45 protein-coding genes, 2 tRNA genes, 1 pseudogene and 1 riboswitch are annotated in these 57,518 nt (G+C 72.6%); of the genes and pseudogenes, 10 read left to right on the top strand and 38 right to left on the bottom strand.

Annotated elements, in window-relative coordinates:
* Window positions 1–54: 54 nt before the first annotated feature.
* From ACIBEC_RS16360 to ACIBEC_RS16330, 7 genes and pseudogenes are all read right to left on the bottom strand, one after another.
* A complete protein-coding gene (locus tag ACIBEC_RS16360) occupies window positions 55–1,422 on the bottom strand; it encodes an NAD(P)/FAD-dependent oxidoreductase (protein ID WP_360509555.1) in 1,368 nt (455 codons plus the stop codon).
* Window positions 1,423–1,851: 429 nt separating this feature from the next.
* Window positions 1,852–2,787, bottom strand: a complete 936-nt coding sequence (locus ACIBEC_RS16355) for a Ppx/GppA phosphatase family protein (RefSeq protein WP_360509576.1) — start codon at window positions 2,785–2,787, stop codon at window positions 1,852–1,854.
* A 152-nt stretch (window positions 2,788–2,939) separates the two neighbouring features.
* Window positions 2,940–3,473, bottom strand: a pseudogene (locus ACIBEC_RS16350) (DUF501 domain-containing protein); the annotation flags it as partial.
* A complete protein-coding gene (locus ACIBEC_RS16345) occupies window positions 3,445–3,921 on the bottom strand; it encodes a septum formation initiator family protein (RefSeq protein WP_360509557.1) in 477 nt (158 codons plus the stop codon). The gene ACIBEC_RS16345 and the pseudogene ACIBEC_RS16350, both read right to left, overlap by 29 nt.
* Window positions 3,922–4,121: 200 nt before the next feature.
* Entirely contained in the window at window positions 4,122–5,408 is a 1,287-nt protein-coding gene (gene eno, locus ACIBEC_RS16340) for a phosphopyruvate hydratase (RefSeq protein WP_360509559.1), read from the bottom strand.
* 256 nt (window positions 5,409–5,664) lie between these two features.
* A complete protein-coding gene (locus ACIBEC_RS16335) occupies window positions 5,665–6,564 on the bottom strand; it encodes a transglycosylase family protein (protein ID WP_360509561.1) in 900 nt (299 codons plus the stop codon).
* A 5-nt stretch (window positions 6,565–6,569) separates the two neighbouring features.
* A riboswitch (cyclic di-AMP (ydaO/yuaA leader) is annotated at window positions 6,570–6,737 on the bottom strand.
* Between the two features lie 251 nt (window positions 6,738–6,988).
* Entirely contained in the window at window positions 6,989–8,455 is a 1,467-nt protein-coding gene (locus ACIBEC_RS16330; protein WP_360509563.1) for a cytochrome P450, read from the bottom strand.
* Window positions 8,456–8,721: 266 nt separating this feature from the next.
* Between ACIBEC_RS16330 and ACIBEC_RS16325 the strand changes: the two genes are divergently transcribed.
* The gene (locus tag ACIBEC_RS16325; RefSeq protein WP_360509565.1) at window positions 8,722–9,147 is read left to right on the top strand and encodes an SDR family NAD(P)-dependent oxidoreductase; all 426 of its coding nucleotides are present in this window, start codon (window positions 8,722–8,724) and stop codon (window positions 9,145–9,147) included.
* Window positions 9,148–9,149: 2 nt separating this feature from the next.
* Here ACIBEC_RS16325 and ACIBEC_RS16320 read toward each other — a convergent pair whose 3' ends face one another.
* On the bottom strand, window positions 9,150–10,202 hold the full coding sequence (locus ACIBEC_RS16320) for a MazG family protein (RefSeq protein ID WP_360509566.1): 1,053 nt from the start codon (window positions 10,200–10,202) through the stop codon (window positions 9,150–9,152).
* A gap of 58 nt (window positions 10,203–10,260) precedes the next feature.
* Here ACIBEC_RS16320 and ACIBEC_RS16315 point away from each other — a divergent pair, with 58 nt between their 5' ends.
* Window positions 10,261–10,464 carry a hypothetical protein gene (locus ACIBEC_RS16315; RefSeq protein ID WP_360509568.1) on the top strand — a complete coding sequence of 68 codons (204 nt, stop codon included), beginning with the start codon at window positions 10,261–10,263 and terminating at the stop codon, window positions 10,462–10,464.
* A gap of 96 nt (window positions 10,465–10,560) precedes the next feature.
* On the opposite strand, the gene mfd is transcribed toward ACIBEC_RS16315, so the two are convergent.
* The 5 genes from mfd to ACIBEC_RS16290 all read right to left on the bottom strand — a co-directional run bounded on the left by mfd (window position 10,561) and on the right by ACIBEC_RS16290 (window position 20,724).
* Window positions 10,561–14,190, bottom strand: a complete 3,630-nt coding sequence (gene mfd / locus ACIBEC_RS16310) for a transcription-repair coupling factor (RefSeq protein WP_360509570.1) — start codon at window positions 14,188–14,190, stop codon at window positions 10,561–10,563.
* Window positions 14,191–14,775: 585 nt separating this feature from the next.
* Window positions 14,776–16,224 carry a hypothetical protein gene (locus tag ACIBEC_RS16305; RefSeq protein WP_360509572.1) on the bottom strand — a complete coding sequence of 483 codons (1,449 nt, stop codon included), beginning with the start codon at window positions 16,222–16,224 and terminating at the stop codon, window positions 14,776–14,778.
* A gap of 264 nt (window positions 16,225–16,488) precedes the next feature.
* A complete protein-coding gene (locus ACIBEC_RS16300) occupies window positions 16,489–19,329 on the bottom strand; it encodes an SUKH-4 family immunity protein (protein ID WP_396287950.1) in 2,841 nt (946 codons plus the stop codon).
* Window positions 19,330–19,423: 94 nt separating this feature from the next.
* A complete protein-coding gene (locus ACIBEC_RS16295) occupies window positions 19,424–20,425 on the bottom strand; it encodes an SMI1/KNR4 family protein (protein ID WP_360494187.1) in 1,002 nt (333 codons plus the stop codon).
* Between the two features lie 95 nt (window positions 20,426–20,520).
* Entirely contained in the window at window positions 20,521–20,724 is a 204-nt protein-coding gene (locus tag ACIBEC_RS16290) for a DegT/DnrJ/EryC1/StrS family aminotransferase (RefSeq protein WP_360494190.1), read from the bottom strand.
* Between the two features lie 329 nt (window positions 20,725–21,053).
* Here ACIBEC_RS16290 and ACIBEC_RS16285 point away from each other — a divergent pair, with 329 nt between their 5' ends.
* Entirely contained in the window at window positions 21,054–21,515 is a 462-nt protein-coding gene (locus ACIBEC_RS16285; RefSeq protein ID WP_360494193.1) for a YwqJ-related putative deaminase, read from the top strand.
* Between the two features lie 98 nt (window positions 21,516–21,613).
* The gene (locus tag ACIBEC_RS16280) at window positions 21,614–22,138 is read left to right on the top strand and encodes an SUKH-3 domain-containing protein (RefSeq protein WP_396287953.1); all 525 of its coding nucleotides are present in this window, start codon (window positions 21,614–21,616) and stop codon (window positions 22,136–22,138) included.
* Between the two features lie 54 nt (window positions 22,139–22,192).
* Here the strand turns inward: ACIBEC_RS16280 and ACIBEC_RS16275 are convergent, their stop codons facing one another.
* Window positions 22,193–23,461, bottom strand: coding sequence for a sensor histidine kinase (locus ACIBEC_RS16275; protein WP_360494196.1), 1,269 nt, complete (start codon window positions 23,459–23,461; stop codon window positions 22,193–22,195).
* 319 nt (window positions 23,462–23,780) lie between these two features.
* Here ACIBEC_RS16275 and ppc point away from each other — a divergent pair, with 319 nt between their 5' ends.
* Window positions 23,781–26,534, top strand: coding sequence for a phosphoenolpyruvate carboxylase (gene ppc / locus ACIBEC_RS16270; RefSeq protein ID WP_360494803.1), 2,754 nt, complete (start codon window positions 23,781–23,783; stop codon window positions 26,532–26,534).
* 60 nt (window positions 26,535–26,594) lie between these two features.
* Here ppc and ACIBEC_RS16265 read toward each other — a convergent pair whose 3' ends face one another.
* The 6 genes from ACIBEC_RS16265 to ACIBEC_RS16240 all read right to left on the bottom strand — a co-directional run bounded on the left by ACIBEC_RS16265 (window position 26,595) and on the right by ACIBEC_RS16240 (window position 31,484).
* Window positions 26,595–26,912, bottom strand: a complete 318-nt coding sequence (locus ACIBEC_RS16265) for a hypothetical protein (RefSeq protein WP_360494199.1) — start codon at window positions 26,910–26,912, stop codon at window positions 26,595–26,597.
* 134 nt (window positions 26,913–27,046) lie between these two features.
* Complete coding sequence (gene pth / locus ACIBEC_RS16260) at window positions 27,047–27,625, bottom strand: aminoacyl-tRNA hydrolase (RefSeq protein ID WP_360494201.1); 579 nt, start codon at window positions 27,623–27,625, stop codon at window positions 27,047–27,049.
* Window positions 27,626–27,758: 133 nt separating this feature from the next.
* A complete protein-coding gene (locus ACIBEC_RS16255; RefSeq protein WP_360494204.1) occupies window positions 27,759–28,346 on the bottom strand; it encodes a 50S ribosomal protein L25/general stress protein Ctc in 588 nt (195 codons plus the stop codon).
* Between the two features lie 277 nt (window positions 28,347–28,623).
* Entirely contained in the window at window positions 28,624–29,601 is a 978-nt protein-coding gene (locus ACIBEC_RS16250) for a ribose-phosphate diphosphokinase (protein WP_360494207.1), read from the bottom strand.
* A gap of 214 nt (window positions 29,602–29,815) precedes the next feature.
* Window positions 29,816–31,270 carry a bifunctional UDP-N-acetylglucosamine diphosphorylase/glucosamine-1-phosphate N-acetyltransferase GlmU gene (gene glmU, locus ACIBEC_RS16245; RefSeq protein ID WP_360494210.1) on the bottom strand — a complete coding sequence of 485 codons (1,455 nt, stop codon included), beginning with the start codon at window positions 31,268–31,270 and terminating at the stop codon, window positions 29,816–29,818.
* 143 nt (window positions 31,271–31,413) lie between these two features.
* A tRNA-Gln gene (locus ACIBEC_RS16240) sits at window positions 31,414–31,484 on the bottom strand.
* A 250-nt stretch (window positions 31,485–31,734) separates the two neighbouring features.
* Here ACIBEC_RS16240 and ACIBEC_RS16235 point away from each other — a divergent pair.
* Window positions 31,735–32,754 carry a fatty acid desaturase gene (locus ACIBEC_RS16235; protein WP_360494213.1) on the top strand — a complete coding sequence of 340 codons (1,020 nt, stop codon included), beginning with the start codon at window positions 31,735–31,737 and terminating at the stop codon, window positions 32,752–32,754.
* A 188-nt stretch (window positions 32,755–32,942) separates the two neighbouring features.
* Window positions 32,943–33,545 carry a TetR/AcrR family transcriptional regulator gene (locus tag ACIBEC_RS16230; RefSeq protein WP_045710789.1) on the top strand — a complete coding sequence of 201 codons (603 nt, stop codon included), beginning with the start codon at window positions 32,943–32,945 and terminating at the stop codon, window positions 33,543–33,545.
* An 88-nt stretch (window positions 33,546–33,633) separates the two neighbouring features.
* Here ACIBEC_RS16230 and ACIBEC_RS16225 read toward each other — a convergent pair whose 3' ends face one another.
* A complete protein-coding gene (locus tag ACIBEC_RS16225; RefSeq protein ID WP_360494216.1) occupies window positions 33,634–34,425 on the bottom strand; it encodes a methyltransferase domain-containing protein in 792 nt (263 codons plus the stop codon).
* A 110-nt stretch (window positions 34,426–34,535) separates the two neighbouring features.
* Between ACIBEC_RS16225 and ACIBEC_RS16220 the strand changes: the two genes are divergently transcribed.
* On the top strand, window positions 34,536–35,033 hold the full coding sequence (locus ACIBEC_RS16220; RefSeq protein WP_360494219.1) for a MarR family transcriptional regulator: 498 nt from the start codon (window positions 34,536–34,538) through the stop codon (window positions 35,031–35,033).
* A 122-nt stretch (window positions 35,034–35,155) separates the two neighbouring features.
* On the opposite strand, the gene ACIBEC_RS16215 is transcribed toward ACIBEC_RS16220, so the two are convergent.
* The 5 genes from ACIBEC_RS16215 to ACIBEC_RS16195 all read right to left on the bottom strand — a co-directional run bounded on the left by ACIBEC_RS16215 (window position 35,156) and on the right by ACIBEC_RS16195 (window position 39,287).
* Complete coding sequence (locus ACIBEC_RS16215) at window positions 35,156–36,163, bottom strand: response regulator transcription factor (protein ID WP_360494222.1); 1,008 nt, start codon at window positions 36,161–36,163, stop codon at window positions 35,156–35,158.
* Window positions 36,164–36,507: 344 nt separating this feature from the next.
* Entirely contained in the window at window positions 36,508–37,470 is a 963-nt protein-coding gene (galE, locus tag ACIBEC_RS16210; protein WP_360494225.1) for a UDP-glucose 4-epimerase GalE, read from the bottom strand.
* Window positions 37,471–37,763: 293 nt separating this feature from the next.
* The gene (locus tag ACIBEC_RS16205) at window positions 37,764–38,432 is read right to left on the bottom strand and encodes a response regulator transcription factor (RefSeq protein ID WP_360494228.1); all 669 of its coding nucleotides are present in this window, start codon (window positions 38,430–38,432) and stop codon (window positions 37,764–37,766) included.
* A gap of 163 nt (window positions 38,433–38,595) precedes the next feature.
* Window positions 38,596–38,668: transfer RNA gene (locus ACIBEC_RS16200), tRNA-Thr, on the bottom strand.
* Between the two features lie 139 nt (window positions 38,669–38,807).
* Window positions 38,808–39,287, bottom strand: coding sequence for a helix-turn-helix domain-containing protein (locus tag ACIBEC_RS16195; RefSeq protein ID WP_360494231.1), 480 nt, complete (start codon window positions 39,285–39,287; stop codon window positions 38,808–38,810).
* Window positions 39,288–39,487: 200 nt separating this feature from the next.
* Between ACIBEC_RS16195 and ACIBEC_RS16190 the strand changes: the two genes are divergently transcribed.
* Window positions 39,488–40,084 carry a flavodoxin family protein gene (locus ACIBEC_RS16190; protein WP_360494234.1) on the top strand — a complete coding sequence of 199 codons (597 nt, stop codon included), beginning with the start codon at window positions 39,488–39,490 and terminating at the stop codon, window positions 40,082–40,084.
* A 54-nt stretch (window positions 40,085–40,138) separates the two neighbouring features.
* Here the strand turns inward: ACIBEC_RS16190 and ACIBEC_RS16185 are convergent, their stop codons facing one another.
* From ACIBEC_RS16185 to ACIBEC_RS16165, 5 genes are all read right to left on the bottom strand, one after another.
* Window positions 40,139–41,473, bottom strand: a complete 1,335-nt coding sequence (locus ACIBEC_RS16185; protein ID WP_360494237.1) for an MFS transporter — start codon at window positions 41,471–41,473, stop codon at window positions 40,139–40,141.
* 191 nt (window positions 41,474–41,664) lie between these two features.
* Window positions 41,665–42,792, bottom strand: coding sequence for a S8 family serine peptidase (locus ACIBEC_RS16180; RefSeq protein WP_360494240.1), 1,128 nt, complete (start codon window positions 42,790–42,792; stop codon window positions 41,665–41,667).
* A 201-nt stretch (window positions 42,793–42,993) separates the two neighbouring features.
* Complete coding sequence (locus ACIBEC_RS16175) at window positions 42,994–44,355, bottom strand: S8 family serine peptidase (RefSeq protein ID WP_360494243.1); 1,362 nt, start codon at window positions 44,353–44,355, stop codon at window positions 42,994–42,996.
* A gap of 120 nt (window positions 44,356–44,475) precedes the next feature.
* Window positions 44,476–46,128, bottom strand: a complete 1,653-nt coding sequence (locus ACIBEC_RS16170; RefSeq protein ID WP_360494246.1) for a hypothetical protein — start codon at window positions 46,126–46,128, stop codon at window positions 44,476–44,478.
* A 43-nt stretch (window positions 46,129–46,171) separates the two neighbouring features.
* Window positions 46,172–46,666 (bottom strand): hypothetical protein, encoded by a 495-nt coding sequence (locus ACIBEC_RS16165; RefSeq protein WP_360494249.1) that lies wholly within the window; start codon window positions 46,664–46,666, stop codon window positions 46,172–46,174.
* 584 nt (window positions 46,667–47,250) lie between these two features.
* On the opposite strand from ACIBEC_RS16165, the gene ACIBEC_RS16160 reads away from it, so the two are divergent.
* Complete coding sequence (locus ACIBEC_RS16160; RefSeq protein ID WP_360494252.1) at window positions 47,251–49,167, top strand: FUSC family protein; 1,917 nt, start codon at window positions 47,251–47,253, stop codon at window positions 49,165–49,167.
* Between the two features lie 47 nt (window positions 49,168–49,214).
* Here ACIBEC_RS16160 and ACIBEC_RS16155 read toward each other — a convergent pair whose 3' ends face one another.
* The 7 genes from ACIBEC_RS16155 to rsmI all read right to left on the bottom strand — a co-directional run bounded on the left by ACIBEC_RS16155 (window position 49,215) and on the right by rsmI (window position 57,493).
* Window positions 49,215–51,047, bottom strand: coding sequence for an ABC-F family ATP-binding cassette domain-containing protein (locus ACIBEC_RS16155; protein ID WP_360494806.1), 1,833 nt, complete (start codon window positions 51,045–51,047; stop codon window positions 49,215–49,217).
* 241 nt (window positions 51,048–51,288) lie between these two features.
* The gene (locus ACIBEC_RS16150; RefSeq protein WP_360494255.1) at window positions 51,289–52,206 is read right to left on the bottom strand and encodes a 4-(cytidine 5'-diphospho)-2-C-methyl-D-erythritol kinase; all 918 of its coding nucleotides are present in this window, start codon (window positions 52,204–52,206) and stop codon (window positions 51,289–51,291) included.
* Complete coding sequence (rsmA, locus tag ACIBEC_RS16145; protein WP_360494258.1) at window positions 52,203–53,147, bottom strand: 16S rRNA (adenine(1518)-N(6)/adenine(1519)-N(6))-dimethyltransferase RsmA; 945 nt, start codon at window positions 53,145–53,147, stop codon at window positions 52,203–52,205. The genes ACIBEC_RS16150 and rsmA overlap by 4 nt, the downstream gene beginning before the upstream one ends.
* Before the next feature lie 141 nt (window positions 53,148–53,288).
* A complete protein-coding gene (locus ACIBEC_RS16140; RefSeq protein WP_360494261.1) occupies window positions 53,289–54,167 on the bottom strand; it encodes a TatD family hydrolase in 879 nt (292 codons plus the stop codon).
* A gap of 1 nt (window position 54,168) precedes the next feature.
* Window positions 54,169–55,791 carry a methionine--tRNA ligase gene (gene metG, locus ACIBEC_RS16135; RefSeq protein ID WP_360494264.1) on the bottom strand — a complete coding sequence of 541 codons (1,623 nt, stop codon included), beginning with the start codon at window positions 55,789–55,791 and terminating at the stop codon, window positions 54,169–54,171.
* Window positions 55,792–55,961: 170 nt separating this feature from the next.
* Window positions 55,962–56,387, bottom strand: a complete 426-nt coding sequence (locus tag ACIBEC_RS16130) for a hypothetical protein (protein WP_360494266.1) — start codon at window positions 56,385–56,387, stop codon at window positions 55,962–55,964.
* Between the two features lie 236 nt (window positions 56,388–56,623).
* Window positions 56,624–57,493, bottom strand: a complete 870-nt coding sequence (rsmI, locus tag ACIBEC_RS16125) for a 16S rRNA (cytidine(1402)-2'-O)-methyltransferase (RefSeq protein ID WP_360494269.1) — start codon at window positions 57,491–57,493, stop codon at window positions 56,624–56,626.
* Window positions 57,494–57,518: the final 25 nt, after the last annotated feature.

Raw genomic sequence — 57,518 nt, 5'->3', positions numbered from 1 at the left:
GGCGGAGGGCCTCCGACTCATACCCCGGTGCTCCCACACCGGGGTCTCAGTCGCTTACTTGCTCGCGAGTTCCTTGTCGGCGGCCGGCTTGGCGGCCTCGACGGGCTTGGTGGGCGGGGTGACCTCCTGGATCGGAAGCTGCGGCTTCTCCATCTGGGAGAGGCCGACCATCTCGCGCTTCAGGAACATCGCGAGCGTCCAGTCGGTGAAGACGCGGACCTTGCGGTTGAAGGTCGGGACCATCGCACCGTGGTACAGGCGGTGGAACCACCAGGCCGGACGGCCCTTCAGCTTGTACTTGCCGAAGAGGATCGCCACGCCCTTGTGCAGGCCGAGACCGGCGACCGCACCCAGGTTCTTGTGCTTGTACTCCTTCTGCGGGAAGCCCCGCATGCCGGAGATCACGTTGTCGCCGAGGACGACGGCCTGGCGGCAGGCGTGCTGCGCGTTCGGCGGGCACCAGGCGCCCTCGCCGGAGGCGAGGTCCGGGACCTGGGCGTTGTCGCCGGCGGCCCAGACGTAGTCGAAGCCCTGGACCTGGAGGGTCGGCGCGGTGTCGACGTGGCCGCGCGGGCCCAGCGGCAGGCCGAACTCGGACAGCACCGGGTTCGGCTTCACGCCGGCCGTCCACACGATGGTGGAGGCGTCCATCTCCATGCCGTTCTTCAGCATGACGTGGCCGTCGACGCAGGAGTCCATCGAGGTCTCGATGTAGACCTCGATGTTGCGCTCCTCGAGCTTCTCCTTGGTCCACAGACCGAGGTCCGGGCCCATCTCGGGGAGGATGCGGTTGGCGGCCTCGACCACGACGAAGCGCATGTCGTCGCGGCTGACGGTCCGGTACAGCTTGGACGCGTCGCGCGCCATGTCCTCGATCTCGGCGATCGTCTCGATGCCGGCGAAGCCGCCGCCGATGACGACGAAGGTCAGGGCCTTGCGGCGGACCTCCGCGTCCGAGGTGGACTCGGCCTTGTCGAGCTGGGCCATGACGTGGTTGCGGAGGCCGATGGCCTCCTCGACCGTCTTCATGCCGATGCCGTTCTCCGCCAGACCCGGGATCGGGAAGGTGCGGGAGACCGAGCCGGTCGCGACGACCAGGTACTCGAAGGGCAGCTCGTAGCTGTCGCCGGCCGCGGGCTGGATCGTGGCGACCTTGCGGGCGTGGTCGATGCCGGTGACGGACCCGGTCAGCACCTCCGCCTGCTTGAGGGCGCTGCGCAGCGGCGCGACGAGGTTGCGGGGCGCGACGTTGCCGCCGGCCGCCTCGGGGAGGAAGGGCAGGTACGTCATGTACGACCGCGGGTCCACGACCGTGACGGTCGCTTCGCCGTAGCGCATCTTCTTGAGGATGCGCATCGCGGCATACAGGCCGACGTAACCACCGCCGACAATGAGGATGCGAGGACGCTCCGTGGTGCTCATATCCGAAAGTATCCAGCACCGTCCGGAGCAGCCTTCGTGAGCCCGGTCACAAGCTCATGGACCCCCCGTGCTACACTGCGCGGCCACAAATCCCGCCCAGGCGTGTGCACTCACACCCCTTCGCGCCCCCTCGCGAACGTGCGCCGGAGCACCACCCTGCTGAGCAGCAACGATCCGTACAGCGCCCGGGTTCCCGCGCATGATTTCGATTTTCAAACCGTGAACGAGCCCTGGCCTGCGATCCAGCGGGCCTCACGCCCGGTAGGCCTTCGGTCCCACAATTCGGACGTAGCGGGCGAGGCGGTGCGGCGAATGACCCGATCGCCATGTGAAGAAATTCACGAACTTTTCCACACGGGCCCGGGCGCGCCCCGGCCCCGGCTCCCCGCAAGGGGCCGCCGGGGCCGGTCGGGTAAGCCCCGCAGCAGGTCAGCTGGCGATACCCCAGGCGATCCCGTCCAGGATGTCGTGCTCGCTCACGACCACCTCGGCGGCACCGGTCCGCTCCATGATCTCCAGCAGCTCCAGCGCCCCGGCCGCGATCACGTCCACCCGGCCCGGGTGCATCGACGGGATGGCCGCGCGCTCGGCGTGGGTCGCGGCCAGCAGCTCGCGGGCGATCCCGGCGACCCGCTCCCGGCTGACCCGCGAATGGTGGATCGCCTCCGAGTCGTAGTCCGACAGACCCTGGGCGATCGCGGACACCGTGGTGACCGTCCCGGCCAGGCCCACCAGGGTGGCCGCACCGGTCAGCGGGACGACCTCCTCGGCCTTGTCCAACTCGGCCCGCACGTGCGCCCGGGCCTCCGCGATCTGCTCCGCGGAGGGCAGCTCGGCGCCGCCGAAGTGCCGCTCGGTGAGCCGCACGCAGCCGATGTCCACCGAGCGCGCCGCCTGCACGTCGTCCGTCCCGAGCACGAACTCGGTCGAGCCGCCGCCGAGGTCGAACACCAGGTACGGGGCCGGGAACTGGTCGCCGGTCAGCTCCTTGGTGGCGCCCAGGAAGGAGAGTCGCGCCTCCTCCTCGCCGCTCACCACCTCGGGCTCGACGCCCAGGATGTCGCGCACGCCCTTGACGTACTCGTCGCTGTTCTCGGCGTCCCGGGAGGCGCTGGTGGCGACGAAGCGGACCCGCTCCGGGCCGACGCCGAAGCCCGAGATGATCTCCTGGTACTCCCGGCAGGCCGCGAAGGTGCGGGCCAGCGCGTCCGGGTGCAGCCGGCCCGTCTGGTCCACGCCCTGGCCCAGCCGGTTGACCATCATCCGGCGGTCGAGGTCGGTGATCTCCCCGGTCTCCGGGTCCAGGTCGGCGACCAGCAGCCGGATCGAGTTGGTGCCGCAGTCGATCGCGGCCACGCGGGTCATGGTCACTGCGACTCCTGCTGCCCCTCGGCGTCCGGCGCGACGTCATCCGCGGCGCGCTTCTTGGCGGCGCGCTCGGCGGTCTTCTGCTGCTTGGCGGCGATCACGGCCTCGTGGTCCTGCTCCTTGGCGCGGTTGCGGGCGACCCGCTCACCGGCGGCCTGGACCTCGGCCGGGGAGACGCACGGGCCCTTGGCCCACCAGTCCTCCAGCATGCCGATCGCCTCGTCGCCGAGCGGGTTGACGCCCTCGCCTGCCGCCAGCGAGTGGCCGACCAGCACGTGCAGGCACTTCACCCGGTCCGGCATGCCGCCGGCGCTCGGGAAGCCCTCCAGCACCTCGATCGCGTCCCGCCGGGCGATGTAGTCCTCATGCGCCTTCTGGTAGGCGGCGGCCAGCTCCGGGTCCTCGGCGAGCCGGGCGCTCTGGTCCTTCATCACGCCGTCCGCCTCCAGGGTGCCGATCAGCGAGGCGGCCTTGGGGCAGGTCAGGTAGTACAGCGTCGGGAACGGCGTGCCGTCCGGCAGGCGGGGGGCCGTCTCCACGACGTCCGGGTTGCCGCAGGGGCAGCGGTGCGCCACGCCGCGCAGGCCGCGCGGCACCCGGCCGAGCTGGGCGGCGATGGCCGCGACGTCGGCGTCGGAGACGGTGGGGTGGTTCTCAGTGGTCATGGGGGGAGGTGTCTCCAACGGAGGACGGTGGGAGCGGAAGGGGGGTGGCGGGTGCGGCGACGTCGGCGGCGTCGACCGAGTCCCAGATGCTGGTGTACCAGGGCTTGGCGGCCATCGCCTGACCGGTCGCCACACCGGTGGCGGGGGCGCCGGCGGCGGACGAGGAGGGCTTGGCCGAGGCCTGGCCCGCCGGGTCCACCGCGATGTACGGGGTCTCCCCCGGCACCGCGTAGTGCAGCCGGGCGCGCGCCTGCGCCTTGACGTACTCCGGGTCCTGCCAGCGGGCCTTGTCCCGGCGCAGCTGCTCGACCTGCTGGCGCGCGTGGTCGGCCTTCGCCCGCTGGGCGGAGATCTCGGCGCGCTGGGAGATGAACTGCCGCGTCGGGTAGGCGAGGATCGCCACCAGCGAGCAGAGCACCAGGACGAGGACGGTCGCCCGGCTCGTGAACCGAGGCCGGGCCGCCAAGCCCGGGATCCTCCAGCCTGCCATCTCCCGTATCCCCTCCTGGTCGCGACGGTGCCCCGCCGTCCACCCTACGGGGTGAAAGGCGGGGCACCGGTCAGGCTGGCGCTCAGCAGCCCTCGTGCTCACTGGTGTGCGGAGCGACTGCGCTTGTCACTCCGCAGCGCGACTGCGCTTGTCACTCCGCGGAGCGACTGTGTTTGTTACTCCGCGGAGCGGAAGCGCGGGAAGGCGCCGCGGCCGGCGTACTCGGCGGCGTCGTCGAGGATCTCCTCGATGCGCAGCAGCTGGTTGTACTTGGCGACGCGCTCGGAGCGGGCCGGGGCACCGGTCTTGATCTGACCGCAGTTGGTGGCGACGGCCAGGTCGGCGATGGTGACGTCCTCGGTCTCGCCGGAGCGGTGCGACATCATGCAGCGGTAGCCGTTGCGCTGGGCCAGCTCGACGGCGTCCAGGGTCTCGGTCAGCGAGCCGATCTGGTTCACCTTCACCAGCAGCGCGTTGGCGGTGCCGGTCTCGATGCCCCTGGCCAGGCGGGCCGGGTTGGTGACGAACAGGTCGTCGCCGACCAGCTGGACCTTGTCGCCCAGCTTGACGGTCATGGCCTTCCAGCCATCCCAGTCCGACTCGTCCAGCGGGTCCTCGATGGAGACCAGCGGGTACGACGCGACCAGGTCGGCGTAGTACTCGATGAGCTCGGTGGAGGTGAGCGCCTTGCCCTCGAACTGGTAGGCGCCGTCCTCGTAGAACTCGGAGGCGGCGACGTCCAGGGCCAGCGCGACGTCACGGCCGGGCACGTAGCCGGCCTTCTGGATGGCCTCGGTGATCAGGTCCAGGGCCTCGCGGTTGCTGTCCAGGTTCGGCGCGAAGCCGCCCTCGTCACCGAGGCCGGTGGACAGGCCACGCTCCTTCAGCACGCCCTTGAGGGTGTGGTAGACCTCGACGCCCCAGCGGACGGCCTCGGAGAAGGACTCCGCGCCGATCGGCGCGATCATGAACTCCTGGATGTCGACGTTGGAGTCCGCGTGCGAGCCACCGTTGAGGATGTTCATCATCGGGACCGGCAGGACGTGCGCGTTCGGGCCGCCCAGGTAGCGGAACAGCGGCAGGTCGCTGGCCTCGGAGGCGGCGTGCGCGACGGCCAGCGAGACGCCCAGGATGGCGTTGGCGCCGAGCGAGGACTTGTCCGGGGTGGCGTCCAGGTCCAGCATGGCCTGGTCGATCAGGCGCTGCTCGGTGGCGTCGTAGCCGACCAGCTCCGGGCCGATCTGCTCGATGACGGCCAGGACGGCCTTCTCCACGCCCTTGCCGAAGTAGCGGTTCTTGTCACCGTCGCGCAGCTCCAGCGCCTCGAAGGCGCCGGTGGAGGCACCCGACGGGACAGCGGCACGACCCGTGCTGCCGTCGTCGAGGCCGACCTCGACCTCGACCGTGGGGTTGCCGCGCGAGTCGAGGATCTCACGGGCTACGACGACATCGATGGACGGCACGAGGCATCTCCTTGCGGAAGCAGGTCCGGCTGACGGTGGTGCTGTCAGCAGGACGATTGCGGAGTCGTTACGGACCAGAGCCTAGCCGCCCAGGCTCCGGGGGCCACGTCCGCCTCGGTCTCGTCTCAGCGTGTGGCCCCGCTACCCACCAGTAGTTCACCTGCTTGTCCCAGCTTGTCCCACTGAAGTGGGCGAATGCGGACGAAGGGGGCCGGCGGGCCCAACCCCCTTCGCGCGTCGGCCTTCACACGTCAGCTCAGCCGAGGTGCAGCACCTGGCCGGGCAGGATCAGGTTCGGGTCGCCGCCGACGGTCCCGTGGTTCTGCTCGTACAGCGCGTGCCAGCCGCCGGACACGCCCTGCGCGGCGGCGATGGTCGACAGGGTGTCACCGTCGCGGACGGTGTAGTCGTGGCCGGCCGCCGGAGCGGCCTGCGGCGCGTACTGCTGCTGCGCGGCCTGCGGGGCGTACTGCTGCGCGGCGGCGTGGCCCGCGTACTGCTGGTAGACGCTCTGGTGGCTGGTCCAGTACCAGGCGCCGTTGTTCTGGTACCAGTACACCTTCGCGTCCGCGTCCCAGCCGCCCTGGCCGGAGAGGCCGTGGGCCTGCGGCTGCGGCTGCGGGGCGGCCTGCTGCACCGGCTTCTGAGCGGGCTTCTGCGCGGCGGGCTTCTGGGCAGCCGGGTTCTGGGCCGGCTTGGCGGCGGGCTTCTGGGCCTGCTGCGCGGGGGCGGACTGCGGCTTGGCGTCCGAGGAGGTGTCGACCGCGGCCGGGGCACCGCCCTTGCTCAGGCCCGCCTTCTTCGAGCAGACCGGCCAGGCGCCCGGGCCCTGCGAGGCGAGCACCTTCTCGGCGACCGAGATCTGCTGCGCCCGGCTGGCCTGGTTGGCCTGCGGCGCGTACGCGGTGCCGCCGTACGCCTTCCAGGTGCCGGAGGTGAACTGCAGGCCGCCGTAGAAGCCGTTGCCGGTGTTGATGCCCCAGTTCCCGCCGCTCTCGCACTGGGCGACGGAGTCCCAGGCGGAGGCCGGTGCGGCGGAGGCGCCGGTGGCGGTGAGGAGAGGCATCGCGAGTCCGACGCCGGCCACACCGGCGACGGCGATGGCCTTCTCGGTCTGGGTACGACGGCGGTGACGACCGGTTCCAACGAACAGCATGAAGAGGTCCCTCTCCGCACGCCTGCGAGGTGAGCTGTCGGGTTCGGACCGGGAGGTGGCCCGGCCGCCGTACGCGGAAACGATTCCGCTCAGGCGGCTTCACCCCAAGCCGTGGGAAACGGCAACAAACCTGGTTCCCCCGCCCCTGCCCAGGGTTCTGGTCGGTTTCCCGTGACGCGGCGGGCAGGATTCGGCGTTCCGCGCACGAGGTCCGCAGCTGCGAACTCCAGGGAGAGTAGACAGATCCTCAGACCAATCACAAGCTCATATCACCGATATCACACAGAAATTACGGCGCGTGCCCGATCGCCTACCAACGGCGCCGCTATGTCCGGATTGATGGGCGTTCACACCTGAACCGGAGGACTCCGGGCGACGTTCCGTCAGCGTGTCGCCCGGCGTTTCGTCATCTTGTGTCAGTTTGTCAGGGGCGCATAAGGGGTGTCGGGGGCGTATGCGGAGGCGTATGCGGAGGCGTATGCAGGGGCGTATGCGGGGAGCGACTCTCCGGACTGAATTCGACCGGAAGTTCCCGCAGTCCACGCATGATCAGACCGCCGCGCCAGCGCAGATTCTCCGGGCTTTCCGCGAGCCGCAGATCGGGCAGCCGGGAAAGCAGTGTGGCCAGGGCGGCACGCCCTTCCAGGCGGGCCAGCGGGGCGCCGATGCAGTAGTGGATGCCGTGCCCGAACCCCAGGTGGGGATTGTCCGTCCGCGCCAGGTCCAGGGTGTTCTCGTCCGCGAACCGGGCCGGATCGCGGTCCGCGGCGGCCAGCACCACCAGCACCGGGTCACCGACCGGGATGTCCACCCCGCCGATGGTCAGCGACCGCGTCGCGAACCGCCAGGTCGCCATCTCCACCGGCCCGTCGTAGCGCAGGAGTTCCTCGATCCCCGTCTCCAGCAGCGCGTGCTCCCCGCGCGCCACCGACTCCTGCAGCGACCGGCGCTGCCCCGGATTGCGCAGCAGCGCGTACATCCCGTTGCCGATGAGGTTCACGGTCGTCTCGAAACCGGCGAAGAGGAGGATGAAGGCCATTGCCGCGGCCTCGTTCTCGGTCAGGTGCTCGCCGTGGTCGCTCGCCCGGATCAGACCCGAGATCAGGTCGTCCCCGAGGTCCGCCCGCTTGCGGTGGATCAGCTCCAGCAGGTACGCCCGCATCCGCTTCACCGCTCGCCCCACGCCGCCGCGTTGGCCGCCGCCGTGGCGGATCATCATGCCGGCCCAGTCGCGGAAGTCGTCCTGGTCCTCGGCCGGCACGCCCAGCAGGTCGCAGATCGCGTAGATGGGGAGCGGGAAGGCGAACTCGTGGATGAGGTCCGCCGAACCGCGCTGCGCGAAGCCGTCGATCAGCCGGTCCGTGAGCTGCTGCACCCGCGGCTCGAACTCGGCCACCCGGCGCGGGGTGAACGCCTTCGACACCAGTCGGCGCAGCCGCGTGTGGTCCGGCGGGTCGATGTTCAGCAGGTGCGTCATCAGGTCCGCCTGCCGCTCCCCCGGGATGCCCACCCGGCCGGTGCGGTGCGCCTGCTCGCTGTGGTGCGCCGGGTTCTTCGACAGCCGGCTGTCCGCGAGCGCCTGCCGGGCGTCCGCATACCTGGTCACCAGCCAGGCCTCGACACCGCTCGGCAGCTTGGTGCGGTACACCGGGGCGTGCTCGCGCAGCCAGGCGTAGGCGGGGTACGGATCGGTGGCGAACTCCCAGGTGAACAGCTGCGGAGCGGCGGCGTCGGGCTGCTCGGGGTCGTCGGACGGCGCGGCGGCCGGCTGCGCGGCGGCGGGCTGGGCGGGGTCGTCGGACGGCGCGGCGGCCGGCTGCGCGGCGGCGGGCTGGGCGGGGTCGTCGGACGGCGCGGCGGCGGGCCGGGCGGAGTCGGGCTGAGCTGGCATGGGTCGACCGTATCCGGTGGGTGCGCGCCCCCCTTCCTCAACGGCTCGCGACCCCCGCGTCAACGGCGTGCGACGGGCGCGCCAACGCTCCGTGGACGACCCGTGGACGGTCCGTGGACAGCTCTTGGAAAGCTCTTGGCCGGACGCCGGGCGTGAGCCTGGTCACCTGAGGGGTAATCCCTGTTGCGGAGGGTCAGGACCTGCCTACGATCCTCCGCAGTACGCGTGGGCGCCGGTGCGGTGTCGCCCACAGGGAGGAGCAGACCATGCGGGTCAGCGGGTCAGTCGTCGTCATCGCGGTACTCGACGGCGGGTCGGGCGCCGGCCTCGCCCGCCGGTTCGCCGCGGCCGGCGCCGCCGGAATGCTGATCGCCGACCAGCACGTCGGCATCGCCGAGGACCTCGCCGCCGAACTCGACCGGCCGGGCTGCCCCGTCGTCGGCGTCTCCGGCGACATCCGCCGCCCCAGCGACGTCGCCGCCCTCGTCGACACCGCGGAGAAGCACCTCGGACCGATCGACCTCTTCGCCGTCGCCGGACCCGACGGCGAGCGGATCGTCTCCCTCGCCGACCTGCCCGACCACCTCGACCTGGAACGCCTCGCCGAACTCGTCGTCCTCGTCGGCGAGGCCATCGGGGAACTCGTCCCGCCGCAGCGGCGCCCGATGGAGAGCACCGCCACGGCGGCCTGAGCCTACTCCCCGTCCGGCTCCCGGTCGGGCTCTCCACCAGGCTTGAGGCCCTCGGCCGCGCGCACCGCGTCCCGGTAACCGCGCGCGGCCGAGCGCAGCGCCGCGTCCACGTCCACCCCGGCGTCGTGCGCCCGCTGCGCCACCGCGAGCAGCAGTCGGCCCGCCGACTCCGCGGTCAGCTCGGCCGGCAGCTCGTACGGCTCGTCCGGCACGGTGCGGACGCCCGCCCGGCGCACCCGGGACACCAGCTTCGCCGCGTACGCCAGCGCGGGCAGCCCGGCCGGCACACCGTCCAGCACCGACTCGCGGTCCGCCTTCTCCGCGGCCTTCAGCTGCTCCCAGTTCGCCTCCACCTCGGCGGCGCCCTCGGCCTCGACATCCCCGAACACGTGCGGATGCCGGTACATCAGCTTCTCGACGATGTCGCCCGCCACGTCGTCGACGGTGAACGGATCGGTCGGGTGCTCCTCGGCGATCCGGGAATGGAAGAACACCTGGAGCAGCACGTCACCCAGCTCCTCGCGCAGCGTCCCCCGGTCCCCCTCCTCGATCGCCTCGACCAGCTCGTACGCCTCCTCGACCAGGTACTTCACCAGACTCTCGTGCGTCTGCTCGGCGTCCCACGGGCAACCGCCCGGCGAGCGGAGCCGGTCCATCACCGTCACCAGGTCCAGCAGCCGCGCCCCCGGCAGGTCGTACGAGCCCGGCAGCACCTCGATCTCCGGCACCTCACCGGCCCGCTCCACCGCCAGCCGCGCCAGCGCGTCCGTCAGCCCCGGATCCCCGTCCGGGCTGCCCAGCCACACCGTCGCCCCGGCCCCGGCGGGCTGCCCGGTCAGCAGCCGCGCCAGCGCGGGCGCCGACCCGGCCGCCACCACCTCCACCGCCACCCCGGCCTGCCGCACCGCCGCCACCTGCGGATGCCCCTCGTCCGCCACCAGCACCCGCCCCGCCGACCGCAACGCCTCCCACGCCGGCCACGCCAGCAACCCGGGAGCCACCCGGTGGGTCGTGGTCAGCAGAATCAACTTGGCGCCGGGAACATTCGTCGTCACACCTCGAACCTACCCGCCCACCCCCACCCCCGGCGGCCCTCACCCCACCCATCGACCGGTGCTGGGGGTGGAGGGCGGAGAGGGACTGGCGGAGGCGGCGGACGGTGGGGCGGTGGGGGCCGTCGCGACGTTCGCGGTCGAGGAGGAGGGGGAGCAGCCACTGCCAGGCGTTCTGGGGGTCGCCGGTGGCGGCAAGGTGGAGGCCGATGCGTTCGCGGAGGTCGTAGGTGCGCTCCAGGTCGCCGTCGAGGCCGGATTCTGACAGCCCTGTTCACAGCCGTCGCCGCCGAGGCCCGCACACAGAACGGCGGCCCCGGGCCGAGACCCGAGACCGCCGTGAACCATCGCCCGGCAGGCGCTACTTCTTCGCCCCCGCCAGGTCGTCGAACATGGCCGACAGGAACTCGCTGCACCAGCTGAGCAGTTCCCGGCCGACCAGCGGCTTGCCGCCGATCCGCCCGGTGCTCGGTCGCGGCACCAGCAGCTGCTGGGCCGCCGCCTTGACCTGGCTGCGCGGGTAGAGCCGGTTCAGCCGCAGCTGCTGGGACTCCCGCAGCTCCACCGGCCCGAAGCGGACGTTGGAGCCCTGCAGGGTGATGTCCGAGATGCCGCACCGGCGGGCGTACAGCCGCAGCGCCGCGACCATCAGCAGGTTCTCCACCGCCTCGGGCAACTTGCCGTAGCGGTCCACCAGTTCGTCCCGGACGTGCGTGATGTCGTCCTCCGAGTTGACCGCCGCGATCGAGCGGTACGCCTGCAGCCGCAGCCGCTCGCCGGGCGCGTAGTCGTGCGGCACGTGCGCGTCGACCGGCAGCTCGATCTTCACCTCCAGCGGCTCCTCCTCCGGCTCCCCGCCGCCCGCCAGCGACTCGCGGAACTCGGCCACCGCCTCGCCGACCATCCGCATGTAGAGGTCGAAGCCGACGCCCGCGATGTGCCCGGACTGCTCGCCGCCGAGCAGGTTGCCGGCACCGCGGATCTCCAGGTCCTTCATCGCAACGTACATGCCGGCACCCATCTCGGTGTGCTGGGCGATGGTGGCCAGGCGCTCGTGCGCGGTCTCGGTGAGCGGCTTCTCCGGCGGGTACAGCATGTACGCGTAGCCGCGCTCGCGACCGCGTCCGACCCGGCCGCGCAACTGGTGCAGCTGGGAGAGGCCGAAGGTGTCGCCACGCTCGACGATCAGGGTGTTGGCGTTGGAGATGTCGATGCCGGATTCCACGATCGTGGTCGACACCAGGACGTCGAACTCCTTCTCCCAGAAGTCGACGACGACCTTCTCCAGCTGGGTCTCCCCCATCTGCCCGTGCGCGGTGGCGACCCGCGCCTCGGGCACGAGGTCCTTCAGCCGGGCGGCGGCCTTGTCGATCGACTCCACCCGGTTGTGGATGTAGAACACCTGGCCCTCGCGCAGGAGTTCACGCCGGATCGCGGCCGAGATCTGCTTCTCGTCGTACGGTCCGACGAAGGTCAGCACCGGGTGCCGCTCCTCCGGCGGGGTGGTGATGGTGGACATCTCGCGGATGCCGGTGACCGCCATCTCCAGGGTGCGCGGGATCGGGGTCGCGGACATGGTGAGCACGTCCACGTTGGCCCGCAGCTTCTTCAGCTGCTCCTTGTGCTCGACGCCGAACCGCTGCTCCTCGTCGACGATGACCAGGCCGAGGTCCTTGAACCTGGTCTCGGAGGAGAACAGCCGGTGGGTGCCGATGACGACGTCCACCGAGCCCTCGAACAGCCCTTCCAGGACGGCCTTGGCCTCGCTGTCGGTCTGGAAGCGGGACAGCGCCTTCACCGTCACCGGGAAGTTGGCGTACCGCTCGGCGAAGGTCGAGAAGTGCTGCTGCACCAGCAGCGTGGTCGGCACCAGCACTGCCACCTGCTTGCCGTCCTGCACCGCCTTGAACGCGGCCCGCACCGCGATCTCGGTCTTGCCGTACCCGACGTCGCCGCAGATCAGCCGGTCCATCGGGACGGACTTCTCCATGTCGGACTTGACCTCGGCGATGGTGGTCAGCTGGTCCGGCGTCTCCGCGTACGGGAAGGCGTCCTCCAGCTCGCGCTGCCACGGGGTGTCCGGCCCGAAGGTGTGGCCGGGGGCGGCCATCCGGGCCGAGTACAGCTTGATCAGGTCGGCGGCGATCTCCTTGACCGCCTTCTTGGCCCGCTGCTTGGTCTTCGCCCAGTCCGCGCCGCCGAGCCGGTGCAGTGTCGGGGCCTCGCCGCCGACGTACTTGGTGACCTGGTCGAGCTGGTCGGTCGGCACGAACAGCCGGTCGCCGGGGTGGCCGCGCTTGGCGGGGGCGTACTCCAGCACCAGGTACTCGCGGGTGGCGCCCTGGACGGTGCGCTGCACCATCTCGACGTACTTGCCGACGCCGTGCGCCTCGTGGACGACGTAGTCGCCGGCGGCGAGCGCCAGCGGGTCGATCGCGTTGCGGCGGCGCGAGGGCATCCGGCGCATGTCCTTGGTGGAGGACCGCTGGCCGGACAGGTCGGTCTCGGTGATGACCGTGAGCTTCAGCGCCTCGTCCACGAAGCCGTGCTCGATCGAGCCGCAGGAGACGTGGACGACGTCCCGGGTGGGCGCCTCGGCGAGGTCGGCGACCAGGCGGGCCGGGATGCCCTCGTTGCCCAGCACCTCGGCGAGCCGCGAGGCCGGCCCGTGCCCCTCGGTCACCATGACGACCCGCCAGTCGGCGGCCAGCCGCTCCTTGGCGTCGGCGATCGCGCGGGCCGTGTCGCCCCGGTAGGCCTCGACGGCGTGCATTCCGAGGGTCAGGGTGTTGGCGTCGAACTCCAGCACCTCGTTCACCGAGGACTCGCTGGTCGCGAACGGACTGACGGACCACCAGGGCAGCCCGATCTCGGCGGCGTGCTCGCGCACCTCGGCCAGCGAGCGCAGCGAGGCGGCGGAGACGTCGATCGTCTCCAGGTCGATCGGACGGTCCCCGCCCGACGCGGCCGCGACCCAGGAGGCGTGCAGGAACTCCTGGCTGGTCGCCACCAGGTCGGCGGCCCGGGTGCGGACCCGCTCGGGGTCGCAGACCACCGCGACCGAGCCGAGCGGCAGCACGTCGACCAGCAGCTCCATGTCGTCCACCAGCACCGGCGCCAGCGACTCCATGCCCTCGACCGCGATGCCCTCGGCGATCTTGTCCAGGATCTCGGCCAGCCCGGGGTGCTGCGCGGACAGCTCGGCGGCCCGCGCCCGCACCTCGTCGGTGAGCAGCAGCTCGCGACAGGGCGGCGCCCACAGGCCGTGCTCGGCGATCTCCAGAGAGCGCTGGTCGGCGACCTTGAAGTACCGGATCTCCTCGACCTCGTCGCCCCAGAACTCCACCCGCAGGGGGTGCTCCTCGGTCGGCGGGAAGACGTCCAGGATGCCGCCGCGGACGGCGAACTCGCCGCGCTTCTCGACCAGTTCGACGCGCGCGTAGGCGGCCGCGGCGAGCCGGCGGGCCACCTCCTCCAAGTCGTGCGACTCACCGCGCCGGACGGCCACCGGCTCCAGCTCGGCCAGCCCCTTGACCTGCGGCTGCAGCACCGAGCGGACCGGGGCGACGACCACCTGCACCGGCCCGGCCGCCGGATCGTCCGCCCGCGGGTGCAGGATCCGGCGCAGCACGGCCAGCCGTCGGCCGACGGTGTCCGAACGGGGCGACAGCCGCTCGTGCGGCAGCGTCTCCCAGGCCGGGAACTCGGCGACGGCGTCGGGTGGCAGCAGCGAGCGCAGCGAGGCGGCCAGGTCCTCGGCCTCCCGGCCGGTCGCGGTGACGGCGAGCACCGGACGGCCCCGCTCCCCGGCGGCCTGCCCGGCGAGCGCCCGGGCCAGCGCGGCAATGGCGAACGGCCGGGCGGCGGGCGGTCCGACCAGGTCCAGGTGGCGGCGGCCGCCGGCCGCGGCTCCGATGGCGGTGGCCGCCTCGATCGCCTCGGCGAGCGCCGCGTCCCGCGCGACGACATCGAGCAGTCCGGTCAGGCTCATCTGGGGTCTCTTCTTCGTGCCGTGGCTGGAGCTGCCCCCGGGCGGCAAGGCCCCGCCAGGGCAACGCGAACGGCCCGGCGCGCCGAGCGGCCGGGGGTCTCCAGCCTACGCCGCGGCACGGACACGCACGCGGCGTACGGCCCCGGCGGGGCCGGGCTGCAGCGAACCGCCGCCCGCACCCCCTCCACCGACCCGTCCGCGCCCCGCCCGGGCTCGGCGGGACGACCGGGACACGGCCAGGACGCGACCGGGGACGAACCACTGGACGGAACACCGGGCCGGCCCGTGGACGAACCGACCTCAGGCCCTGCCGAACCGGGCACGGCTATCCGCCACGAACTGGACATACTCCTGTCACTGCCCGTCCATGGAGATCGCGCACCATGGTGAACGTGCCCGCCGCACCCAACCGTGGGGGATGGCTGCGGTGGCACTGTCGCACCACCGATGGGGGTCGGAGGTGCGAGGCCGGGCGACCCTGGGTGGGGGCGCCCGCCCAAGCGCCGGGAACCGTGGCGCCCTTTCCTGGAGGGCGCCACGGGTCTCGGCCTACTCCGTTTCCCGCCCGTCCGCCCGACGCGGCCGTCAACGGCGTCGGTAGCTCACGGTGTTGGGGGTCGCGTAGCCGGCGCCGTCGTCCACGATGATGATCTTCGGGATGATCCGGGTCTCGTCCTCCGGCTCCCGCTCGGCACCGGCCTCCGCGGCCTTCCCGGCCGTGCCACCGTCCCGGTCGGCCGCCGCCTCGGGCGGCGAGGCGGGCTTCGGCGGGACCACCACCGGCGTGACCGGGCCGGTCACCACGGCCTCGGCGGACACCTTGGCGGCGCCCCCACCGACCACCGGCGGCCGCAGCACCGCCGTCGCCTTCTCCTTCTCCTTCTCCTCCAGCGAAGCCGGAGCCTGCGTCGGAGCCGGAGCCGCCGCCCGCGCCGGGGCGGTGACCTTCGCCGAGGCCTTCCGCAGGTTCGGCACCGGGATCTCCCCGGTGTCCGCCTCCGAGTCCACCGGTGCCGCGTCGGCGACCGCGTCCGTCGGGGCCGGAACCGAGTCCGCCGGAGCCGCAGCCTCAGCCGGGGCCGCGTCCGCAGCACCCGCCTCCGCCTCCGCCTCCGCGTCCGCAGCCGCGCCGGCCGCGACCGCCGCGGACTCGATCTGGCCGACCGCCGACCCGGTGAGCGAGGCCAGCGTGGCCTTGATGTGGTCCAGGTGCTGCTGCACCGTCTCCAGCCTGGTGTCGAACTCGCGCTGCTCGCGCTCGCTCGCTGCGTTGGTCTTCTCGGCCTCCCGGCGGGCCTGCTCGATCAGTTGGTCGGCCTTGGCCTGGGCGTCCGTCTCCAGCTGCTTGATCTGGTTCAGCACGGTCTCCCGGTGCTGCTCGGCCTCCTTGACCCGGCGCTCGGCGGTGGCGGAGACCTCGGCCTCCTCGGCGTCGGCCTTGGCCTGGGCCATGGCGAAGGTCTCGTCGGCCTTGCGGCGCCGGGTGGCCAGCTCGGCCTCGGCCTGCTCGCTGGCCTCGGCGGCGGCGACCCGCACCTTGGCGGCGTAGGCGGTGGCGGCGTCCTGGGCGGCCCGGCTCTCCCGGTCGGCGTCGGCCCGGAGGCTCTCGGCCTCGGCGCGGGTGCGCTCGTCGGTGCGGCGGGCGGCCGCGTCGGCCTCGGCACGGGTGGTGGTGGCGTACTCCTTGGCCTCCCGTTCGAGCCTCTGCCCGGCCTCGTAGACCTCGTCCCGCAGGTCCTCGGCGAAGCGCTCGGCCTTGTCGCGGACGGCGCGCGCCTCGTTGCCGGCCATCACGGCCAAGCCGGCGGCCTGCTCGCTGAGCACCTGGTAGTCGGGTTCCGGGGCGTCCTCGGCGGCCCGGCGGACGTCTTCCAGCCGGGCCTCCATCTGCCGGATCCCGGCTCCCAGGACACTGAGTCGTTCCCAGGCCTCGTCGCGTTGGGCCGTGAGCGCGGCGAGCGTTCGCTCGACCTGCTCGGGCGCGTAGCCGCGCCGGGCCTGGGTGAAGCCGTACTGGGGGACGGCGTCGCTCATGGGCTCTTCCCCTCGTTCGCGGGCTGCGGAGCCCATGATCGGACGGAACGACCGGATCCGGAACCGGTTCGAAGCCCGGGGCCGGATTCGGTCGTCGTGCGGACCGTAATGCGTCGAGGACGGACGTCTAGACCCATCCTCTTGACCTATTTTGCGCAGATCTGGGCGAAACCCCAACGAGGCACAGCCATGACGGCACGCCGGAGGGGCCGTCCCGGCCCCCGGAACGACCCCTCCCCACCTGCGAGGATCCGCGACGGTCCGCTACAGCAGACCGTCCCAGAACTGCTCCAGCAGCACGGCCCACCAGGTGTCCGCGTTCTGCAGGGCCGCCGGGTCGATCGCGGCTAGCTGAGCCTGGAAGTCGGTCGTCCAGCGACCGGCCTGGTCCGGTGTCAGCCCGTACCGCAGCCGCCACATCCGGCCCAGCAGGGCCAGCGCGCGGACGAACTCCGGTACACCGGTGTTGACGAACCGGGGCGGCTGGCCGGTTCCATCGACGTCCACCGCGACCACGTTCGCGGTGCCGTACTGGACGCAGAGCTGGCGGCCGTAGTCGTTGCCGAGCACCAGGTAGCCGCCGAAGTCCGGGCCGCTGGACAGGCCGCGCTCGGCGGCCAGCTCGGCGAGCGTCGGGATCGGGCGGCCCTCCTGTGCCTGCGCCCAGAAGAACGGCCCGAAGTCGCGCGGCAGCCCGGCCCACATCAGGGTCTGGGACACCGGCTCGGGCACGCCTTGCCGGGAGACGGCGCGCTGCTCGTAGCGGAACAGGTTCTGCCCGAAGGCCGCGCCGACCTCCTGGGCCAGCTGCTGCGGCGGGAGCGGCGGCAGCGCCTGGACCGTGCCGGGCGCGGGCGGCGGCACCCGGAACGGGCGGACCCGCTGGGCGCCGGAGGCAAGCTGGTGCAGCTCGTCCAGGTGGTCGAGCAGCTCGGCCATCCCAGCCTGCCGGGAGGCGTGGTCGCGGCCGTACGGGGCGGTGTGGGTGAGCCGGACGTTCGGCCAGGACGAGGCGATCATGCGGTTGCAGTAGCCGCCCGGCAGGTCGCAGGACTCCAGCTCGGTGTAGAGCTCCAGCACCTGCTCCGGCGGCACGTTGAGCCGCCGCAGGTCCTGAAGGATCTTCCACTCCGGGTGCGGGGTACCGGGCTCGCTGCGGTGCAGCAGCTTCTGCTCCGAGCCGTCCGGGCCCCGGTAGCTGAGCGCGGCGAAGTAGCCGGGGCCGACCGCGGGCACGCCGGGGGGCACCGGCGCGGCCTGCGGCGCGCCGGTCACCGGCGCCGGGGGGACGACCCCGGCGGCGCCGCCCGCGTTCGGGTAGCCGTAGCCGGCCGCGGGCGCGGCGGCCGGGGTCGGCGCGCCCGGCGGCGGGACGGCGGGACCGCCGGACGGCGGGGTGCCCGGGTCCGCCGGGGCGCCGCCCAGCAGCGCCGGGTCGATCGCGCTCGCCAGCTGGGTCGCCTCGTACGCCACCCCGGCCGAGGGCGTGCCGCCGGCCGGGGTGCCCTGCGGCGCCGGGGCGCCGCCGCGCAGGCCCGCCGGCGGCGGAGGCGGCGGGGTCGAAGCGGCCGCCCGGCCGCCCGGGGCGCCGCCAGGCGTGCCGGAGCCCGAGGTGTGCTTCAGCCCGGCGGGCGGGGGCGGCGGCGGGGTCGAGGCGCCACCGCGGCCCAGCCCGCCGGGGGCGGCGCCCGCACCGGGCGAACCGGCGGGGCCGCCGCGCAGCGCGGCCGGCGGGGGCGGCGGCGGGGCCGAGGCCGGGGCACGGCCGAGTCCGCCCTGCGGCGCGCCGCCGGTGGGCGTGCCGGCGGCCGGGGTGCCGGGGGCGCCGGGCAGGCCGGACAGCCCGCCGGGCGAGGCCAGCATGGTCGGTGCCTGCTCCACCGGCGCACCGGGCGGCACCGGCGCACCGGGCGGGGTCGGGGCGCCGGGCGGGGTCGCCGGGGCACCGGGCAGACCGCCGAGGCCGGGCACTCCGCCGGGCGGGGCGAGCATCGTCGGCGCGTGCTCCACCGGCGCACCGGGCGGTGTCGCCGGGGCACCGGGCAGGCCCATCAGCCCGGGCATGGCGTCCGGCGGCGCGAGCAGCGTGGGCGCCGGCTCGGCCGCCGGGGCGGGTGCGGGTGCCTGGGCCGGGGGCTGGGCCGTCGGCGGCTGCGCGGCGGGCGGCGGGACCGGCGGCATGCCGTAGCCACCGCTCGCCGGCGGCATCAGCATGGTCGCGGCCTCGGCGCCGGCCGGCGCCGGCGTGTCGGGCAGGTCCGAGCCGGTGGTCCGCAGGCCGTCGGGCATCAGGACGGTCGCCGCCTCGGCGCCGACCGGCGGCGCGGGCGGCCCGGCGGGCGGCCCGACAGGCGGCCCGACAGGCGGCCCGACAGGCGCAGCGGTCGGCGCGACGGCCTGCGGCTGCGGCGCGACGGGCGGCTCGCCGAAGTCCGGCGGCGGGGCGAGCATGGTCGGCGCGTCCCCGGCGGGCCGGTCGGAGACCGGCGGCTCGGTCAGTACGGCGGCCACCGGCGGCGCCGTCGGAGCGGGCCACTCCTCGGGGGGCAGGGCGCCCGGAACCGGGGCCCCGGCAGGAGCGGGCCCGGGAGCCGGGGAGGGCGCGGGGGCAGGCTGAGCAGTCGGCGCGGGCGCGGGAGCCGAACCGGCCCCCAGCCGCTCCGCCTCCGCCGCGATCGCCGCGGCCCCCGCCTCCTGCAGCCACTGCGGCGGGCTGAGCAGGAAGGACGTCGCCTCCACCGGCCCGGGCGCGGGCTTCGCCGCTCCGGCCGGGTTGGCCGCGATCGGCCGCCCGTAGACCTCCTCGTACTGCCGGACCACCTCGTTGACGGGCAGCGCGGGCCAGAGCGTGCTGGCGCCGGAGTCCCGGGCGATCACCAGCCGCGCCTCACCCGAGCCCGAGCCACCGGCACCGCTCGCACCGGTGCCGGTGCCGGTGCCGGAGCCGTCCGGGCCCGCGGTCCCGTCCCCGTCGCCGGGCGGCATCGCCCAGCAGACGAAGCCCAGGTCGAACTCCCGGACCCGCACCTCGCGCTGCTGCGAGTGCGGCACCCCGCCGTTGATCCACTCCTCGGCGAGCTCCTGCGCCTGCGCGTACGTCACCACGCCCGGTTCACCCCTGTCCGCATCCTCGTCGTCCCCCGTTCCACCAGCACCGCCGCAACCACCGCGACCACCTCGCCCACCGCGACCCCGTGCATCAGCCCACCGGGACGGCCCGGGCGAACCCGCCGTCCACCATCAGCTCCGCGACGGTCTCCAGCTCCGGCGGGCTGCCCGCCAACCGCAGCAGGAAGGCGTCGAAGTCCTCGCCGCAGGGCAGCAGCAGCCGGGCGCAGCGGTCCTCCGGGGCCTCCGGGCCACCGGAGTCGCGGGCGTCGTCGTACAGCTGGAACCAGACCGAACCGGTCCGCTCGCCGCGCACCTTGAGCGCGAGGAGGCCGCCCTGCGCGTAGGCGATGCCCAGGTAGTCCTTGGTGAGGTGGTCGCGCAGGCACTTGTTGGCGTACACGACGTCCTCGGTGCCGTACTCCTCGGTGAGCGTCAGGAACGGCTGGTCGAGCAGCAGGCCGAGGTCGGTGTCCAGCGCCACCCCGACCGGGGCGCGGCCGCCGCCCAGCTTGAGGAAGGTGCGGTAGGCGCCGGGCAGCCGGTAGCCGAGGCGTTCCTCGGCGCGCTGCACCAGGTCCTCGTGGACGCCGATCGGGTCGCCGCCGTCCTTGGCCAGCGAGAAGTGGACGGGCCGGCGCTCCTGCAGCGGGCGGGTGCCGCGGCGGGTGTGGTCGGCGGCGGAGGTGGCGAGGCCGCCGTGGTGCCGCATCAGGGCCTTGACCTCGACCGGGACGAGCTCCATCCGGCGCCAGCCGGGGGCGGCGCGGCCGACCGCGTGGTGCCAGGTCCAGCCGGGCGGGGTGGCCACGGCGGTCTCCAGGTCGGCCCAGAGCGGGTGGCCCTGGGTGTAGAGCGCGGCGTTGGCCGAGACGTAGTCGGTCAGCCGCAGTTCGTCCACGCCGAAGCCCTCCGGCGGGTCGGCGACCTCGGCCGCGGCGGCGGCGTACGGGCCGAAGTCCGGGTAGCCGTACTCGTCCACGCTGACCCCGGCGGGGTGCCGCTCGGCACGGACCGGATCCGGGAACTGCACCACCTGACCTGCGTACGCCGCGTTCGGTGCGGCGGCGACGCCGGGCCGACCTGTCGTCATCTGGGAGCCCCCACTGGCTGCAAATTCGGTGCTTGCTGGGCACCAGCCTAGGGGGTCCCCTCAAGGCCCGGCCCCCCGCCTTTGGAGAACCCCCGTCATCGTGGACCGGCTCGGCGCCGCCCGGTCGGCGCCCACGTCGGCGCCCGCGCCACCCGCTCCTGCCGCGCCTCGGTGAGGTGCGGGTGCGGCGGCAGGCCGAGCAGTTCGCGGGCGGCCCGTTCGGCGCCCGGGAACGATCCGGCCCGGTGGCCGAGGTGACGGAACGCGGGCTGCGGGTGGACCGGCACGGGGTGGCGCACCCGGCGACGTGCAGGCCTCAACGTCCGGCGCGGGCAGCGGAGTCGGCCCCGCCGGCGGCTGCCCGGGCGGCCGGCCGCATCCCCCCGGCCGGCTGCCGGAACGGTACCGGGCGCCGCCCCGGCCCGGGGGTGTTTTCGGTAAATCAGCGGATATGTCGTGACGACGGGGTGCGCGTGCGGCCAGCATCGGGTGACCGTCCGTCCGGTCCGCCCCGGTATCCGGCACCGCCGCACCCCGGTTGTACGGATGTCGGTGTCGTTTGACAGGCTTGCCCAGGACCGGCCGGGCCACTCCGGCGGACGCCGGGCAACGAGGAGGAGGACGACGGATGACCACCGGTGAGCCGGCGGACCCGCCCGTGCTGCGCCACCACCGCGACAGCCTGCTGCCCGCCGTCGCCGCCGCGCTGTCGCTGAAGGCCGGCGAGGTGCACACCCTGGCGGGCGGCAAGGACGACCGCCGCCCGGTCCTGCACCACCTGGTCACCGGCTTCCTGGACACCCTGCCGCTGGAGGCCCGCGAGCGGTTCACCGGCCGCTGCCCGGAGGCCGTCCTGCTCTCCCGGTACCTGACCGCGGTCGACGGCCGGCGCTCCAAGCGCGCGGCCCGCAAGCCGATGAGCCTGCCCGAGGCCCGCAAGGCGCTCAAGGGCGCCCGGATGACGACCGTCCGGATCCGCGAGGAAGGCGATCCGGCGCACGGCACCCACGCCCCGCCGTGCCGCTCCTGCGCCCCCATGCTCGAGCACTTCACCGTGCAGAGCGTCGCCGTCGGGCCGCCCGCGCACTGACCGGCCGAGCGCCGCCCCGGTCCGTCCCCTGTCCCCGTCCCCGAACCCCGGAGTCCGCCCTGAACCCGCCCAGCCCACCCCCGCCCCCGCCGGCCACCCTGTCCACCCCCGGCGGCGCCGCCACCGGCACCATCGGGCGCACCCGCCCGCGCTTTCCCGCCGATGTCGCCGCCGAGCTCAAGGCGGTCGGCTGGCACCCCGGCCGCTGGCAGATCCAGCAGGCCGAGGAGTGGGCCGACGCCCTGGTCGGGTTCGGCGCGCCGACCGGCGCGGGGCACTCGGTGTTCCCGGCGGCGGTGGAGGCCTGGGCCGAGTTCGGCGGCCTCGCCTTCGACCTGTCCGGCCCGGGCCGCCAGCTGGCCCGCACCCCGTTCCTGATCGACCCGCTGTGCGGCCTGCACCAGCCGCGCACCCTGCTCGACCTCGGCCGGGCGCTGGGCACCCAGGTCGCGCCGCTCGGCGAGGAGGCGTACGGGCAGGCGCTGCTGGCCGTCGACGAGGAGGGCCGGGTCTACAGCCTGGACCACACCGGCGAGTGGTTCCTCGGCCACGGCATCGACCAGGCGATCACCGCCCTGGTGCTGGGCACCTCCCCGGAACGGCTGCGCACCGCGGACGAGTGAGCCCCGCACCCGCGAACGGCAGGCAGCTGACGGCGGAGAGCTGACGGCCGGCCGCTACCCCAGCCGCTCGGCCCGCACCGCCAGCCGGGACGGCAGCACCGCCTCGACCCGGAACCCGCCGTCCGCCTCCGGCCCGGACGAGAAGGTGCCGCCCAGCGCGATCACCCGCTCCCGCATCCCGACCAGCCCGTTGCCGCCGCTGGGCAGCTGGGCCGCGGCCCGCTCGCCGCCCGGGCAGGCGTTCACCACGCTCACCCGTACCCCGTTCGGCGCGTACGCCAGCAGGACGGACACCTGCGCGCCGCCCGCGTGCTTGTGCGCGTTGGTCAGCCCCTCCTGGACGACCCGGTAGGCGGTCTGCTCGGCCTCGGCGGTGAACTCCTGCCGGCTGCCGCTGACCGTCAGGGTCACCGCCATCCCGGCCGCCCGGGACTGGTCCACCAGCCGCGGCAGCCCGACCAGCGTGTCCGACTCCGGCGGCCGCTCGTCGTCCATCCGCAGCACGCCGAGGATCTCGCGCAGCTCGTTCAGCGCCTGCCGACCCACCTCGCCCATCAGTTTGGCGCTCTGCGCGGCCTTCTCCGGGTCCTTGGCGGCGATGCGTTCCAGTGCCCCGGCGTGCACCACCATCAGCGACACCCGGTGCGCCACCACGTCGTGCATCTCCCGGGCGATCCGGGTGCGCTCCTCCAGCCGGGCCCGGCGGGCGCGCTCCTGCGCCTGCTCGGCCAGCAGGTCCAGCTCGGTCTCCAGGCCGTGCGCACGGTCCTTGAGCGACTCGATCAGCCGCCGCCGGGCGCCCACGTACAGGCCGGTCACCACCGGGGGGACGGTCAGCCCGACCGCCACCAGCACCGCTATCAGGACCTGGCCCCACAGCGGCGGCTGCTCCACCGTCGGGTCGTCGGGGGTCAGCATCGACACCATCATCACGGCGACCGCCTCGGCGAAGGCCAGCCCCGACAGCGCCACCACCCGCCAGCGCCGCGAGGGCCACTCCCAGGTCTCCGCCAGCGTGTACAGCGCCACCACCAGCAGCAGCACGCCGAGCATTCCGGGCATCGCGACCAGGGTGACCAGCACCGGGACGGCCGGCCAGCGCCGGCGCAGCACCAGCGAGCCGCCGGCCAGCGTGCCGAGCAGCGCGATCCCCACCGTGGCCGTGGTGGTCAGGTGCACCCGGGCGGACACGAAGCCGATCGTGCTGACCGCGCACTCCAGCGCGGCGAGCAGGGCCAGGCCGATGTCCAGGAAGGCGCTGCGCGGCCGCTTCCACCACCAGAACGACCGGTCCTGCGCGCGCTCCCCAGGCGACTTGCTCATGCCCGACAGACTATGCGGCAACCCCCACCCCTCCCCACCGGGATTGTCCGGCACACCTCCCGGCTCCGCCAAGTGGTCCAGACCACAGCTCCTTTTCGGCAGCACTGTCCGCCATCCGGCCACCTCGCGGACACCACACGCCCCGACACCTATGCTGGTCGCGTCGGACAGCGCGGTCCGCACGCGTCACAACCGCCACACGCGTGTGGACCTGTGACGATGAGCCGTTGCCGAACCCCACCACCACAGGGAGCCAGCCGTGACCGCTCCGGTCCCCAACCCGGCGGACAGCCCCACCCCCGGCGTCGCAGCCGGCGCGATCGCCGATAACTCCGCCCTGCGGGCGGACATCCGCCGCCTCGGCGACCTGCTCGGCGAGACGCTGGTCCGCCAGGAGGGTCCCCAGCTGCTGGGCCTGGTCGAACAGGTCCGCCTGCTCAGCCGCACCGACGGCGAGGCCACCGCCGAACTCCTCTCCGACATCGACCTGGACACCGCCGCCAAGCTGGTCCGGGCGTTCTCCACCTACTTCCACCTCGCCAACGTCACCGAGCAGGTGCACCGCGGCCGCGAGTTCGCCACCCGCCGCGCCCGGGAGGGCTCGCTGCTCGCGCAGACCGCCGACCAGCTCGCCGAGGCCGACCCCAAGCACCTCGAGGACACCCTGGCCCACCTCGCGGTCCGCCCGGTCTTCACCGCGCACCCCACCGAGGCCGCCCGCCGCAGCGTCCTCAACAAGCTGCGCCGGATCGGCGAACTCCTCGACCGCATCCACCGCGAGGAGGTCGCCTCCGGCCTCGTCGCCGCCGGCCCGGCCCGCACCAGCAGCGCCAAGCGCTCCGCCGACCGCCGCCTCGCCGAGGTCATCGACCTGCTCTGGCAGACCGACGAGCTGCGCATCGCCCGTCCCGAGCCCACCGACGAGGCCCGCAACGCCGTCTACTACCTGGACGAGCTCTACCGCGAGGCCGTCCCCGAGGTCCTCGAGGAGCTGCAGGAGGAGCTCGCCCGGGTCGGCCTCAACCTGCCCGACGGCGTCCGCCCGCTCACCTTCGGCACCTGGATCGGCGGCGACCGCGACGGCAACCCCAACGTCACCCCGCAGGTCACCTGGGACGTCCTCAACCTCCAGCACGAGTACGGCATCAAGGACGCCCTGGCCGCCATCGACGAGCTGCGCAACACGCTCTCCACCTCCGAGCGGCTGGCCGGCGCCTCGGTCGAACTGCTCGCCTCGCTCAACACCGACCTGCACCTGCTCCCCGAACTCAGCCCGCGCTACAAGCGGATGAACGCCGAGGAGCCCTACCGCCTCAAGGCCACCTGCATCCGACTCAAGCTGGAGAACACCCGCGAGCGCCTGGCCGGCGGCACCCCGCACATCGCGGGCCGCGACTACCTCGGCACCCGCGAACTCGTCGCCGACCTGCGGCTGATCCAGAGCTCGCTGCGCGCCCACCGCGGCGAGCTCATCGCCGACGGCCGCCTCGCCCGCGCCATCCGCACCATCGAGGCCTTCGGCCTCCAACTCGCCACCATGGACGTGCGCGAGCACGCCGAGGCCCACCACCACGCCCTCGGCCAGCTCTTCGACCGCCTCGGCGAGGAGGCCTGGCGCTACGCCGACATGCCCCGCGAGTACCGGCAGAAGCTGCTCGCCAAGGAGCTCCGCTCGCGCCGCCCGCTCGCCCCCACCCCGGCCCCGCTGGACGAGGCCGGCACCAAGACGCTCGGCGTCTTCAACACCATCCGCGAGGGCTTCGAGCGCTTCGGCGACGAGATCGTCGAGAGCTACATCATCTCGATGTGCCAGGGCGCCGACGACGTCTTCGCCGCCACCGTGCTGGCCCGCGAGGCCGGCCTGATCGACCTGCACTCCGGCATCGCCAAGATCGGCATCGTGCCGCTGCTGGAGACCACCGACGAACTCCAGCAGGCCGACCGCATCCTCGACGAGATGCTCTCCGACCCCTCCTACCGGCTGCTCGTCTCGCTGCGCGGCGACATCCAGGAGGTCATGCTCGGCTACTCGGACTCCTCCAAGTTCGGCGGCATCACCACCTCCCAGTGGGAGATCCACCGCGCCCAGCGCCGCCTGCGCGACGTCGCCCACCGCTACGGCATCCGGCTGCGCCTCTTCCACGGCCGCGGCGGCACCGTCGGCCGCGGCGGCGGCCCCTCGCACGAGGCCATCCTGGCCCAGCCCTGGGGCACCCTGGAAGGCGAGATCAAGGTCACCGAGCAGGGCGAGGTCATCTCCGACAAGTACCTGCTCCCCTCCCTCGCCCGGGAGAACCTGGAGCTGACCATCTCCGCCACCCTCTCCGCCTCCGCGCTGCACACCGCACCGCGCCAGGCCCCCGAGGAGCTGGCCCGCTGGGACGCCGCGATGGACCGGGTCTCCGAGGCCGCCCACACCGCCTACCGCGCCCTGGTCGAGCAGGAGGACCTGCCGAAGTACTTCTTCGCCTCCACCCCGGTCGACCAGCTCGCCTCGCTGCACCTGGGCTCCCGCCCGTCCCGCCGCCCCGACTCAGGCGCGGGCCTGGACGGCCTGCGGGCCATCCCGTGGGTCTTCGGCTGGACCCAGTCCCGCCAGATCGTCCCCGGCTGGTACGGCGTCGGCTCCGGCCTCGCCGCCGCCCGCGCGGCCGGCCTGGGCCACGTGCTGGACGAGATGAACAGCGAGTGGCACTTCTTCCGCAACTTCCTGTCCAACGTCGCGATGACGCTGGCCAAGACCGACCTGCGGATCGCCCGCCACTACGTCGAGCAGCTGGTGCCCGGCGAACTGCGCCACGTCTTCGACCAGATCAAGGCCGAGCACGCCCTCACCCTGCGCGAGGTGCTCCGGCTCACCGGCGAGAGCGAACTGCTGGAGCACAACCCGGTGCTGAAGCAGACCTTCGCCGTCCGCGACGCCTACCTCGACCCGATCTCCTACCTCCAGGTGGCGCTGCTGCGCCGCCAGCGCGAGGAGACCGACGCCGGACGCCGCGACGACCCGCTGCGCGCCCGCGCGCTGCTGCTGACCGTCAACGGCATCGCCGCCGGCCTGCGCAACACCGGCTGAGCCGGGAACCGCGAGGGGCCGGTGCCTCCCCTGGAGGCACCGGCCCCTGAGGACTCGTGACTACTCCGCGGGCTCGCCCGCGCGCCTGCGCTTCAACCACAGCGCCGCTCCGCCGGCCGCCACCACCAGGCCGCCGCCGACGGCCAGCAGCCCCGCGTCGGGGCCCATCGACTCGCCGAGGACCGGCTGCGCCGCCGCCGGCTCCGGGGCGATCAGCGGATCCGGCTCCGCCACCGGGTCCGCGTGCGCCACCGCGCCGCTGGACAACAGCACTCCGGCCGCCCCCAGCGCACCGGCCGTACCGACCCGTCGTCCGAACTGCTTCAGCCGGACCACCCGGATCCGCCGCAGTGGGCGGACCGGACCCAATCCCCGCATCGAGAACTCCCCAGGACTCGTTCGCGTACCGGGCCGACGGTATCCGATCCCGCACAGGCTTCTCACATGGATTCAGGTTTGGCCGGTCAAGCGTTGTACGACTGTTGCGTACCCACCGCCCTGTTGACGGAGGTTCAGGAGTTGTACGTCCCCTGCGCCCGCTCCAGCCCCTCGTACAGCAGCGCCTCCACCGCGTCCGCGGAGCGGTCCACGAACCAGTCCAGCTCCTTGCGCTCGGTCGAGGAGAAGTCCTTCAGCACGAAGTCCGCGACCTCCATCCGGCCCGGCGGGCGGCCGATCCCGCAGCGCACCCGGTGGTACTCGGGGCCCAGCGACTTGGTGATCGACTTCAGCCCGTTGTGGCCGTTGTCCCCGCCGCCCAGCTTCAGCCGCAGCGCCGCGTAGTCGATGTCCAGCTCGTCGTGGACCGCGATCAGCGCGGCGGCCGGCACCTTGTAGAAGTCGCGCAGCGCCGTCACCGGCCCGCCGGACAGGTTCATGAAGGACATCGGCTTGGCCAGCACCACCCGCTTGCCCGCCAGCCGGCCCTCGGCCACCTGCGCCCGACTCTTGTGCGCCTTGAACTTGGCGCCCATCCGCTGCGCCAGCAGGTCCACCACCATGAACCCGATGTTGTGCCGGTTCCGGGCGTACTGCTCGCCCGGGTTGCCCAGCCCGACCACCAGCCAGGGGCCCTCGTACTCGTCCGCCATCGTGCCCTCACTCCTCGCCTTCACGCTCGACGCCATCATCCCCGGAGACGCCGCATCCCGGACACACCGCTGCCCCGGTCGCTCCAGCGGGAGCGACCGGGGCAGCGGTCTCAACTGGCTACTGCGGCGAGGCTCAGGCCTCGGCGCCCTCGGCCTCGACGGCCTCGTCCTCGGCCGGGGCGGCCTGGGCGCCGATGACCTGCAGCACGACGGCGTCGGCCTCGACGGCCAGGGTGACGCCGGCCGGCAGGGTGATGTCCTTGGCGTGGATGGAGGCACCGGCCTCCAGGCCCTCGACCGAGACGGTCACGGACTCGGGCAGGTGGGTGGCCTCGGCCTCGATCGGCAGGGCGTTCAGCACGTGCTCGAGCAGGTTGCCGCCGGGGGCCAGCTCGCCCTCGGTGAGGACCGGGATCTCGACGGTGACCTTCTCGCCGCGCTTGACCAGCAGCAGGTCGACGTGCTCGATGGTGCGCTTGATGGCCTCACGCTGGACGGCCTTCGGCAGCACGTACTCGTCCTTGCCCTCGATCGGCACGACCAGCAGGGCGTTCGGGGTCTTCAGGGCCATCATCAGGTCGTGGCCGGGCAGGTTCAGGTGAACCGGGGCGTGGCCGTGGCCGTAGACGACACCCGGGACGAAGCCGGCGCGGCGGGCGCGACGGGCGGCACCCTTGCCGAACTCGGTACGGGTCTCAGCAGCAATACGGATCTCGGACACGACTGCACTCCTCGTGAAGACTTGGCGCGGGGGTGCAGGCAACGCGAAAAACCGCCGGGACCACACCCTCAGTACGTTCGGGGGTCACTCGGCGGCAACGGCCTGCCGGCGGGATCGGAATCCGGCAGCGCGTCGATCACGGATCGGGCGCCCGTCGAGCAGGCGCACGGCATCCCTCGCCGAGCAGTTTCACGAGTCTAACCGCATCTACGGCTTCCCGCGAAATCGGCGGCGGCCCCGGCCCACTGGGGGACCGGGGCCGCCTGCGCGGGCTTCGTCAGTGCACGCCCTCGAAGAGGCTCGTGACCGAACCCTCCTCGAACACCTCGCGGATCGCGGCCGCGATCGACGGGGCGATGGACAGCGTGGTGATCTTGTCCAGCTGGAGCTGCGCCGGGGTGGGCAGCGTGTTGGTGAACACGAACTCGCTGACCCGCGAGTTCTTCAGCCGGTCCGCGGCCGGGCCGGAGAGCACACCGTGGGTGGCCGCCACCAGGACGTCCGCGGCGCCGTTGTCGAACAGCGCGTCGGCCGCGGCGCAGATCGTGCCGGCGGTGTCGATCATGTCGTCGACCAGGACGCAGACCCGGTCCTTGACGTCACCGACGACGTCGGCCGACAGGATGGTGTTGGCCTGGGTGATGTCGCGGCGCTTGTGGATGATCGCCAGCGGGGCGTCCAGACGGTCGCACCACTGGTCGGCCACCTTCACCCGGCCGGCGTCCGGCGAGACGACGGTCAGCTTGGAGCGGTCCACCTTCTCGCCGATGTAGTCGGCCAGCAGCGGCAGCGCGAAGAGGTGGTCCACCGGGCCCTCGAAAAAGCCCTGGATCTGCGCGGTGTGCAGGTCCACGGCCATCAGGCGGTCGGCACCTGCCTGGCGCAGCAGGTCGGCGACCAGCCGGGCCGAGATGGGCTCGCGGCCGAGGTGCTTCTTGTCCTGGCGGGCGTAGCCGTAGAACGGCAGGATCGCGGTGATGCTCTTGGCGGAGGCCCGCTTCAGAGCATCGATCATGATCAGCTGCTCCATGATCCACTGGTTGATGGGAGCCGTGTGGCTCTGCATCACGAAGCAGTCCGCGCCGCGGGCGGACTCCAGGAAGCGGACGTAGATCTCGCCGTTGGCGAAGTCCAGGGCCTTGGTGGGGACCAGCTCGGTCCCCAGCGCCGCGGCCACCTCACTCGCCAGTTCCGGGTGGGCACGGCCGGAGAAGAGCTTGAGCTTCTTCTCACCCGACGTCGTGATCCCGCTCACTGCACCGTCTCCTCGCGTTGCGGACGCTGATCCCTCGACCCGATGCGGGCAGGCGAGGCCCACGCGCGGTACGGGGTCGGGGAAATGTCGGTACGCCTGGACACGGGCGGAAAGCCCAGTGGCGCACGTATGTCCCCCAGGTTACGCGCCCGCACGGAAACCGTCCGCCTCGGGACCGCCCCTCGGACTTCCACCCGGACTTCCGCCCGTCGCGTCAGGCCTCCGTGGCCCCGTCCGTCGCGGCCTTCGCCGCCTGCGCCGACGTGGTGCCGGGGCGCTTGCGCTCGACCCAGCCCTCGATGTTGCGCTGGTGGGCGCGGTTCACGCCGAGCGCGCCCGGCGGGACGTCGGTGGTGATCACCGAGCCGGCGCCGGTGTAAGCGCCGTCACCGACGGTGACCGGGGCGATGAACATGTTGTCCGAACCGGTGCGGCAGTGCGCGCCGATGACCGTGCGGTGCTTGTTCACGCCGTCGTAGTTCACGGTGACCGAGGCCGCGCCGACGTTGGTGCCCTCGCCGATCGTGGCGTCGCCGATGTACGACAGGTGCGGCACCTTGGCGCCCTCGCCCAGCTCGGAGTTCTTGATCTCGACGTAGGTGCCGACCTTCGCCTTGCGGGCCAGCTTCGCCCCCGGCCGCAGGTAGGCGTACGGGCCCGCGGTGGCCAGCTCGCCCACCTCGGCGCGGTCGGCCGTGGTGTTGCTCACGCGGGCGCCGGCGCCGACCAGGGTGTCCTTCAGGGTGGAGTTCGGACCGACCTCGCAGCCCTCGGCCAGGTGGGTGGCGCCCTGCAGCTGGGTGTTGGGCAGCACCAGGGCGTCCGGCTCGTAGGTCACCTGCACGTCGAACCAGGTGGTCGCCGGGTCCACCACGGTGACGCCCGCGCGCATCGCCCGCTCCAGCAGGCGGTCGTTCAGCAGCCGGCGGGCCTGCGCCAGCTGGACCCGGTCGTTGATACCCAGGATGTCCCGGTGGTCCTCGGCGACCACGGCGCCCACCCGGTGGCCGGCCTTGCGCAGGATCTCCAGGGTGTCGGTCAGGTACTCCTCGCCCTGCGAGTTGTCCGTGGTGAGTTCGGCCAGCGCCTCGACCAGCAGCTTGGCGTCGAAGGCGAAGACACCCGAGTTGATCTCGGCGATCGCGCGCTGGGTGTCGCTGGCGTCCCGCTCCTCGACGATCGAGGCGACAGTGCCGTCCTCGTCGCGCAGGATCCGGCCGTAGCCGAAGGGCTCCGGGACGACGGCGGTCAGCACGGTGACGCCGTTCTGCTGGGCCGTGTGCGCGTCCGCCAGTCGGCGCAGGGTCGCCCCGGTCAGCAGCGGCGAGTCGCCGGCGGTGACGATCACGGTGCCGTCCAGCACCACACCGTCGGCGGCCAGCGCCTCCAGCGCCGTCCGCACCGCGTGCCCGGTGCCGTTCTGCTCCTCCTGGACCGCGGTCCGCACCGCAGGGTAGTGCTCCGCCAGGTGCGCCTGGACCTGCTCGCGCTGGTGCCCGACGACCACCACGAGCTGCGCGGGCGTCAGTTCCCGAGCCGCCGCCACCGAGTGGCCCACCAGGGACCGCCCGCACACCTCGTGCAGCACCTTGGGCAGCTTGTTCGACTTCATCCGGGTCCCGCCACCGGCGGCGAGCACGACAACGGCGGCAAGCGAATTGGCACCCATGCGGGGAGGCTCCTCGGTAGGTTCACAGAGAGGGCAGAGCAGACCCGGCCGGGACCCAGGCCGGTCGCCATACGCACAGTCCGCCGAGCAGCACCGACAATACCGGCGCGGTGGAAGACGCCCGAACCGGAGGCGTGCAGAGGCTCCGCCGCTAGGATTCGAACCCAGACAAAGGCCTCCAAAGGGCCCTGTGCTGCCATTACACCACGGCGGACAGTCGTGTCAGACCCTACCCGAGTGGACCCCACCCTGGGTATCGACTTGCACCGATCCGTATGGCTCCGATGCGCGGTTCCCGACCGGACTCCCCCGGCCCCGGGTTCATCCATCCAGTCGGGTGAATTCACTCAAGCGCCGCGCGGCTGCGTGTTCCCCTGGGCGCGAAGCGCAACCTACGATGCCGTAAGTTACGCCAACGTAGGATCCGCTTCTCTCCCGTTCCGGGACGCCGCAAGGGGACGCCCATGACCATCCAGGCAGGCCAGGCGCGCGCAGGGACCGCCGCGTCCCGCACTCCGTTTCCCGATCCCGACACCGACACCGACATCGGCACCGATCCCGCCACCGCAGCCACGCAGGTGTCCGCCACCCGTGGCGGGGAGAAGCAGGGCCTGGCCGAGCGGGCCGCACTCGGCCTGTTCATCCTCGTGCCGTTCGCCGCGCTGCTGGCCGCCGTACCGGTGGTCTGGGGCTGGGGGCTGGGGTGGACGGACGTGGCGATCACCGTCTCCATGTACTTCCTCACCTGCCACGGCATCACCGTCGGCTACCACCGCTACTTCACCCACAGCGCGTTCAAGGCCAACCGCCCGATGCGCCTCGCCCTGGCGATCGTCGGGAGCCTCGCGGTCGAGGGCCCGCTGGTGCGCTGGGTCGCGGACCACCGCAAGCACCACCGGTTCAGCGACAAGGAGGGCGACCCGCACTCGCCCTGGCGCTACGGGGAGAGCATCCCGGCGCTGATGAAGGGCCTGTGGTGGGCCCACATGGGCTGGATGTTCGACGAGGAGCAGACCTCCCAGCTCAAGTACGCCCCCGACCTGGTCCGCGACCCGGCCATAAGGCGGATCTCCCGACTGTTCTGGCTCTGGACCACGATCTCGCTGGCGCTGCCCGCGCTGATCGGCGGCCTGGTGACGCTGTCCTGGACCGGCGCGCTGTCCGCCTTCTTCTGGGGTTCGCTGGTCCGGGTGGGGCTGCTGCACCACGTCACCTGGTCGATCAACTCGATCTGCCACGCCGTCGGCCGGCGCCCGTTCCGCTCCCGGGACCGCTCCGGCAACGTCTGGTGGCTCGCGGTGCTCTCCTGCGGCGAGTCCTGGCACAACCTGCACCACGCCGACCCGACCGCGGCCCGGCACGGGGTGCTGCGCGGGCAGATCGACTCCTCGGCCCGGCTGATCCGCTGGTTCGAGCTGGCCGGCTGGGTGCGGGACGTCCGCTGGCCGGACGCGCAGCGGATCGCCGCCCGCCGCGCCGCATGAGGCGGCGCTTCCAGCATGATGTAGGGGTGAACGGGAGCAGCGCAGACAGCACAGGCGGTCACCACAGCACGCGGACCAACGCGGCGCCCGCTACGGCGCCGGCCCGTCCGCGGGCCGCTGCACCGACGGGCGGGACCGCCGACGGGGCCGGCGGCCCGGCCGCCCCCGCCCCGCGCCGCCGGGTCCGGATGACCGGCAAGCAGCGGCGCGAACAGCTGCTGGAGATCGGCCGGACGGTCTTCGCGGAGCGCGGCTACGACGGCACCTCGGTGGAGGAGATCGCCGAACGCGCCGGGGTCTCGAAGCCCGTCGTGTACGAGCACTTCGGCGGCAAGGAGGGCCTGTACGCGGTGGTGGTGGACCGCGAGATGCAGCTGCTGCTGGACATGGTGACCGGGGCGCTGACCGGCGGACACTCCCGCGAGCTGCTGGAGCAGGCCGCCTTCGCGCTGATGGACTACATCGACACCTCGACGGACGGCTTCCGGATCCTGGTCCGGGACTCGCCGGTGGCCCAGTCGACCGGCACCTTCGCCTCGCTGATCAGCGACATCGCGACACAGGTGGAGGACATCCTGGGCCTGGAGTTCAAGTCGCGCGGCTTCGACGCGCGACTGGCCCCGATGTACTCGCAGATGCTGGTCGGGATGGTCGCGCTGACCGGCCAGTGGTGGCTGGAGGTCCGCAAGCCGGACAAGGCGACGGTGGCGGCGCACCTGGTGAACCTCGCCTGGCACGGCCTGGAGGGCCTGGAGCGACACCCGAGGCTGGTCGGCGACCGCACGGGCTGAGCAGCCCTCTACCTGACCTCTCCCGCTTGCCCTCTCCTGCCTGACCTACCCCGTTTGACCTCTCCTACCTGGCCTCTCCCGGTTGCCCCTACCGCTTGACGCCCACCGCGAAGATCCGCCGGAACGGGAAGACCGTCCCGGACGGCCCGGCCGGGTAGGCCTCGCGCAGCAGCCGCCCGTACTCGGCAAGGAAGGCGGTCCGGTCGGCCGGATCGTCGAGCCGGGTCAGCACGGGGCGCAGCGCGGTGCCCTTGACCCACTCCAGGACCGGGTCCGGCCCCGGGAGCGCGGTCAGGTAGGTGGTCTCCCAGACGTCCGGGTGGCAGCCGGCGGCGGCGAGGGCGTCGAGGTAGCGCTCGGGCGGGTGGACGCCGGGTCGGACGGCGTCCTCGCCGAGCAGGGCGCGCCAGCGGGGGCTGCGGCGCAGGTCGGCGAGCAGGGTGTGGCTGGGAGCGTCGAAGTTGCCGGGGACCTGGAAGGCGACGGCTCCACCGGGGCGCAGGGCGCCGGCCCAGCGCGGGACGAGGTCGAGGTGGCCGTCGACCCACTGCAGGGTGGCGTTGGAGACGACGAGGTCGGGCTCGGCCGGGGCCGGGTCGTAGTCGCGGGCGTCGGCGAGCAGGTACTCGGCGGTGGGTTCGCCCTCGGTACGGGCGGTGGCGAGCATCGGGGCGGAGTTGTCGACGCCGGTGATGCGGGCGTGCGGCCAGCGTTCGCGCAGGGCGGCGGTGGAGTTGCCGGGGCCGCAGCCGATGTCGAGGATCGTCTCCTCACCAGGGTGCGGAAGGGCGGGGACGCGGGCGAGCAGGTCGCGCAGCGGGCGGGTGCGTTCGTCGGCGAAGCGCAGGTACTGCGCCGGGTCCCAGACGGGGGTGGTCATGGTTCACCTCGAAGTATCTCGACATCAAGATATCTCGATGTAGCCTCGCTGGCACATTTCTCGATGTCAAGAGACTTCACATCGACACATCCACCGATACACTGATCGTCATGGAGGACGAGGTCGACAGGCTGGTCGCAGCGTGGCGCCGGGAGCGCCCCGACCTCGACGTGGAACCGCTCGAGGTGCTCAGCCGGGTCAGCCGGCTCGCCCGGCACCTGGACCGCGCCCGCCGCACCGCCTTCGCCGAGCACGGCCTGGAGCCCTGGGAGTTCGACGTCCTGACCGCCCTGCGGCGGGCCGGCTCCCCGTACCAGCTCTCCCCCGGGCAACTGCTCACCCAGACCCTGGTCACCTCCGGCACCATGACCAACCGGATCGACCGGCTCACCGGCAAGGGCCTGGTCAAGCGACTGCCCGACCCGGACGACCGGCGCGGCGTGCTGGTCCGGCTCACCGACGACGGCCGCGACCGCGCCGACCAGGCACTCGCCGGACTGCTCGCGCACGAGCGCGAACTGCTCGCCCAGCTCACCTCCGGCCAGCAGACCGAACTCGCCACGCTGCTGCGGCTGCTGATCTCCCCGTTCGACAATATCCCGGGCTGAACCGCGCCCGGGCGGGCGTCACAACCAGGCGACATGGCCAGGCGTCACGACCTGGCATCACGACCAGGCGTCACGACCTGGCATCACGACCAGGCGTCACGACCTGGCATCACGACCAGGCGTCACGGCCGCTCGACGGTGGCCGCCACGGACGGCGGCGGCGGCGCGGCCGGCTCGGCGGGGCTGACCCCGGCCCGGCGGGCGACCGCGACGGCGGCCAGCGTGGAGTGCACCCCGAGCTTGCCGAGCACGTTCTGCATGTGTGTCCGGACGGTGTGCGGCGAAAGGTAGAGCCGCTCCGCGACCGCCTGCCGACCCAGACCCGCGACCATGCAGCGCAGGATCTGCTTCTCCCGCGGGGTGAGGGTGTCCACCAGCCGCTCGCTCTCGGTGCGGTCCCGTCGGGCGGTGGTCAGTTCGCGGATCACCCCGGTGAGCAGCGCGGGCGGCAGATGCGTCTCGTCCCGCAGCACGCCCCGCACCACCGCGAGCAGCCGGGCCAGTGAACTCTCCTTGGCCACCCAGCCGGTGGCGCCCGCGTGCAGGGCCCGGGCGGCGCGGTGCGGATCGTCGGCGGTGGCCAGCACGACGGCGCGCAACCCGGGGTGGGCGCGGCGGAGGCGGGCGAGCAGGGTGATGCCGTCGGGCGGCGGGGCGGGGGGTCTGAGCTGGTCGGCCCGGAGCTGATCTGCCCGGAGGCGGTCGGCGCGGAGTGAGTCGGTCGGCTGGCGGGCGCCGGCCGGTGGCGCGCCCGGCACCGCGGACGACACCGGGGACACCAGCGGGGAGAGCACCCCTGGCGGTGCGGGCGGCCGTCGTGGCGGCGGCACAGGCGGGACCGCCCGGCGCCGGGCCTCCTCGCCGGGCTCCGCGCCGGGCCGTCGGCGGGCCGTCGGCGGAGCCGCCCCGGGCGGCCCGACCGCTCCGCCCCCGCCGGCCCCGAGGTCGGCGTCGATCAGCGCCACGTCGTAGACCCGGCCCTCGGCGGCGGCGCGCTCCAGCGCCCGCTCGGCGGCGGCCGCACTGCCGGCTGCACCCACCTCCACGTCGGGCTCGGCGGCGAGCGCCGCGGCCAGTGCTTCGGCGAAGATCCGGTGGTCGTCGACCACCAGGACGCGAATCCGACCCATCGTCCCTCCCCCTGCTCAGACCGCCCGAGCCGGGGAGCGGGGACCGGCCCGGCGCCCGCGTTCGGACCCGCCGCTCCGCCCGCCCACCGGTGGCCGGTGAGATCGAAAGGGCGCCGGCCCCCACCGGTACCGCGTTCAGCGTACGGGGTCGGGAAACGCCCTCGTGGCGATTTGGTGAAGTTTCGTCAGAAGGTGCGTACGTGACTGGACTTGCGCTCCGGCCGGTGCTCCGCCACTCCGGGCGCCGCTCCCGTACGGTCCGGGTGCGGCGCCCGCGGCGGGCGGCTACTGCTGGTGTCCGGCGGGCTGCCGGGCCTCGCGGGAGGCCGATGGGCCCGGCAGGCCTACCGGCCGTTCTTCTCCAGGGTGAACTTCCAGGCGTCGGCGACGATGTCGTCCAGGTTCGGGCGGCGCGGGGTCCAGCCCAGCGCCTCGTGGGCGCGGGCGGCCGAGGCCACCAGCACCGCCGGGTCGCCGGCGCGACGGTCGGCGACCTGAACCGGGATCTCCCGGCCGGTGACACGCTTGACCGACTCGATCACCTCGCGCACCGAGAAGCCGCTGCCGTTGCCCAGGTTGCAGATCAGGTGCTCGCCCGGCTTGGCGGCGTCCAGCGCCAGCAGGTGTGCGTCAGCCAGGTCCGCGACGTGGATGTAGTCGCGGATGCAGGTGCCGTCCGGGGTCGGGTAGTCGTCGCCGTACACCGCGATGTGCGGGCGCTGCCCGAGCGCGGCCTGGAAGACCAGCGGGATCAGGTGCGACTCGGGGTCGTGCCGCTCACCGTACGCACCGTACGCACCGGCCACGTTGAAGTAGCGCAGCGAGACGGCGGCCAGGCCGTGCGCGACGGCCTCACTGGTGATCAGGTGGTCCACGGCGAGCTTGGTGGCGCCGTAGGTGTTGGTCGGCGCGGTACGGGCGGTCTCGGCGATCGGCACGGCCTCCGGCTCGCCGTAGGTGGCGGCGGTGGAGGAGAAGACGAGCTTGCGCACGCCCGCCGCGCGCATCGCGCTGATCAGCTCCAGCGAGCCGGCCACGTTGTTGCGCCAGTACTTCTCCGGGTCCACGACCGACTCGCCGACCTGCGAGGAGGCGGCGAAGTGCAGCACGCCGTCGAAGGAGCCGTCCAGCACCTTGCCGGCCTCCTGGATCCGGCCCTCGACGAACTCGGCACCGGCCGGAACGCCCTCGCGGAAGCCGGTCGAGAGGTCGTCCAGGACGGTCACCTGGTGCCCCGCCTCCAGCAGGTGGGCGGCCACCACGCTGCCGACGTAGCCGGCGCCACCCGTGACCAGGTACTTACTCATGTTGAGACCTCCAGCGGGCGATGGTCCGCCCGGTCGGCGGGGCCATCGAAGGAATGCGTAGGACTGAGGCCATTCTCCCAATCCGCCGGGGTGCTCCCGACCACGCGGGTGGCCGCTCGCAGGCTCTTCACCAACTCCTCAGCCGCCGGACATCCCGGCCGCGCCCAGTCGCTGCCACGGCGGCTTGCCCTCCGGCTTCCTCGGGGCTTGCCCTCTGGCTTTCCCGACGTCTTCGCCTCCGCCTTCCCGGAGGGCTTGCGCCTCCGCCTCCCCCGCTGTCTTCCCGCGCCCCCTCAGCCGCCGGACATCCGCTCCAGCAGGCCGGTGCGCGCCGCCACCGCGGCCGCCTCCAGGCGGGTCCGCGCGCCGAGCTTCATCAGCACCCGCTGGACGTGCGTCCGGGCGGTGCTGGCGGCGATCCGCATCCCGGCGGCGATCGCGGCGGTGTCCTCACCGTCCGCGATCCGGGACAGCACCTGCACCTCACGCCGGGTCAGCAGCCGCAGCAACCGGACGGCCTCGTCGTCCGGTTCGGGCGCCGGACGCAGCAGTTGGTCGAAGGCCCCGCGCAGGATGTCCACCCCGACCGCGGCCTCGCCCGCCCGGGCCCGTCCGATGGCCCGCTCGACCACCTCGATCAGCTCGTCGCTGGGTACGTACCCCGCCGCGCCGGCCGCGAACGCCCCGGCCACGCCCCGCAGTTCACCCACCGGTCCGAGCACGATCACGGCCACCTCGGGACGCTCCCGGCGAATCCGGCGCAGCCCGTCGAAGGCGCCCGGCTCCCCAGGCGCGGCCACCCCCAGCAGACACACCTCGGGCCGCCGTCCGGCCACCAGGTCGGCGGCGACACCCGCCGGGGAGCCCACCGCGAGCACCCGGTGACCGCGCAGCTGCAGCGCGGTCGCCAACGCCTCGGCCAGCAGCCGATGGTCGTCCACCACCACGAGTCGAACGCCCATGACGCCCTCCCGGTCGGGGTCCGGCTCACGCCCGTACCCGTCGGGCGGGCGGCCGATGACGCACCATCACAGCGCATTCCGTACCCGACTCGCCAGCCCGTCGTGCATCGACTGTCAGCGGAAACGCGAAAGACCCCCGCCAGAGGCGAGGGTCTTCCAGTTGAGCCCCCATGCGGAATCGAACCGCAGACCTTCTCCTTACCATGGAGACGCTCTACCGACTGAGCTATAGGGGCTTGCCGGATTTTCACCGGGCCGGTCGAACAAGGAAGACATTACACGGCCGCCGGCCCGGAAGGGAAATCGGCCCCGGCCGGCCCCCGACCGGCGGCGCTCGGGCCCCTCTCCACCTCCTCCACGCCCCCTCCCGCGGCCTCAGCCGTCGGCGTGGGCCGCGTCGAACTCCTCGCGGGCCGCCATCATCTGCCCGGTGCGATGCTCCGTCCACCGGCCGAGCGGCGTGACCAGCTCGGCCAGTTCGCGGCCGAGTGGCAGCAGGTCGTAGACCACCCGCGGCGGCGTCTCCGGGAAGACCGTGCGGAGCAGCAGGCCGCTGCGCTCCAGGTTGCGCAGCGACTGGGTGAGCATCTTGCGACTGACCCCGCCGACCCCGCGCTGGAGCTCGGAGAAGCGCTGCGGCCCGCAGGCGGCGAGGCTCATCAGGATCAGCAGTGACCACTTGTCGGCCAGCTCGGCGAACACCTCGCGGCTGGGGCAGAGCCGGCCGAAGACGTCGTACTCCTCCTCTGCCGACCCGTCCTGCCCCGCCGGCTCGCCCCGCTCCGCCGGCTCGTGCCGCGCCCGCTGCTCCTCGTGCTGCCCCGCCCGGGCCCGGGTCGCTTCCTCGGTCGTCATGCCATCCAGGGTAGCCCTGCGGTCTCCAATCCACCCTTGGTAACCAATAGAGACCTGGTCTATATTGGAGACCGAAGACGGCCCGGGGCCGCCTCACCTCGACCGCCCCACGTCCGTCCGCACGCCTGTCCCCACTTCTGTCCCCACGCCTTGGGCCGACTCCCGCCGGCCCACGCCCGACCCCTCCCTGGAGTGCCCGCATGACCGCCGTCCGTCCGACCATCGCCCTCGCCTACCACTCCGGTTACGGCCACACCGCCGTGATCGCCGAGGCCGTCGCCCGCGGCGCCGCCGACGCAGGTGCCGAGGTCGTCTCGATCGCCGTCGACACCATCACCGAGGAGCAGTGGGCCCAGCTGGACGCCGCCGACGCGATCGTCTTCGGCTCCCCCACCTACATGGGCACCGCCTCCGGCGCCTTCCACGTCTTCGCCGAGGCCACCAGCAAGCGCTGGTTCACCGACGCCTGGAAGGACAAGGTCGCGGCCGGCTTCACCAACTCCGCCTCCAAGAGCGGCGACAAGGCGGGCACCCTCGGCTTCTTCCAGACCCTCGCCGCCCAGCACGGCATGAGCTGGGTCAACCTCGGCCTCAAGCCCGGCTGGAACGCCACCACCGCCTCCGAGAACGACCTCAACCGCCTCGGCTTCTTCAGCGGCGCCGCCGCCTCCTCCCCGTCCGACGCCGGCCCGGAGGCCGTCCACAAGGCCGACATCGCGACCGCCGAGCACCTGGGCGCCCGCGTCACCGAGCACACCGCCGTGGTCCTGGCCGGCCGCGCCGCCCTGGCCGGCTGACCCTTCCGCCGCGCCCACGCCACACCTGCACCGCGCCAACACCAACGCCACGGCCTACGCCGCCGGATCCGCCCCCCACCGGGGCGCCCGGCGGCGTCCGCCGTCCACCGCCCCGAGCTCGGCCCCGGTCGTCTCCGGCAGCAGCCGCAAACACCCCAGGGCCAGCGCGCCCAGCCCCGCCAGATACCAGCCCACCGGCTCCGCCGTCCCGTACACCCCGGTCAACCGCGTCGCCACCAGCGGCGTCGCCGCACCGCCGATCACGCCACCCAGGTTGTACGTCAACGCGGCGCCCGTGTACCGCACCCGGGTCGGAAACAACTCCGGCAGGAACGCCGCCACCGGCCCGAACATGCAGCCCAACACCACCATCGCACCCGCCAGCCCGACGAACATCAGCGACCGGCTCACCGTCTCCAACAGCGGGAACAGCACCAGCGACCAGCCCACCGCAAGGCCCGTCGCCCACCCCAACGTCCGCCGCCGCCCCCACCGGTCACTGCGCGAGGCACTCAGCCACACCATCCCGGCCATGCCCACCGCACCGACCAGCAGCATCGTCAGCACCACCGTGCTCGCCACCCCGAGCCCCGAGGTCGCGTACGCCAGCGAATACGTCGTGGTCAGGTAGAACAGCGCGTACCCCATCGTGATCGCCCCGCCGCCCGCCAACACCGGACGCCAGTGCTCACGCACCACCTCCAGCACCGGCGGCCGCTCCCCGCGCCCAGCCGACCGGAACAGCGGCGACTCCTCGATCCGCAGCCGCACGAACAACCCCACCACGACCAGCGCGAACGAGGCCAAGAACGGCACCCGCCAGCCCCACGCGCGGAACGCCCGCTCATCCAGCCCGAGTTGAAGCGCCAGGAACACCCCGTTCGCCAACACGAACCCGCACGTCGGCCCCAACTGCAGAAACCCCCCGTAACGCCCCCGCCGCTCCGCCGGCGCATTCTCCGCGATCAGCAACGCCGCCCCACCCCACTCCCCACCCAACCCGACGCCCTGGCACACCCGCAGCACCACCAACACCACCGGCGCCCACCACCCCCAGGCCGCGAACCCCGGCAGCACCCCCACCGCCGCCGTCGCCAACCCCATCAACAACAGCGACACCACCAACGTCGCCCTCCGCCCCACCCGGTCCCCGAAATGCCCGAACACCACCGCCCCCAACGGCCGGGCCAAGAACGCCACCGCGTACACCGAGAAAGCCGCCAACAGCGCCCCCACCGCGCCCAACCCAGGAAAGAACACCGGCCCGAACACCAACGCGGCCGCCGTCCCGTAAATGAAGAAGTCGTAGAACTCGATCGCCGTCCCGATCAACGCCGCAGCCGCCGCCCGCCGCAACTGCCCTACCCGCCAAGCACCCTCCGCATCCATACCACCACCCTCACCACCCCGCCCCCACCCCCACCAGCCCCCACCCGAGTGACCACGGCGCACACCCACCAACCCCACGCCCGAGCCGCACTCCCCCACCACCCCCAGCCGGACGCGCGATCCCACCCGAAACAACGCCGCCCGGCCGCCGACACCACCAGCGACCGGGCGAAGACAAGCCGGTTCCCGGCCTACCGCGCGTACGGGTTGCCCCCCGGAGGCACCTGAACCCCGGGCTCCCCAGCCGACTTCCGCCGCACCACCACGAACACCACCCCGGCCAGCAGCACCAACCCAGCCACCACCCCAGCCACAACCGGAAGCGCGCCGCCCGACCCGGACGACACATCAGCCTTCGGCTGCACCGACGGCGCACCAACGGCCACGTCCGTCGGACTCGCGGGCGGGCTCGGCGCCGACGACGCAGGCGCGGACGCACTCGCCGAAGCCGATGGCGCGGCCGAAGGCACGGTCGTCGCAACGGGAATCGGCGACACATCCGCCGGACCGGGATCGCCCGGATCCGTCAACGCAATGCGCGGCCGCACCGCGCCGTATCCCGCACTGTCGGTACGATCCGCGCCGTTGGCCGGCTTACCGGCCGTGTTGACGAGGACCCGCAGGACCTGGTTCGCCGTCCAGGTCGGATGCACCGACCACACCAGCGCCGCCGAGGCGGAGACAAGAGCTGTCGAGTCCGACGTGCCGTGGCTTTTACAGTACCCAGGGGGGCCTGTGCAGGCCTCGATCATGTCCATACCGGGGGCCACAAGTGCAACCTGCGGTCCGCTTTCGGACTCGGAAGTCACCGTGCCGTTCCGGTCAGAGGCCCCCACTCCCACCACATTGGGAAGGGCGCCCGGGTATTCGACGATATTCCCCTGCTCGCCAGAGTTTCCGACGCTGGCGACCACCAGCGATCCCTTCGCCCGAGCTCCCGCCAGGATTTTGTTGAGCTTCTCCACATCCGCCGAGGAAGTCGTGACGGCAGCGGTCCCTTGCGAAATGTTGATGACCTTGGCGCCCTGCTCGACGGCATACGTCACGGCCTGCCCGATCTGGTCCAGGAAGTCAGCCGAAATCACCGACCGCTCGGATCCGTTGGCGATCTTCAGAGGAAGGATCTTGGCGCCAGGGGCAAGGCCGTAGGCCCCTTTGCCGCCATCCGATTTCCCGGTTCCCGCAATGAGGCTGGCCATCTGCGTGCCGTGGCCCTCGGCATAGGATCCGACACCACCCTGGCTTCCGCTGAAGTCCTTCCCCGGAAGGAACTGTCCGGCCAGATCCGGGTGGTCCAGCTTGAATCCGCTGTCGATCACCGCAACGGTGACGTTTTCCCCTTTTGAGACCTTCCACAGGCATCCAGATGCCACTGCTGCTGCCGGATCGAGCCATCCGCAACGGCCGGCACCACCGCAACCCCCGCCACGCAGAAGCTCGCAGCCCCAACGGCCACAAGCCGCCGCACCCACATCCAGCGGCTCTCCACCCGGTCCCCCCACCACACAAGACGGCCTGAACTACTTCGCGTACGGGTTTTCCCCCGGAGGCCCCGGCGGCTGGTACGACGGCGGAACCGGCGGCATCGGCTGCTGCGCCGGCACCGTCGGCACCTGAACCCCGGGCTCCCCAGCCGACTTCCGCCGCCGCACCACCACGAACACCACCCCGGCCACCAACACCAACCCGGCCACCACCCCAGCCACAATCGGAAGCACGCTGCCCGACCCGGACGACACATCAACCTTCGGCTGCACCGACGGCGCACCAACGGCCACGTCCGTCGGACTCGCAGCCGGGCTCGGCGCCGACGACGCAGGCGCGGACGCACTCGCCGAAGCCGATGGCGCGGCCGAAGGCGAAGCCGCGTCAGCCGGGAGCGGCGACACATTGGCCGGACCAGGATCACCGGGGTCAGTCAGCGCGATACGCGGCCGAACCGCGCCCCACCCTGCATCATCCGTGCGACTGTTCCCGCCATTCGGCCTGCCTGCGGTGTTGATGAGCACCCGCAGAATCTGGTTCGCCGTCCAGTCCTTGTGGACTGCCCAGATCAGGGCGGCTGAAGCAGAAGTCAGAGCAGTCGCATCGGACGTCCCATGGCCCGTGCAGTAACCAGAAGGAGCCGTACAAGCCGCAAGCGTGTCCTGGCCAGGAGCGACGAGCGTAACCTGCGGCCCTGTCTCAGACTCCTCCGTCACGGTTCCGTTTCGGTCAACTGCTCCAACGCCCACAACGTTGGGAAGAGCGCCTGGGTATTCGGCCAGATTCCCAGATTTTGCTGAATTGCCCACACTGGATACCACGAGAGCACCCTTCGCCCGGGCGGTCGCGAGAATCCTGTTCAGTTTGGCCACATCAGCCGGAAGCGTCGTTACCGCTGAAACGCCTTGCGAAATGCTGATGACCCTGGCCCCCTGGTCGACAGCATAAGTGACCGCCTGGCCGATCTGATCAAGGAAGTCCGCCGTGACAGCGGTCCCCACCGACCCGTTATCGATCTTCAATGGAAGGATCTTGACGCTCGGGGCAAGCCCGTACGCCCCGTTTCCCCCTCGATTCCTTCCTGTCCCCGCGATGAGGCTGGCCATCATCGTGCCGTGTCCGTCACCGTAGGAACCCACGCCACCGGAGCTGCCACTAAAGTCCTTGCCTGGCAGGAACTGCCCCACCAAATCCGGATGATCCAGCTTGAAGCCTCCATCGATCACCGCAACGGTGATCCCATCCCCCGTGGAGACATTCCACATCTCAGAGGCATGCATGGCATCCAGGTGCCATTGAGCTGCACGGATCGAATCGTCGGCAACCGCCGGTGCTGCGACCGGGCCGACCACGACTCCCGCCGCCAGAAGCGCCGCAACTGCCGCGCGCCAACGCATGCGCGTGTTCGTCCGCCCCATCACCACTCCTCGTCACTTTCTCCACCGACCGGGAAGCGCGCCCCGAACAAGCCTGCCCGGCCACTGGGAGAGCCCAGTGGCCGGGCAGTCGTTGCCGTCTTACTCAACCACGTCCGGGTTGCTGTGCGGCGTACCGCTGGTCCAGGTTTCCTCGTCCTCGTGCAGGTAATCGGCCCGCTTGCGGCGGTCGCGCTCGTTACGGCCTCCGTGGCCCCCCGTGCCGGGCGCCATCATGCCGTTCTGTCCGGGCCGGGCACCGCCCTCGGCGGCTCCCGCTGCGGCGGCGCGGTTGCGCAGGCCCGTGCCGCCGGGGGTGAACTCTCCACCGGCGGTCGGTCCCTTGCGGCCGCCGACCGCGCCACCGGTGGTCGAGGCCAGGCCCCGGCCACGCGAGCTGCCGCCCGCACCGACGGCGCCGCCGTGGCCGCCTCCCATGCCGGGGTGCATGCCCATGCCGTTCGCACTGTTCTGTCCGCCGACCCGGCCGCCGCCCGGCCCCGCTTCGCGGGGGCCGAAGACCGTCCCGGAGGGAAGCCCCGGAGTCCCGCTCTTGCCCGGAGTCTGGCCGGCCAACGGCGTGCGAGGGCTGACGCTGCCACCCTTGCCAGGGAGGTAGCCGGGGCCACCGCCCTTGGCCTGAACCGAACCGCCACCAGGCCCGACCGGGAAGCCGGGCATCGGACCCCCACCGGGGCCGTTGGGCCCGCCACCGGGGCCGTTGGGGCCGCTCGGGTAGGTCGGGGTGGTGGTCGGTCCGCCAGTCGGCAGGGGGCCACCGCCGGGGCCGGACGGGCCGGTCTGAGTCGGCGCGGTCGGCAGGCTGTCCAGGCCGGTGCCCGGACGGTTGACCGGGTCCGACGGGTGGGACGGCGGGATCGAGGAGCCCGGGTCCTGCGGCGGGGGCGGGACCTGGCCTCCGCTGTACGGAGGGGTCGGGGTGGTGTGGCCCGGGCCGGACGGACCAGTGGACCCCGATCCCGGGTTGTACGGGGTGACCGAGCCACCGCCGTAGCTGCCGCCGGACGGGTTGTGGCCACCTCCAACGCTTCCGCCGCCCGAATACGGACTGCGGACGGAACCGCCAGAGCCGCCCCCGTAGTTGCCACCACCCGTGTATTCCGACTCCCCGCCTCGGTTCCTCTCCGAGTCAGGCGTCCCCGGCAGCGTCACATCGTCGGGGATCCCGTTCAGGGTCGCCGTCGCTGCGCTGTAAGCCTGAGCCAGGTTCTCCACCTGATGCGCGGCTTCCTGCCGCTCCTTCTCGACCGTCGCCTTGGCCTGTGTGTACTCGGCCGAGCTCACCCAGTCCTGACTGCCCGGGAGGCCCTTCATGTAGCTGTCGACCGTCTGGCCGACGGCGAGCTTGGCCTCCACACCTGCGGGAACGGTCTGCCCCTCATACTTGGCGACCACCTTCATCGCATCTGCCGGAAGCTGGGGCATCGCGACCTTGGCCGTGCTGAGTGCTTCACCGGCCTGGGTCATCGCGCCACCGGCGGTCGTCGAGTGCTGACCGATGATGTCTGCGGACTTGTAGAGGTTTCCCACCCAGGTCTTGAAGTTCTCTGCCGCCGGCCCTTCCCAGTGGACCTGGCCGAGGTGTGACTGGAGAGCGGTGCTGAGTTCCCCCAGTACGCGACCAGCGTCCTGAAGCTGAGCAGCCCGCCTCAGCACCACATCGGGCATTGTCTTGTCGACCATCGCCCTGAGGGCGGGATGCTTCATGTCGTTGTATTTGGATTCGCCTGCCATGGCCTCTTCCCCGTCTCCCCGTTTGTGGCCCCTCGTCCCGCCGTCAGAGGCCTGCGTTGGACCTCGGAGCCGACCCGTTCGATCCCGCCGTCGGCGAGGTCCCGCCCGTATTCTTCGCGACCGCGTTCTGGTCGGCGGTCGTGTTGTCCTCGTTGGTCGAGTAGTTGCCGTGCGTCGTCGCGACGGCTTCCTGCATCGCCTGGACCTGTTTGACGAAGTCCTTGTGGAACTTGACGAGCTGAGTGTGGACCTTGCCGTAGGCGGTCGTCAGGGCCGTCGCCTCGTCGAACTTCGCGCTGGCGAAGTGCGCGGTTTCCACCTTCTGCTCTTCGAGCTTGTACGGCGCAGCCGCCGATCCCTCCATCGCGGCGAGCAGCGCCTCGACCTTGGCGGCGAAGGCGGAGAGCGTCTGCAGCTCCACCTTGACGTCCTGCTTGCCGAAGGCCGACACCAGGTCGTTGGCGCTGAAGTTCGTCTGCACCGTGCTGACGACCCGGTTGAACCCGAACCCGAAGGGTCCGAACGGGTCGCTCAGCATGAACGGCGTGTCGTCCGGCGGCGCCGGGCTGTTCGGGTCGGTAGCCGAGGGGTCTGCCGAAGTACTCGGAGCCGGGCTGGGCGAAGGGCTTGCCGAAGGACTAGGCGCAGGACTCGCCGAAGGACTCGGTGCAGGACTCGGAGACGGGCTGGGCGAAGGACTCGGTGAAGGAGTCGCCGATGGACTCGGAGTCGGACTGGCCGAAGGGCTCGCCGAAGGGGTTGGCGTCCCCGAACTAGATGCACTCTTGTCTGCCACAGCAGTTCACCTCTCCCCCGTACGGCCGGCTGCCCGGGGCGTCCCGGGTGGTCCGTGCCGCAACACACCGTCAACTTCTGGGTCGTGCCGTCGTCGTACCGTTCTGGTCGGCGAACCGACCGCCCTGTGGGCGGTTTTCGCCTCCGTCATCGTAGCCACCACCCCTGTCGGACTGGCAGGGACCTTGCCCGGCCCGTACGCGATCGGTACGAACTTGACACGTACAGCCTGCCGTCCCGGCCGCTGGGTAGACTGACCCGGTACGCCCCATCTGCCGCGCAATGTCGCACAGCAGCGACTCAAGGCCGCAGGACGGACGTGTTCGCATGGGTTCTCCGAAGGCCGTTCCCTGGTGGGCTCGTGCCGCGCGGCCGGTGTGGTCGCCGTTGCCGTGGGTGTTGATGGCCCGGGCGGCGGTGGGTGTGGCGGTGCCGTTGGTGGTGGGCTTGTCGGTGCATCGGCTGGATCTGGGGGTGTTCGCGGCGCTCGGTGCGATGCACGCGACGATGAACGATCGGGTTGAGCCGTCGTGGCTGCGGGCGGGGCGGATCGGGGTCGCGGTGTCGGCTTCCGCGCTGGGCATGCTGGTCGGTACGGGTCTTCAGCGGGCCGATGCGGACGGCCTCGTTCTGGGGGCCGCGCTGACGTTGACCGGTTTCGTTTCCGGGGTTGTGAGTGCGACGGGTCCGCGTGGGTCGGCGGCGGGGTTGTTGCTGTTGGTGTCGGCCGCGTTGGGGAGCGGGATGCCGCTGCCGGGGCCGTGGTGGGCGGCGGCGCCGATGGTGTCGGTCGGTGCGGGCTTGGTGGTGTTGCTGGGGTTGCCGGTGGGGGTGCCGGGCCGGCCGGGGGCTGATCCGCGCAGTCGGGCGCTGGCTGCCGTGTACGAGGCGCTGGGCCGCACCTTGGCCGATGTGGGCACGTCGCGGGCGGCTGCCTCGCGCCAGGCGTTGACGGCCTGTCTGAACCAGCTGCAGGATCTCCTCCCTGGCGGGAGCCCTTCTGTCGCTCGCGGGTACGAGGCCGTTCTGGCGGTCACCGAGGCGGCGACGGGCTTGTTGTGGGCGCGGCGCCCGGTGCCGCCGGAGGTCGCCGGGGTGCCGGATCGTCTGGCGGCTGCCGTGTGGCGGGGTGGCGGTGAGGTCGTGGTTCCCGGGTGGCGGCCGGATACGCCGGCCCGGCAGGCCTTGGACGTGGCTCTGCGGGCCGCTGCCGATTGGGTGGCCGGCCGTGACGCGCGGCTCGATGTCGCGCCCGCGCCCGTGCGCCGACAACTGCAGGTGCTGCGGGTGCGGCTGTTGTCGGGGGCGTCGGTCCGGTACGGGCTGCGTGTCGCGCTGTGTATCGCGGTCGGCTCGGCGGTGACGGCCAACTATCCGCTCAGCAAGGGCTACTGGGTGCCGATGACGATCGCTTTCGTCCTGAAGCCGGATCTCGGTTCGGTGTTTCTGCGGGCGGTGAGCCGTTCGGTGGGCACGGTGCTGGGGGTGGCGGTGGCGGCGGCGCTGCTGGTGTTGACCACCGAGGAGTGGGCGCTGACCGCTGTGGCCGTGCTGTGCGTGGCCCTGTTGCCGTATGCCACGGCGGCGCACTACGGGCTGAACACCGTGGTGATGACGCCGATGGCGCTGGTCCTGCTGCAGCTCGGCGGCGGGAGCGGTGCGGCGGAGTTCCGGCCTCGCGTCCTGGACTCGGTCGTGGCCAGTGCGATCGTCCTGCTCTTCGGGTACCTGTTGTGGCCGGAGCGCCCGCGCCATCGGATCGAGCCCCGGCTGGTGGAGGCGACGACGGCGTTGCGGGCCTATCTCGACGCGGTGGCTGCCGGTCGCGCCGATCGGGCCCAGGTGTGGCTGCGCCGGACGGCTTACCGGGCGTTGGCGGATGCCCGGCAGGAGGTGCGGCAGGGGCTGGTCGAGCCGCCGCCCTTGGGTCGGCCGGCCGAGCGGTGGCTGCCGGCGACGGCGGCGCTGGAGCGGCTGGGTGGTGCGGTGGCGGCGTTCGCGGCGCAGATCCGGTTCGGCGGCCGGGTGCCGGATCCGGCTGAGGTCGATCGGGTCCGCCGGGCGCTGGACGAATTGACCGCCGCTGCCCGCGCGCACCGGCCGCCGGCCGCACCGTCGGACGACCCGACCGCGCCGAGCGGGCCAACCGCACCGACGGATCGCCCGACCACGCCGCACGACCCCACGCTCAGCGCGCTGGGCCGTGCGGCGGACGAACTCGAAATGCTTCTGGCAAGCGACTAGCCGAACCCCGACCGGCAGCGCGCCGCGACCGGCACCGAACCGCGAGGTCAGACGTGCTCGGCCAGCTCCAGCCAGCTCAGCTCCAGCTCCTCCTTCTCGTCCCGGACCGCGCGCAGCTGCGTGTCCAGTTCGGCGACCTTGGAGAAGTCGGCGGCGTGCTCGGCGAGTTGGGCGTGCAGCTTGGATTCCTTCTGGTCCAGTTTGGCGATCTGCCGCTCCAGCTTCTGCATCTCCTTCTTGGCGGCGCGCAGGTCGCCGCCGGACAGCCCGGAAGCGGCGTCGGCCCCGGCGGCCGACGAGGCCGCGGCAGGAGCGGCCTGGGCGGCGACGGCGGCGGCCTGGGCGGCCATCCGTGCCCGCCGCTCCAGGTACTCGTCCACACCGTTCGGCAGCATCCGCATCTTCTTGTCGCCGAGCAGCGCGTGGACGACGTCCGTGGTGCGCTCGATGAAGAAGCGGTCGTGGCTGATGACGATCATCGAGCCGGGCCAGCCGTCGAGCAGGTCTTCGAGCTGGTTGAGCGTCTCGATGTCCAGGTCGTTGGTCGGCTCGTCCAGGAACAGCACGTTGGGCTCGTCCATCAGGAGCCGCAGCAGTTGGAGGCGGCGGCGCTCGCCGCCGGACAAGTCGCCGACCGGCGTCCACTGCTTGTCCTTGCCGAAGCCGAACTGTTCGCACAGCTGGCCGGCGCTCATCTCCCGGCCCTTGCCGAGGTCGACGCGCGAGCGGACCTGTTCGACGGCCTGCAGCACCCGGGTCGTCGGGTCGAGCTCGACGACTTCCTGGGACAGGTAGGCGAGCCGCACGGTCTTGCCGACCTTGATGAGGCCGGACGCGGGCTGCACGTCGCCCTCGCTCGCGTACGCGTCGCGCATGGCGCGCAGCAGCGAGGTCTTGCCGGCGCCGTTGACGCCGAGCAGGCCGATCCGGTCGCCGGGGCCGAGCTGCCAGGTGAGGTTCTCCAGCAGGAGCTTCGGGCCGGCCTTGACGGTGACGTCTTCCAGCTCGAAGACGGTCTTGCCGAGGCGCGCGTTGGCGAACTTCATCAGCTCGGACTTGTCACGCGGGTCCGGCACGTCGGCGATCAGCGCGTTGGCCGCCTCGATGCGGTAGCGCGGCTTGGAGGTGCGGGCGGGGGCGCCGCGGCGCAGCCAGGCGAGTTCCTTGCGGGCCAGGTTCTGGCGCTTCTGCTCTTCGACGGCCTCGATCCGGGAGCGTTCGGCGCGGGCGAAGACGTAGTCGGAGTAGCCGCCTTCGTACTCGTGCACCTCGCCCTGCTGGACGTCCCACATGCGGGTGCTGACCTGGTCGAGGAACCAGCGGTCGTGGGTGACGCAGACCAGCGCGGAGCGGCGCTTCTGCAGGTGTTCGGCGAGCCAGTTGATGCCCTCGACGTCGAGGTGGTTGGTGGGCTCGTCCAGGATGATCAGCTCGGGTGAGCCGAGCAGCAGCTTGGCGAGGGCGATCCGGCGGCGTTCGCCACCGGAGAGCGGGCCGATGACGGTGTCGAGGCCGTCGGCGAAGCCGGGCAGGTCGAGGCCGCCGAAGAGGCCTTCGATGATGTCGCGGATCCGGGCGTCGCCGAGCCACTCGTGGTCGGCCCGGTCGGCGATCACCTCGTGCCGGATGGTGGCCTTCGGGTCGAGCGAGTCGTGCTGGGTGAGGACGGCCGGCTCGAGGCCGCCGTTCCACGTGATGCGGCCGCTGTCGGGTTCCTCCAGCTTGGCGAGCATCCGGATGAGGGTGGTCTTGCCGTCGCCGTTGCGGCCGACGACGCCGATCCGGTCGCCCTCGCTGACGCCGAGGCTGACCGCGTCCAGCAGGGTGCGGGTGCCGTAGACCTTCGTGACGGACTCGATGGTGGCGAGGTTGACGGCCACGTGTGCTGCGCTCCAGGGTTCGGCGGTCGCGGGGGCGGCCCGCCGCCCCTGTCTCGGGGACACCCCGATCTCCCCAGCCTAATGCGCCAGCGGCGACACCCTCACCGCACTGCTCCCGCGGCACCGTCCCACCGCGCAGCACCGCACTGCTCCCGCGGCACCCGCGGCACCCGCGGCACCCGCGCCACGGCGCAGCACCGCGCCGGGTGACGCGGCACGGCGCCACCACAACGGCAGCGCCTTACGCCTGGACCGCGGCCCCCGGCACCGGCCCGTATGTCGCGTGCGCCGTCCGGCAGGTGCCGGAGGCCCGCAGGGCCTGGGCGACGGCGGCGGCCGCGTCGGCGTCCTTGGTGAGGAAGGCGCAGGTCGGCCCGGAGCCGGAGACCAACGCGCCGAGGGCGCCCGCCTCGGTGCCGGCCCGCAGGGTGTCCGCGAGTGCGGGGCGCAGCGAGAGTGCGGCGGGCTGGAGGTCGTTGGCGAGCGCGTCGGCCAGGGCGACGGCGTCGCCTTCGGCGAGTGCGGCAAGCAGGGCCTGGTCGGCGTCGGGGGTGGGGACGTCGGTGTCGCTGGAGCCGGTGCCGGCCTCGTCGCGCAGCCGGTCGCACTCGCGGAAGACGGCGGGGGTGGACAGGCCGCCGTCGGCGACCGCGAAGACCCAGTGGAAGGTGCTTTCGACGGCCAGCGGTTCGAGGATCTCGCCCCGGCCGCGGCCGAGCGCGACGCCGCCGAGCAGGGCGAACGGCACGTCCGATCCCAGCTCCGCGGCCAGCTCCAACAGGGTGCCGAGCGGGGTGTCCAGCTGCCACAGCGCGTCGCAGGCGACCAGTGCCGCGGCGCCGTCGGCGCTGCCGCCGGCCATGCCGCCGGCGACCGGGATGGCCTTGGCGATGTGCAGGTGTACGCCCGGGTCGGCGATGCCGTGGTGGGCGGCGAGGAGGCGGGCGGCGCGGGCGGCGAGGTTGCTGTCGTCGAGCGGGACGGCGGCGGCGTCCGGTCCGGAGCAGGTCAGGGTGACGCCCTGCCCCGGGGTGGCGGTGACCTCGTCGCCGAGGGCGACGGCGAAGAAGACGTTGGCGAGGTCGTGGAAGCCGTCGGCGCGCAGCCCGCCGACCCCCAGCTGGACGTTGACCTTGGCCGGCACCCGTACGGTGATCACTCGTCGCCTGCCTTCGGCTTGTCCTCGTCCGCCTTCGGCTCGCGTGTGTCAGCCTTCGGCTTGTCCTCGCCCGCCTTCGGCTTGTGCTCGGCGATCGCGGCGAACTGCTCGACCGTCAGCATCTCGCCGCGCAGCTTGTGGTCGATCCCGGCGGCGGCGAGCGCCTGCTCGGCCCCGGCGGCGGAGCCGGCCCAGCCGGCCAGGGCGGCGCGCAGGGTCTTGCGCCGCTGGGCGAACGCGGCGTCGACGACCGCGAACACCTCGGTGCGGCTGGCGGTGGTCTTCGGCGGCTCGTGGCGGACCAGGGAGACGAGCCCGGAGTCGACGTTGGGGGCGGGCCAGAACACGTTCCGTCCGATGGCGCCGGCCCGCTTCACGTCGGCGTACCAGTTGGCCTTGACCGACGGGACGCCGTACACCTTGTTGCCCGGCTTCGCGGCGAGCCGGTCGGCGACCTCGCTCTGCACCATCACCAGGGTCCGCTCGATGCTGGGGAAGGTCGCCAGCATGTGCAGCAGGACGGGCACGGCCACGTTGTACGGGAGGTTGGCGACCAGCGCGGTGGGCGCCGGCCCGGGCAGCTCGGTGACCTCCATGGCGTCGCTGAAGACCAGGTCGAAGGCGTCGGCCTTGCCCGGCATCCGGGCCGCGACGGTGTCCGGCAGGTGCTGCGCCAGCACCGGGTCGATCTCGACCGCCGTCACGTGCCGCGCCACCTCGAGCAGCGCGAGCGTCAGCGAGCCGAGCCCCGGCCCGACCTCTACCACCGCGTCCTGCTCCGTCACCCCGGCGGCCCGGACGATCCGCCGCACGGTGTTGCCGTCGATGACGAAGTTCTGCCCGCGCTGCTTGGTCGGCTTCACGCCGAACGCGGCCGCCAGCTCCCGGATGTCGGCGGCGCCCAGCAGGTGGCTGTCAGGGGTGGGGTCGGTGGTGCTCACGCGCCAAGGATACGGGCGCGCGGGCGCCCGCCCCGACGCGCCGGACCCGACCGGGCGCTCCGACCGGCCCGAGCAGGCGGACCCACCGGACCGACCGGCCACGCCGACCGGCGGCTCCGACCGGCGACTCCGCCCGAACGCTCAGTACCCGAAGGCCCGCGCCGTGTTCTCCGCGATGGCCGCCGACAGCTCGTCCTCGTGCAGCCCCAGGGTGGCGGCCATCGAGCGCACCGTGACCGGGATCAGGTACGGGGCGTTGGGCCGGCCGCGGTAGGGGTGCGGGGTGAGGAAGGGGGCGTCGGTCTCGACCAGGATCCGGTCGAGCGGGGTGGCGAGCAGCGCGTCCCGCAGCGGCTGGTTGGCCTTGAAGGTGACCGGGCCGGCGAAGGAGAGGTACCAGCCGTGCCGGGCGCAGGTCTTGGCCATGTCGGCGTCGCCGGAGTAGCAGTGGAAGACGGTCCGTTCCGGGGCGCCTTCCGCCAGCAGGACGGCGATGACGTCCTCGTGGGCGTCGCGGTCGTGGATGACCAGGGCCTTGCCGTGCCGCTTGGCCATCTCGATGTGGCGGCGGAACGACTCCTTCTGGATCTCGACGCCTTCCGGCCCGGTGCGGAAGTAGTCCAGCCCGGTCTCGCCGACCGCCCGTACCTGCGGCAGGGCGGCGAGCCGGTCGATCTCGGCGAGTGCCTCGTCCAGGGCGGCGGCGCCGCCGGCCGTGCGCTGCCGGCCGGACCAGCCGTCCGCGTCGCCGAGGAAGATCCGCGGCGCCTCGTTCGGGTGCAGGGCGACGGCCGCGTGCACCTGCTCGTACTGGGCCGCCAGCTCGGCGGCCCAGCGCGAACCGGGCACGTCGCAGCCCACCTGGACCACCGTGGTGACGCCGACGGAGGCGGCTCGGGCCAGGCCTTCGGCCGGGGTGCCGGACTGCATGTCGAGGTGGGTGTGCGAGTCGGCCACCGCCACTGCCAGGGGTTGCGGCAGCGGCGGCGGGGTCGACCGGTCGTCGTCCTTGGCGGCCATGTCAGGCGGCCGGCTTCTCTTCGAGGCGCGGGAAGAGGATCTCGCCCTTGGTGACGGTGGCACCGGCGGGCAGCCGGCCCCAGTCGGCCACGGTGGCGATGGTCTGCGCGGGCAGCGCGCCCAGCCCGGCGGCTTCGGCGCCCAGCGAGTCCCACAGCTTCTCGGCGGTGGTCGGCATCACCGGGTTGAGGAGGACGGCGGTGGCGCGCAGCGACTCGGCGGCGGTGTAGAGGATGGTCGCGAGGCGCGCCCGGCCCTCCGCCGATTCGTCCTTGGCGACCTTCCAGGGCTCCTGCTCGGTGATGTAGCCGTTGACCTGCTTGACGAACTCGAAGATCGCCGCGAGGCCGCCGGCGAAGTCCAGCTCCTCGCCGATCTTCCGGTCGGCCGTCGCAACGGCCTTGGTCAGCCCGTCGGCGACGGCCTGCTCGGCGTCGCCGGGCGCGGTGGCCGCGGGCAGCACCCCGTCGAAGTACTTGCCGACCATCGCGGCGACCCGGGAGGCCAGGTTGCCGAAGTCGTTGGCGAGTTCGGAGGTGTAGCGGGCGGTGAAGTCCTCCCAGGAGAACGAGCCGTCCGTGCCGAACGGGATCGCCCGCAGGAAGTAGTAGCGGTACGCGTCCACGCCGAAGTGCGAGGTCAGGTCGGTGGGCGCGATGCCGGTCAGGTTGGACTTGGACATCTTCTCGCCGCCGACCATCAGCCAGCCGTTGGCCACGACCCGCTTGGGCAGCGGCAGGCCGGCGGCCATCAGCATGGCGGGCCAGATGACCGCGTGGAAGCGGAGGATGTCCTTGCCGACCAGGTGGACGGAGGCCGGCCACAGCTCGGCGAAGCGCTCCGGGTCGCTGCCGTAGCCGGCCGCGGTGATGTAGTTCTGCAGCGCGTCGACCCACACGTAGAGGACGTGCTTCTCGTCCCAGGGAAGCGGCACGCCCCAGTTGAAGGTGGAGCGGGAGATCGAGAGGTCCTGCAGGCCCTGCTCGACGAAGCGCAGCACCTCGTTGCGGGCGGTTTCGGGGGCGATGAAGCCGGGGTTCTCGGCGTAGAACTCCAGCAGCTTCTCGCCGTAGGCCGACAGGCGGAAGAAGTAGTTCTCCTCCTCCAGCCACTCCACCGGCTTCTTGTGGATCGGGCAGAGCTTCTCGTCCTCGCTCGCGCCGTCGAGCAGCTCGTTGGGGAGCTTGTACTCCTCGCAGCCGACGCAGTACGGGCCGGAGTAGCCGCCCTTGTAGATCTCGCCCTTGTCGTACAGGTCCTGGACGAACTCCTGCACGCGGTCGGTGTGCCGCTGCTGGGTGGTGCGGATGAAGTCGTCGTTGGCGATCTCCAGGTGCTCCCAGAGCGGCTTCCAGGCTTCCTCGACCAGCTTGTCGCACCACTCCTGCGGGCTGACGCCGTTCGCCTCGGCGGTCCGCATGATCTTCTGACCGTGTTCGTCGGTGCCGGTCAGGTACCACACCTTCTCACCGCGCTGGCGGTGCCAGCGGGTGAGGACGTCGCCCGCCACGGTGGTGTACGCGTGGCCCAGGTGGGGGCGATCGTTGACGTAGTAGATCGGGGTGGAAACGTAGTACGCCGGGGCGTTCGTCCCGGTGGTGCTGTGGTCTGCAGTGGCCGCCATGGTCGGAAAGCTTAGTCGGGGACGCGGGCCGTCCTCGACCGAGTTGTGTCCCGGCCGGGGGCGGCCCTTCCCGCGTCCTCCGGTGTCAGCCCGTCAGCGTCCCGTATCAGCCGCGCGCCCTCCGGTATCAGCGCGGCAGCCTCCCGGTGTCGGCCCGCCGGCCTCCGGGGTCAGCCCAGCAGCCGCGACCAGAACCGGGCCCAGCGTCCGCGCGGCTTGGCGGGCGCGGGCACCGGGGGCGGCCCGGCCGGCTCGGCGTGCGCCGGGTAGCCGGGGGCGTGGTGCGAGGGTCGGTCGGCGGAGGCCACCCGGCCCTCGCGCATGATCCGGACGGTGTGGCCACCGCACCCGGGGCAGGTCGGCTTGAGCAGCGGGGACGGCACCCGGACACCGTTGGCGTGGTACTCGAACACGACGTGCCCGTCCTTGGACACGTGGTGCTCGATGTCGTACGCCTGCTCCCAGCCGTACCCGCAGCGCAGGCACGCGAAGGAGTAGGCCTCCCGGACGGTCTCGACGGGAGTGTGCGCCCGCCCGGCCAGTCCGGCCGTGCTCAGCGCGTTGCCACCGCGGGGGTTACCGACAATGTCGCTCATAGCCGTCTCCCAGCGCCCGCCGGGCGCTCGCCCGGCTGGGTCTTTCCATTCCAGGAAATGCCCGGACCGCCCCGGCCGATGCCCCACTTGTGAAGACTTGGATGCGGATTGGGAAGCCCTATACGAAGGGCCTCCCCCGGACCGAAAACCGCGACCGAAACTTCAGCTCAGCGGGTGTTTACCGGGGCCTTCCCTCCAAGGTACGACTACCCGTGCGCAACGCAACCCCCGGGAATTCACCCCTTTTTCAGGCCCTCGACCGAGCCTTCCCTCTTGGCCGCCACGACCGCGTCGAAGACCTCCCGCTTGGGCAGCGAGAGCTCCGCCGCGACCGCCGCGATGGCCTCCTTGCGCCGCTCCCCCGCCTCCTCGCGCACGGCCACCAGCCGGGCCAGCTCGGCCGGGGTCAGTTCCTGCGGCGCGGCCGGCGGGGCGCCCGCGACGACGACGGTGATCTCGCCCCTGACGCCCTCCGCGGCCCAGGCCGCCAGCTCGCCGATCGGCCCGCGCTTGACCTCCTCGTAGGTCTTGGTCAGCTCGCGGCAGACGGCGGCGGGGCGCTCCGGCCCGAACGCCTCGGCCATCGCGGTCAGCGCCTCGGCGATCCGGTGCGGCGCCTCGAAGAAGACCATGGTGCGCGGCTCGGCGGCGATCGAGGCGAGCTGTCGGGCCCGGTCGCCGGTCTTGCGCGGCAGGAAGCCCTCGAAGGTGAAGCGGTCGACCGGCAGGCCGGACAGCGCGAGCGCGGTGAGTACCGCTGACGGCCCGGGCACCGCGGTGACCTTGAGGTCCGCCGCGACGGCCGCGGCGACCAGCCGGTAGCCGGGGTCGGAGACCGAGGGCATGCCGGCGTCGGTGACCAGCAGCACCCGGGCGCCGCCGAGCAGCGCCTCGACCAGTTCGGGGGTGCGGCCGACCTCGTTGCCCTCGAAGTACGAGACGACCCGGCCCGCCGGGGTCACCCCGAGTGCCTGGGTGAGCCGGCGCAGCCGCCGGGTGTCCTCGGCGGCGATGACGTCCGCCGTCGCCAGTTCGTGGACCAGTCGGGGCGGGGCGTCCGAGACGTCGCCGATGGGGGTGCCTGCGAGAACGAGTACTCCTGTCACGGGCCCCATCCTTCCAGCTGCGGCC

This window comes from Kitasatospora sp. NPDC051164, assembly GCF_044455625.1.
Classification (GTDB): domain Bacteria; phylum Actinomycetota; class Actinomycetes; order Streptomycetales; family Streptomycetaceae; genus Kitasatospora.
This window is presented reverse-complemented; position numbering and strand designations above follow the sequence as displayed.

Coding starts and splice junctions, on each gene's coding strand:
- ACIBEC_RS16360 (WP_360509555.1), bottom strand. CDS start 1,422: ATGAGCACCACGGAGCGTCCTCGCATCCTCATTGTCGGCGGTGGTTAC.
- ACIBEC_RS16355 (WP_360509576.1), bottom strand. CDS start 2,787: ATGACCCGCGTGGCCGCGATCGACTGCGGCACCAACTCGATCCGGCTG.
- ACIBEC_RS16335 (WP_360509561.1), bottom strand. CDS start 6,564: ATGCTGTTCGTTGGAACCGGTCGTCACCGCCGTCGTACCCAGACCGAG.
- ACIBEC_RS16330 (WP_360509563.1), bottom strand. CDS start 8,455: ATGCCAGCTCAGCCCGACTCCGCCCGGCCCGCCGCCGCGCCGTCCGAC.
- ACIBEC_RS16325 (WP_360509565.1), top strand. CDS start 8,722: ATGCGGGTCAGCGGGTCAGTCGTCGTCATCGCGGTACTCGACGGCGGG.
- mfd (WP_360509570.1), bottom strand. CDS start 14,190: ATGAGCCTGACCGGACTGCTCGATGTCGTCGCGCGGGACGCGGCGCTC.
- ACIBEC_RS16305 (WP_360509572.1), bottom strand. CDS start 16,224: ATGAGCGACGCCGTCCCCCAGTACGGCTTCACCCAGGCCCGGCGCGGC.
- ACIBEC_RS16295 (WP_360494187.1), bottom strand. CDS start 20,425: ATGACGACAGGTCGGCCCGGCGTCGCCGCCGCACCGAACGCGGCGTAC.
- ACIBEC_RS16285 (WP_360494193.1), top strand. CDS start 21,054: ATGACCACCGGTGAGCCGGCGGACCCGCCCGTGCTGCGCCACCACCGC.
- ACIBEC_RS16275 (WP_360494196.1), bottom strand. CDS start 23,461: ATGAGCAAGTCGCCTGGGGAGCGCGCGCAGGACCGGTCGTTCTGGTGG.
- ACIBEC_RS16265 (WP_360494199.1), bottom strand. CDS start 26,912: ATGCGGGGATTGGGTCCGGTCCGCCCACTGCGGCGGATCCGGGTGGTC.
- pth (WP_360494201.1), bottom strand. CDS start 27,625: ATGGCGGACGAGTACGAGGGCCCCTGGCTGGTGGTCGGGCTGGGCAAC.
- glmU (WP_360494210.1), bottom strand. CDS start 31,270: ATGGGTGCCAATTCGCTTGCCGCCGTTGTCGTGCTCGCCGCCGGTGGC.
- ACIBEC_RS16235 (WP_360494213.1), top strand. CDS start 31,735: ATGACCATCCAGGCAGGCCAGGCGCGCGCAGGGACCGCCGCGTCCCGC.
- ACIBEC_RS16230 (WP_045710789.1), top strand. CDS start 32,943: ATGACCGGCAAGCAGCGGCGCGAACAGCTGCTGGAGATCGGCCGGACG.
- ACIBEC_RS16225 (WP_360494216.1), bottom strand. CDS start 34,425: ATGACCACCCCCGTCTGGGACCCGGCGCAGTACCTGCGCTTCGCCGAC.
- ACIBEC_RS16220 (WP_360494219.1), top strand. CDS start 34,536: ATGGAGGACGAGGTCGACAGGCTGGTCGCAGCGTGGCGCCGGGAGCGC.
- ACIBEC_RS16215 (WP_360494222.1), bottom strand. CDS start 36,163: ATGGGTCGGATTCGCGTCCTGGTGGTCGACGACCACCGGATCTTCGCC.
- galE (WP_360494225.1), bottom strand. CDS start 37,470: ATGAGTAAGTACCTGGTCACGGGTGGCGCCGGCTACGTCGGCAGCGTG.
- ACIBEC_RS16205 (WP_360494228.1), bottom strand. CDS start 38,432: ATGGGCGTTCGACTCGTGGTGGTGGACGACCATCGGCTGCTGGCCGAG.
- ACIBEC_RS16195 (WP_360494231.1), bottom strand. CDS start 39,287: ATGACGACCGAGGAAGCGACCCGGGCCCGGGCGGGGCAGCACGAGGAG.
- ACIBEC_RS16190 (WP_360494234.1), top strand. CDS start 39,488: ATGACCGCCGTCCGTCCGACCATCGCCCTCGCCTACCACTCCGGTTAC.
- ACIBEC_RS16185 (WP_360494237.1), bottom strand. CDS start 41,473: ATGGATGCGGAGGGTGCTTGGCGGGTAGGGCAGTTGCGGCGGGCGGCG.
- ACIBEC_RS16175 (WP_360494243.1), bottom strand. CDS start 44,355: ATGCGTTGGCGCGCGGCAGTTGCGGCGCTTCTGGCGGCGGGAGTCGTG.
- ACIBEC_RS16170 (WP_360494246.1), bottom strand. CDS start 46,128: ATGGCAGGCGAATCCAAATACAACGACATGAAGCATCCCGCCCTCAGG.
- ACIBEC_RS16165 (WP_360494249.1), bottom strand. CDS start 46,666: ATGCTGAGCGACCCGTTCGGACCCTTCGGGTTCGGGTTCAACCGGGTC.
- ACIBEC_RS16160 (WP_360494252.1), top strand. CDS start 47,251: ATGGGTTCTCCGAAGGCCGTTCCCTGGTGGGCTCGTGCCGCGCGGCCG.
- ACIBEC_RS16140 (WP_360494261.1), bottom strand. CDS start 54,167: ATGGCCGCCAAGGACGACGACCGGTCGACCCCGCCGCCGCTGCCGCAA.
- metG (WP_360494264.1), bottom strand. CDS start 55,791: ATGGCGGCCACTGCAGACCACAGCACCACCGGGACGAACGCCCCGGCG.
- ACIBEC_RS16130 (WP_360494266.1), bottom strand. CDS start 56,387: ATGAGCGACATTGTCGGTAACCCCCGCGGTGGCAACGCGCTGAGCACG.